At 41.1% G+C, this 57,671-nt stretch carries 56 protein-coding genes and 1 tRNA gene (1 of these 57 cut by a window edge); 30 read left to right on the top strand and 27 right to left on the bottom strand.

Features of this window, described 5'->3' with window-relative positions:
- Positions 1-383 precede the first annotated feature (383 nt).
- Positions 384-1,178, bottom strand: coding sequence for an LIC13212 family protein (locus AB3N61_RS01395; protein WP_367898296.1), 795 nt, complete (start codon positions 1,176-1,178; stop codon positions 384-386).
- An 86-nt stretch (positions 1,179-1,264) separates the two neighbouring features.
- Here AB3N61_RS01395 and AB3N61_RS01390 point away from each other — a divergent pair, with 86 nt between their 5' ends.
- The 4 genes from AB3N61_RS01390 (at position 1,265) to AB3N61_RS01375 (ending at position 4,308) form a co-directional block, all read left to right on the top strand.
- The gene (locus tag AB3N61_RS01390) at positions 1,265-2,449 is read left to right on the top strand and encodes a hypothetical protein (RefSeq protein WP_020769730.1); all 1,185 of its coding nucleotides are present in this window, start codon (positions 1,265-1,267) and stop codon (positions 2,447-2,449) included.
- Between the two features lie 95 nt (positions 2,450-2,544).
- The gene (locus tag AB3N61_RS01385) at positions 2,545-3,129 is read left to right on the top strand and encodes a cytochrome C oxidase subunit IV family protein (protein WP_020769881.1); all 585 of its coding nucleotides are present in this window, start codon (positions 2,545-2,547) and stop codon (positions 3,127-3,129) included.
- Positions 3,130-3,240: 111 nt separating this feature from the next.
- Positions 3,241-3,639 (top strand): DUF3052 domain-containing protein, encoded by a 399-nt coding sequence (locus AB3N61_RS01380; protein WP_367898295.1) that lies wholly within the window; start codon positions 3,241-3,243, stop codon positions 3,637-3,639.
- Positions 3,640-3,669: 30 nt separating this feature from the next.
- Positions 3,670-4,308, top strand: a complete 639-nt coding sequence (locus AB3N61_RS01375; RefSeq protein ID WP_367898294.1) for an LIC_13215 family putative lipoprotein — start codon at positions 3,670-3,672, stop codon at positions 4,306-4,308.
- A gap of 21 nt (positions 4,309-4,329) precedes the next feature.
- Here the strand turns inward: AB3N61_RS01375 and AB3N61_RS01370 are convergent, their stop codons facing one another.
- The 5 genes from AB3N61_RS01370 to AB3N61_RS01350 form a co-directional block, all read right to left on the bottom strand.
- Positions 4,330-5,469, bottom strand: a complete 1,140-nt coding sequence (locus tag AB3N61_RS01370) for a bacteriohemerythrin (RefSeq protein ID WP_020769535.1) — start codon at positions 5,467-5,469, stop codon at positions 4,330-4,332.
- A gap of 135 nt (positions 5,470-5,604) precedes the next feature.
- On the bottom strand, positions 5,605-6,162 hold the full coding sequence (locus AB3N61_RS01365; RefSeq protein ID WP_020769824.1) for a gamma carbonic anhydrase family protein: 558 nt from the start codon (positions 6,160-6,162) through the stop codon (positions 5,605-5,607).
- Between the two features lie 3 nt (positions 6,163-6,165).
- Complete coding sequence (gene pheT / locus AB3N61_RS01360; protein ID WP_367898293.1) at positions 6,166-8,571, bottom strand: phenylalanine--tRNA ligase subunit beta; 2,406 nt, start codon at positions 8,569-8,571, stop codon at positions 6,166-6,168.
- Between the two features lie 120 nt (positions 8,572-8,691).
- On the bottom strand, positions 8,692-11,529 hold the full coding sequence (locus tag AB3N61_RS01355; protein WP_367899037.1) for a DEAD/DEAH box helicase: 2,838 nt from the start codon (positions 11,527-11,529) through the stop codon (positions 8,692-8,694).
- A gap of 2 nt (positions 11,530-11,531) precedes the next feature.
- Positions 11,532-12,236: a 7-carboxy-7-deazaguanine synthase QueE gene (locus tag AB3N61_RS01350; RefSeq protein ID WP_367898292.1), complete on the bottom strand. Its 705-nt coding sequence runs from the start codon at positions 12,234-12,236 to the stop codon at positions 11,532-11,534.
- A gap of 224 nt (positions 12,237-12,460) precedes the next feature.
- On the opposite strand from AB3N61_RS01350, the gene AB3N61_RS01345 reads away from it, so the two are divergent.
- A complete protein-coding gene (locus AB3N61_RS01345; protein ID WP_367898291.1) occupies positions 12,461-15,055 on the top strand; it encodes a response regulator in 2,595 nt (864 codons plus the stop codon).
- Positions 15,056-15,156: 101 nt separating this feature from the next.
- On the top strand, positions 15,157-16,473 hold the full coding sequence (locus AB3N61_RS01340) for a formylglycine-generating enzyme family protein (protein ID WP_020769574.1): 1,317 nt from the start codon (positions 15,157-15,159) through the stop codon (positions 16,471-16,473).
- A gap of 7 nt (positions 16,474-16,480) precedes the next feature.
- Here the strand turns inward: AB3N61_RS01340 and AB3N61_RS01335 are convergent, their stop codons facing one another.
- Positions 16,481-17,278, bottom strand: coding sequence for an SDR family NAD(P)-dependent oxidoreductase (locus AB3N61_RS01335; protein ID WP_020769484.1), 798 nt, complete (start codon positions 17,276-17,278; stop codon positions 16,481-16,483).
- A 117-nt stretch (positions 17,279-17,395) separates the two neighbouring features.
- On the opposite strand from AB3N61_RS01335, the gene AB3N61_RS01330 reads away from it, so the two are divergent.
- The 5 genes from AB3N61_RS01330 to AB3N61_RS01310 all read left to right on the top strand — a co-directional run bounded on the left by AB3N61_RS01330 (position 17,396) and on the right by AB3N61_RS01310 (position 21,470).
- Complete coding sequence (locus AB3N61_RS01330) at positions 17,396-18,028, top strand: DUF2889 domain-containing protein (RefSeq protein ID WP_367898290.1); 633 nt, start codon at positions 17,396-17,398, stop codon at positions 18,026-18,028.
- A 25-nt stretch (positions 18,029-18,053) separates the two neighbouring features.
- Positions 18,054-18,125 (top strand) — tRNA-Thr (locus AB3N61_RS01325).
- Between the two features lie 33 nt (positions 18,126-18,158).
- Entirely contained in the window at positions 18,159-19,346 is a 1,188-nt protein-coding gene (locus AB3N61_RS01320) for a M23 family metallopeptidase (protein ID WP_367898289.1), read from the top strand.
- A 34-nt stretch (positions 19,347-19,380) separates the two neighbouring features.
- Positions 19,381-20,403, top strand: a complete 1,023-nt coding sequence (locus AB3N61_RS01315) for an AEC family transporter (RefSeq protein WP_367898288.1) — start codon at positions 19,381-19,383, stop codon at positions 20,401-20,403.
- Entirely contained in the window at positions 20,373-21,470 is a 1,098-nt protein-coding gene (locus tag AB3N61_RS01310) for an ankyrin repeat domain-containing protein (RefSeq protein ID WP_367898287.1), read from the top strand. Before AB3N61_RS01315 ends, AB3N61_RS01310 begins: the two co-directional genes overlap by 31 nt.
- 1 nt (position 21,471) lies before the next feature.
- Here the strand turns inward: AB3N61_RS01310 and AB3N61_RS01305 are convergent, their stop codons facing one another.
- Both AB3N61_RS01305 and AB3N61_RS01300 read right to left on the bottom strand, forming a co-directional pair.
- Entirely contained in the window at positions 21,472-22,032 is a 561-nt protein-coding gene (locus tag AB3N61_RS01305) for a TIGR00730 family Rossman fold protein (protein WP_367899036.1), read from the bottom strand.
- Positions 22,033-22,101: 69 nt separating this feature from the next.
- Positions 22,102-22,353, bottom strand: coding sequence for a hypothetical protein (locus AB3N61_RS01300; RefSeq protein ID WP_367898286.1), 252 nt, complete (start codon positions 22,351-22,353; stop codon positions 22,102-22,104).
- Between the two features lie 135 nt (positions 22,354-22,488).
- Here AB3N61_RS01300 and AB3N61_RS01295 point away from each other — a divergent pair, with 135 nt between their 5' ends.
- Complete coding sequence (locus tag AB3N61_RS01295; RefSeq protein ID WP_020769745.1) at positions 22,489-23,742, top strand: LA_2444/LA_4059 family outer membrane protein; 1,254 nt, start codon at positions 22,489-22,491, stop codon at positions 23,740-23,742.
- A 54-nt stretch (positions 23,743-23,796) separates the two neighbouring features.
- Here AB3N61_RS01295 and AB3N61_RS01290 read toward each other — a convergent pair whose 3' ends face one another.
- Positions 23,797-24,315, bottom strand: a complete 519-nt coding sequence (locus AB3N61_RS01290; RefSeq protein WP_036089631.1) for a DUF6580 family putative transport protein — start codon at positions 24,313-24,315, stop codon at positions 23,797-23,799.
- Between the two features lie 171 nt (positions 24,316-24,486).
- Between AB3N61_RS01290 and mazG the strand changes: the two genes are divergently transcribed.
- Positions 24,487-25,671: a nucleoside triphosphate pyrophosphohydrolase gene (gene mazG, locus AB3N61_RS01285; RefSeq protein WP_367898285.1), complete on the top strand. Its 1,185-nt coding sequence runs from the start codon at positions 24,487-24,489 to the stop codon at positions 25,669-25,671.
- Positions 25,672-25,932: 261 nt separating this feature from the next.
- Entirely contained in the window at positions 25,933-26,778 is an 846-nt protein-coding gene (locus tag AB3N61_RS01280) for a response regulator (protein ID WP_367898284.1), read from the top strand.
- Positions 26,779-26,827: 49 nt separating this feature from the next.
- Here the strand turns inward: AB3N61_RS01280 and AB3N61_RS01275 are convergent, their stop codons facing one another.
- The 4 genes from AB3N61_RS01275 to AB3N61_RS01260 form a co-directional block, all read right to left on the bottom strand.
- Positions 26,828-27,460 (bottom strand): hypothetical protein, encoded by a 633-nt coding sequence (locus AB3N61_RS01275; protein ID WP_367898283.1) that lies wholly within the window; start codon positions 27,458-27,460, stop codon positions 26,828-26,830.
- Between the two features lie 19 nt (positions 27,461-27,479).
- A complete protein-coding gene (locus tag AB3N61_RS01270) occupies positions 27,480-28,676 on the bottom strand; it encodes an NADP-dependent isocitrate dehydrogenase (protein ID WP_020769587.1) in 1,197 nt (398 codons plus the stop codon).
- Positions 28,677-28,743: 67 nt separating this feature from the next.
- Positions 28,744-29,319 (bottom strand): hypothetical protein, encoded by a 576-nt coding sequence (locus AB3N61_RS01265; RefSeq protein WP_367898282.1) that lies wholly within the window; start codon positions 29,317-29,319, stop codon positions 28,744-28,746.
- Between the two features lie 135 nt (positions 29,320-29,454).
- Positions 29,455-29,808, bottom strand: a complete 354-nt coding sequence (locus tag AB3N61_RS01260) for a VOC family protein (RefSeq protein WP_232420994.1) — start codon at positions 29,806-29,808, stop codon at positions 29,455-29,457.
- Between AB3N61_RS01260 and AB3N61_RS01255 the strand changes: the two genes are divergently transcribed.
- The 3 genes from AB3N61_RS01255 to AB3N61_RS01245 all read left to right on the top strand — a co-directional run bounded on the left by AB3N61_RS01255 (position 29,794) and on the right by AB3N61_RS01245 (position 31,903).
- Entirely contained in the window at positions 29,794-30,012 is a 219-nt protein-coding gene (locus AB3N61_RS01255; protein WP_036089497.1) for a hypothetical protein, read from the top strand. The two genes, AB3N61_RS01260 and AB3N61_RS01255, sit on opposite strands and share 15 nt — an antisense overlap.
- Positions 30,013-30,203: 191 nt before the next feature.
- Positions 30,204-30,638 carry an LIC_13246 family protein gene (locus AB3N61_RS01250; protein WP_367898281.1) on the top strand — a complete coding sequence of 145 codons (435 nt, stop codon included), beginning with the start codon at positions 30,204-30,206 and terminating at the stop codon, positions 30,636-30,638.
- Between the two features lie 113 nt (positions 30,639-30,751).
- Complete coding sequence (locus AB3N61_RS01245; protein ID WP_367898280.1) at positions 30,752-31,903, top strand: hypothetical protein; 1,152 nt, start codon at positions 30,752-30,754, stop codon at positions 31,901-31,903.
- 94 nt (positions 31,904-31,997) lie between these two features.
- Here the strand turns inward: AB3N61_RS01245 and lnt are convergent, their stop codons facing one another.
- Positions 31,998-33,779 carry an apolipoprotein N-acyltransferase gene (gene lnt / locus AB3N61_RS01240; protein WP_367898279.1) on the bottom strand — a complete coding sequence of 594 codons (1,782 nt, stop codon included), beginning with the start codon at positions 33,777-33,779 and terminating at the stop codon, positions 31,998-32,000.
- A gap of 113 nt (positions 33,780-33,892) precedes the next feature.
- Here lnt and murA point away from each other — a divergent pair, with 113 nt between their 5' ends.
- The 4 genes from murA to AB3N61_RS01220 are packed head-to-tail and all read left to right on the top strand — an operon-like array spanning position 33,893 to position 37,732.
- A complete protein-coding gene (gene murA / locus AB3N61_RS01235; protein ID WP_367898278.1) occupies positions 33,893-35,191 on the top strand; it encodes a UDP-N-acetylglucosamine 1-carboxyvinyltransferase in 1,299 nt (432 codons plus the stop codon).
- The gene (locus AB3N61_RS01230) at positions 35,188-35,841 is read left to right on the top strand and encodes a 4Fe-4S dicluster domain-containing protein (RefSeq protein ID WP_367898277.1); all 654 of its coding nucleotides are present in this window, start codon (positions 35,188-35,190) and stop codon (positions 35,839-35,841) included. The genes murA and AB3N61_RS01230 overlap by 4 nt, the downstream gene beginning before the upstream one ends.
- Complete coding sequence (locus AB3N61_RS01225) at positions 35,838-37,016, top strand: SpoIID/LytB domain-containing protein (protein WP_367898276.1); 1,179 nt, start codon at positions 35,838-35,840, stop codon at positions 37,014-37,016. The genes AB3N61_RS01230 and AB3N61_RS01225 overlap by 4 nt, the downstream gene beginning before the upstream one ends.
- Positions 37,013-37,732 carry a hypothetical protein gene (locus AB3N61_RS01220; protein WP_020769599.1) on the top strand — a complete coding sequence of 240 codons (720 nt, stop codon included), beginning with the start codon at positions 37,013-37,015 and terminating at the stop codon, positions 37,730-37,732. The genes AB3N61_RS01225 and AB3N61_RS01220 overlap by 4 nt, the downstream gene beginning before the upstream one ends.
- Positions 37,733-37,820: 88 nt before the next feature.
- Here the strand turns inward: AB3N61_RS01220 and AB3N61_RS01215 are convergent, their stop codons facing one another.
- The 11 genes from AB3N61_RS01215 to AB3N61_RS01165 form a co-directional block, all read right to left on the bottom strand.
- Positions 37,821-39,620, bottom strand: a complete 1,800-nt coding sequence (locus AB3N61_RS01215; RefSeq protein ID WP_367898275.1) for a hypothetical protein — start codon at positions 39,618-39,620, stop codon at positions 37,821-37,823.
- Position 39,621: 1 nt separating this feature from the next.
- Positions 39,622-40,716 (bottom strand): penicillin-binding transpeptidase domain-containing protein, encoded by a 1,095-nt coding sequence (locus tag AB3N61_RS01210; RefSeq protein ID WP_367898274.1) that lies wholly within the window; start codon positions 40,714-40,716, stop codon positions 39,622-39,624.
- A 5-nt stretch (positions 40,717-40,721) separates the two neighbouring features.
- Positions 40,722-41,438, bottom strand: coding sequence for a DUF2135 domain-containing protein (locus AB3N61_RS01205; protein ID WP_367898273.1), 717 nt, complete (start codon positions 41,436-41,438; stop codon positions 40,722-40,724).
- A 1-nt stretch (position 41,439) separates the two neighbouring features.
- The gene (locus tag AB3N61_RS01200; RefSeq protein ID WP_369750131.1) at positions 41,440-42,102 is read right to left on the bottom strand and encodes a YfaP family protein; all 663 of its coding nucleotides are present in this window, start codon (positions 42,100-42,102) and stop codon (positions 41,440-41,442) included.
- Complete coding sequence (locus tag AB3N61_RS01195; RefSeq protein ID WP_367898272.1) at positions 42,092-46,708, bottom strand: alpha-2-macroglobulin family protein; 4,617 nt, start codon at positions 46,706-46,708, stop codon at positions 42,092-42,094. The genes AB3N61_RS01200 and AB3N61_RS01195 overlap by 11 nt, the downstream gene beginning before the upstream one ends.
- A 10-nt stretch (positions 46,709-46,718) precedes the next feature.
- Positions 46,719-47,660 carry a DUF1175 family protein gene (locus tag AB3N61_RS01190; RefSeq protein ID WP_020769695.1) on the bottom strand — a complete coding sequence of 314 codons (942 nt, stop codon included), beginning with the start codon at positions 47,658-47,660 and terminating at the stop codon, positions 46,719-46,721.
- A 103-nt stretch (positions 47,661-47,763) separates the two neighbouring features.
- Positions 47,764-48,255 carry a hypothetical protein gene (locus AB3N61_RS01185; protein ID WP_020769609.1) on the bottom strand — a complete coding sequence of 164 codons (492 nt, stop codon included), beginning with the start codon at positions 48,253-48,255 and terminating at the stop codon, positions 47,764-47,766.
- Positions 48,255-48,584, bottom strand: a complete 330-nt coding sequence (locus AB3N61_RS01180) for an LIC13255 family lipoprotein (protein ID WP_036089484.1) — start codon at positions 48,582-48,584, stop codon at positions 48,255-48,257. Before AB3N61_RS01180 ends, AB3N61_RS01185 begins: the two co-directional genes overlap by 1 nt.
- Entirely contained in the window at positions 48,574-49,152 is a 579-nt protein-coding gene (locus AB3N61_RS01175; protein ID WP_367898271.1) for an LEA type 2 family protein, read from the bottom strand. The genes AB3N61_RS01180 and AB3N61_RS01175 overlap by 11 nt, the downstream gene beginning before the upstream one ends.
- A complete protein-coding gene (locus tag AB3N61_RS01170; protein ID WP_367898270.1) occupies positions 49,152-50,180 on the bottom strand; it encodes a zinc-binding dehydrogenase in 1,029 nt (342 codons plus the stop codon). Before AB3N61_RS01170 ends, AB3N61_RS01175 begins: the two co-directional genes overlap by 1 nt.
- 12 nt (positions 50,181-50,192) lie before the next feature.
- Positions 50,193-50,513, bottom strand: coding sequence for a (2Fe-2S) ferredoxin domain-containing protein (locus AB3N61_RS01165; RefSeq protein ID WP_020769877.1), 321 nt, complete (start codon positions 50,511-50,513; stop codon positions 50,193-50,195).
- A 164-nt stretch (positions 50,514-50,677) separates the two neighbouring features.
- Between AB3N61_RS01165 and AB3N61_RS01160 the strand changes: the two genes are divergently transcribed.
- Complete coding sequence (locus tag AB3N61_RS01160; RefSeq protein ID WP_020769752.1) at positions 50,678-51,151, top strand: LIC13259/LIC11441 family protein; 474 nt, start codon at positions 50,678-50,680, stop codon at positions 51,149-51,151.
- On the top strand, positions 51,111-52,139 hold the full coding sequence (locus tag AB3N61_RS01155) for a hypothetical protein (RefSeq protein ID WP_367898269.1): 1,029 nt from the start codon (positions 51,111-51,113) through the stop codon (positions 52,137-52,139). The genes AB3N61_RS01160 and AB3N61_RS01155 overlap by 41 nt, the downstream gene beginning before the upstream one ends.
- Before the next feature lie 32 nt (positions 52,140-52,171).
- Here AB3N61_RS01155 and purF read toward each other — a convergent pair whose 3' ends face one another.
- Positions 52,172-53,638, bottom strand: a complete 1,467-nt coding sequence (purF, locus tag AB3N61_RS01150; RefSeq protein WP_020769873.1) for an amidophosphoribosyltransferase — start codon at positions 53,636-53,638, stop codon at positions 52,172-52,174.
- Between the two features lie 40 nt (positions 53,639-53,678).
- Between purF and AB3N61_RS01145 the strand changes: the two genes are divergently transcribed.
- The 7 genes from AB3N61_RS01145 to AB3N61_RS01115 all read left to right on the top strand — a co-directional run.
- The gene (locus AB3N61_RS01145) at positions 53,679-54,848 is read left to right on the top strand and encodes a ribonuclease D (RefSeq protein ID WP_036089480.1); all 1,170 of its coding nucleotides are present in this window, start codon (positions 53,679-53,681) and stop codon (positions 54,846-54,848) included.
- Positions 54,841-55,485, top strand: coding sequence for an NUDIX hydrolase (locus AB3N61_RS01140; protein WP_020769734.1), 645 nt, complete (start codon positions 54,841-54,843; stop codon positions 55,483-55,485). Before AB3N61_RS01145 ends, AB3N61_RS01140 begins: the two co-directional genes overlap by 8 nt.
- A gap of 240 nt (positions 55,486-55,725) precedes the next feature.
- Complete coding sequence (locus AB3N61_RS01135) at positions 55,726-55,902, top strand: LIMLP_16695 family PerRB-regulated protein (RefSeq protein ID WP_020769516.1); 177 nt, start codon at positions 55,726-55,728, stop codon at positions 55,900-55,902.
- Positions 55,899-56,291 carry a hypothetical protein gene (locus AB3N61_RS01130; RefSeq protein WP_020769432.1) on the top strand — a complete coding sequence of 131 codons (393 nt, stop codon included), beginning with the start codon at positions 55,899-55,901 and terminating at the stop codon, positions 56,289-56,291. Before AB3N61_RS01135 ends, AB3N61_RS01130 begins: the two co-directional genes overlap by 4 nt.
- A gap of 36 nt (positions 56,292-56,327) precedes the next feature.
- Positions 56,328-56,915, top strand: a complete 588-nt coding sequence (locus AB3N61_RS01125) for an RNA polymerase sigma factor (protein WP_020769778.1) — start codon at positions 56,328-56,330, stop codon at positions 56,913-56,915.
- Positions 56,896-57,264: a hypothetical protein gene (locus AB3N61_RS01120; RefSeq protein ID WP_020769902.1), complete on the top strand. Its 369-nt coding sequence runs from the start codon at positions 56,896-56,898 to the stop codon at positions 57,262-57,264. The genes AB3N61_RS01125 and AB3N61_RS01120 overlap by 20 nt, the downstream gene beginning before the upstream one ends.
- On the top strand, positions 57,261-57,671 hold the 5' portion of the coding sequence (locus AB3N61_RS01115; RefSeq protein ID WP_020769550.1) for a hypothetical protein. The gene runs 3 nt beyond the window's last position; only the first 411 of its 414 coding nucleotides appear in the window; it begins with the start codon at positions 57,261-57,263; its stop codon lies beyond the right edge, outside the window. The genes AB3N61_RS01120 and AB3N61_RS01115 overlap by 4 nt, the downstream gene beginning before the upstream one ends.

Genomic DNA, 57,671 nt, shown 5'->3' with positions numbered 1-57,671 from the left:
GTAAATAGAATCCTTTTCGCCAAGAAAAGGCAAGCGAGAAACCGAAAACATTTTTTTGATCCGTTTTCAGATCCATTGGATATTCTTAAATTAGGGACCTTACCCCTGTTTATGGGATACATTACTTCACCCAGGTGGATAACAATCGTTATCCAACCAGTGAAAACTAACGTCATGCAATAGAAGATAATCGTTTAAGAAGTTTATTAACTTCCCGAAAAGGTCCTGGTCCAAATAGGACAAGAGATCCGGCTAATTTTGCCACAGATTTTCCTTCTTCTAGTTCTCGTAGAAACCGCAGTATACTATGATATTTCTCAATAATCAAAAGGCGAACCGATCGGCTCGCCTTTTCCCTTATTCTAAAGTTCTAATCTTTTTTCTTATTGGAATTCCAACATCTTAGAAACAAGTCTCTTTTGGTTGAGTTCCAGATCTCTCAACTTATGGCGAACATTCTTGTCCACCTTACGAAGGTATTTCTTGTACGTTACGATAATCTGTTTTTGTTTATTATAAGGTAGAGGATTGGTTTCCTCATGTAGTTTGGTCTCCACACTAGGTGCAATAGATTGGACAGGAGTATCCGGCCAGATCAATTCGGTATCATAGCTGGAATAATATTCTAATTTGATCTCTTTATTGTTGTTCGGAGTTCTTTTTCCTTCACTTCCGATCTGAGGTCCTTTAGGATCTATATTGATCACTCTACGCATTTCTCTTACGAAAATTTCTCCGTTCGAGTTTGTACGCTTGAATTGCATAATAATTTTTTCTAGTTTTTCAGGATTGGTGCCCGGATATATAAAGATACGAGCGTTAAAAAGATAAGTTTTAGGGAAGTCCCAGAAAGATTCTCCGGAACCCATGTCCAATTCTAGATATGGTTTATTATCCCTATCCGTTTTTAAGAATTGAGGTAATTCCTGCGGCTCGTCACCGATATATCTTAACGCTTTTTTGGTGGTATCCATCTGAAGGATCTTATTGATCTGATGGATATTCTGAGAGATAGAAGCGTGCAAGTTGTCTATCTCAATGTCCGAAAACCCAGCCTTACGGATGGCTTCGATCTGACGTTCGATCTCTCTTTCTTCCATAGTCAGGATTTTAGGAGCCGCATCTATTTGTACGAATACGGCCAAAAGGGAAATTATGAGAAAGATAAGGGTTTTCATTAGAACTGCCTTCCTTCTAAATATCGAAAAGACTATACCCTAATCTTGATCCTAAAAAGGATTTTTTCCAGGGTTCTTTCCTGATTATGCCTCGAATCTTCCGTCCGAATGCCTATTTCGAAGAGGAACTCCGACTTGGAAAATTATTTCCGAGAGAATTGGAAGCCAGGAATTCCGTTTTAGAATCCTCTTTTTTAGTTCTGAATTCATTTCCGGACTCCGCAAAAGTTTTAGCTCATTCACCACCGGAGGAAAATTGGATCGAATACTGGAAGGAGAAGGGTGTACAGATCCCAAAACCTATTCTCCTCAGAAATCGAAAACAATCTTTGCAAAATAAAAAAGAGATCCAGTTGGAAGAATGGGGGAAAATCTCCCGTTGGAATTCCGAAAAGAATGATTTAGAGATAGATCCGGTTATTCTTGAAACGGCAAGGGAATACGGATCTAAATTGAACCAAAATGATTGGAACCAAGAGAACAATCCGAATTTTTTTTCTTACTCTATTCGTAATCGGCAAGATTGGGAGAAGTTTCTCCGTAATGAAAAAGATCGCTTCTCTTCCGAGCAAAAATTCGTTTTTAAGACCGAGTTCGGATTTGCAGGTTCTCAGAAATTTAGAGATGTCTCGGGACTAAAAGACCTGGCGGATATGTTCTTAAAAGTAAAAAAAGAACCTTTTCGGATCGAGACATGGGTGGATCGAACGAAAGATTTCAGTTTATTATTCTCCGCGAAAAACGGAAAATTTAAGATAGAAGAAGCTACCATTCTACTCAACGATCAAAAAGGAAAATATTCAGGGACTTGGATGGGAGAATTTTCAGAAATTGAAAATTACCTTTCCGAAATGTCTGAACCTTTTTCAAGGATCTGTAAATTCCATCCGACCTACGAAGGATTCGGTTCCGTGGATTCTTTTTTCTATAGATCCGAAGGAACGGAAGTTTTACGCACGATTTCGGAGATTAATTTTAGATGGACCATGGGCTGTTTGTTATTGGAACTCCGGCGAAAATTTCCAAAGAAGGGAAATGACCTTCTTCTTTTCTTCCCTAAAGTCCATAGCCAAGACCCGTATTCTAAATTAAAAGTTTGGGAGAAGGAAACAGGCTGGGAAATTTATCCACTTTCCGCATTCTTCTCCCCTTACAAAAGACCGAACCAGAGAAATCTAATTTGGGTCCGCTTACCGGCTCAAAAATCTCAAGATCCTTGGGAAGAGGCCAAAATTGTTTCGGATAGCGGTAACCGAGTTCTGGGCGCCTGAAATGTACTTGTGATTCTTTACCTGCCTCCGAGACTGGTTCCAATCCCCTTCGGGGAACTCTGCCTGCAGATATTACTCAGGTTTCAGGAAAAGAGATGGAACTGTTTCTCAATTACGCGCTGTATATTATCGTAAGTATCGGATTCATGATTCCCTTCACCGGATTTGTTATCGGAGCGGGAGCGATCGTAAACGCTACCGTTGCCGGATTTGCCGTTAACTTGTTGGCTCAAATCGTAGAAGAGGATAGACTGAAGGCTTATCTTGAAAAGAATAAGTCTACTTTGATTGGTCAGGCTTTACTAAAAGCAGTCGAAGCAGGTAAGACCAAACTTCAACCCGGCTCAGTTGTTTCTCATGCAGAAGAGCATGGACATGGCGGGCATCATCTGATCTCCGTTCAAACGTATTCTTTAGTGTTTGCCGCACTGATCGTTGGAACTATCATCACAGTATTAGTAGCCCAAGTTGACTTCGGAGCAATGAACACTGTGATCGCTATGCTTGTAGCGACCATCAAAGCTTCCTTAGTATTAGCTTACTTTATGCACCTAAAGTATGATAATGTAATGAACAGAGTGATCTTCGGATCCGGCTTCTTGTTCTTACTTCTTCTTTTCGGATTCTCCGTAGCGGACATCTACACAAGAGCGAAAATTTTCGCAGGTTTCCCTTACTAAGAATAGCACAACACTTCCTTTGTATTTCAAAAGAACCGGCTTCCACGCCGGTTTTTTTGTAGCCTGAGATTTTCTTTTCGGCTTTCGTATCCGAATTCGAACAGAGGAACTATGGCAGGATATTCAGGCACCCCCTTGGCCAAAAAGTTAGGATTTAAAGAAGGCCAGAACGCGATCATAATCAATGAGCCAAAAGAATTTAAAGGTTTATTGGAAGAACTTCCTCCTAATATTACATTCAAGAAGAAGTTAGCGGGAAGTTTCGATTATATTCATTTTTTCTGTAAGACCAAAGACGAACTTTCTAAAAACTTTCCCAAGTTCCCGGATTACTTAGCGGACAAAGGTATGGTTTGGATCTCTTGGCCTAAGATGAGTTCCGGCGTGAAAACCGACTTAAAAGAAGATATGATCCGAGAAATAGGCTTGAAGACAGGAATGGTAGACGTTAAAGTCTGCGCAATCGATTCGGTTTGGTCCGGTTTACTTTTCAGAAGAAGAAAAAGTTAAACATAAAATCAAAATTTCGAAAACGTGAACATGAACTTCTTAGAACGTTACAGTCTGGTCTTCTTATTACCAGGGATCATTTTATGTTTTGCCTGTTTTGAAAAAGTTCCGGAAGTCAAAAAAACAATCGAGATCCCTGAGCTTGGCTTAGTCTTGAATTATGAAGGTTGGATCTATGAGGAATATGATCCGAATCGTGACGGTTCCGAACCGAATCGTTCCAAAAACAAAAGAGAATCCCAAAATGATAAACAAGTTAAGGTGATGTTCTATCTTTTTGAACCGGAACAAAACAAAACTTCCGAGATCAGGACCAATATTAATTTTGTGTCGGAGCCGATTCCTCCTAAATATTCTTGGGCAACCCTCGAGGATTACGTAGCTTCGATAGGAGGGTTGTATTCGAATGTATACAAAGAATATGAAATACTTTCCGTTCCTCAAAAATGCAGTTTCGGAAAGGAAAAATGTATCTTTTTAGAATCTAAGTTCGTTCTCCCCAATACCGAGGTAAAAAAACAGGTCCGCACTTTACAATGGATCTTTTTAAAGGAAAGTTTTGTGTACATTTTTACGGGGACCGTACCGGAGTCAGAGTTTTCCGAGAAAAATAAAAAGATCCTAAATACGATCCAAACGCTTAGCGAAAAAAAAGAGAATTCCAATTAACGATTACGAACTTCGTCGTTCTTAAACGGGTGTCTTTTCCCTAGTAATATCCTCGTATTCTACCAATAGTTTGTAGATCATGACCGCTTCCTTCCAGATATGGATCTTTCCTTCACGATTCAAATTTCTAACATATTCGTTGACTTCCGGGAGCCTGGACCTGAAAAAATAGAATAATTTTTTATCCTCAATGGCGATATGACTCACTAACCAATCCTTTAGATCCTGGATCAAGATTGCCAATGACTCTAATTCCTCTTTTTCACTTCTTTCAATCATATCGTTGATGAGTATATTAAAATTCTCGTGTTGTTTTTGATGGTTCCTTTCTCCGATATATCGAAAATTATGCATAATCGCTTCTTCCGTACTGAAATGCTCCCTAATATATTCTATCGTTTCTTGGATCGCTTTTTTCAGTTCAAGACTCAAATACTCGCTACCGATCTCTTGTTTCAACTTCTGCTTGTATAACTTATCCGTTTTCACCAATAATTGCAAAAGCCATAGATGTTGGATATCCACGATCGCAATCCCTGTTTTGAGTTTATAACGATACCAAAGGTCGGAGATCAGCTTTAAATTATCCTCTCCTATAACGTTAAATTCCTTCGAGACCGTTTGTTTAGCGGAATATACCACCGCAGCATACAAATTTTCGATTTCCTTGGCATGAGGAGAAGTTCTCAGCTGTTCGTTCAGCGAAGAAGAAATTTCCTGAGTGATATTAATGTCCGCAAGATCGACATACTGTCTGTCTTCGCTGAGAATATGTCTGAATAACCACTTTTTCAGGTTTTTCAGCAGTTCCATCACTGCTTGTTCGAAGTTTCCCTCGAAATTCTTTCGGACCCGATTCTTTAAGGCAGTGAGAAACCGCATATGCTGCAATCTATGTTGTCCTAGTTTTGTGTAACCTATACTCTCCAGAAGTTTCTCTTCTAAAGCGAAATGTTCGGATGCATAATCCAAGGTTTTAGAAAGTGCATTCGTAAACGTAGTTTCCAGTGCGGATCTGGTTCCCGACTCCAGTTTATCTTCTAAATCCGCAAGGATCCCGATCAACCAAAGATGTTGTTTATCTATTTCAGGAATTCCTAAAGAAAGATCGAAGGTCTTCCAAATACCTCTGATTTTTTCTATAACCCTTTCGTCATACATGAGATCATCCTTATAAGTCGTTTTGCGGAAAACTATAACAAGGATTAGCAGGCAAGGTTCAGGACGAATCAGAAATCGAGTTAGGAAAAATTGATTTATATCAAATCGAAAGTAGAGGAGAAGTTTAGATAAGAATTATATGCCGTATCTTTTGATGATGGACTTTGCTTCTTCTATAAACGAATTCTCTTCTTCTTTTGTGAAAGGTTTGAATACGTTCTCTTGGAATCTTTTTGCCAATTGTATGTATTCCAAACAACCTGCGATACTCATCTCAGGTTTTGCTTTTTTTTCGTAGATAACGATGTCCCCGTTTTTCGGGATCACCATCGCTCTAGGCGGGATTTTTTTACCACCGCGGATCATTGAACCTGCGAGTATCATCGCTCCATCTCCGATCTCCGCCTCATCCAAAATGATCGCACCTATTCCGATCAGACAACCCTTACCGATCTTACATCCGTGAAGCATTGTATTATGACCTACTAATGTATAATCGTCTATAAATAAACTTCCGGTGGAATCGGTATGAAGTGTACTATTATCCTGGATATTTACACCTTCTCCCAATTTGATCTCATTTAGATCCGCACGAACAACGGCACCCGGCCAGAGAGAAGATAAAGGTCCCATCTCCAACATTCCGAATGCAGTTGCAGCCGGATGGATAAATGCCGTCTCGTGGATTTTCATAGTTTAACGAAGAGGATAACCGGAAGAATTCGCAATTTGGATGAGGCGATCCGTGATCTCTTTGATCCTGTCTTGGGTCAAGTTTTTGTCTTGGCTCAAAAGTTTAAATCTATAAGAAACGGACTTTTTGTTTTCAGGAAGATTTCCACCCGTAAATACGACTGTAACTTTTACATCCTGCAGCTCCGGGAATTTTTCTCGGACAGCAGCATCACTGAACTTGGAAGAGGATTCATTCAGATCCATCACCAAAGATAGATCGATCTCCGTTTGAGGGAAATGAGACGGAGCGGCAAAATAATTTGTGTTCCGATCCACTGTCCATACTTCCAGCAATGAAGCGAATTCGAATCTTCCTAAAATGACTCTCTTTTTGATATCGGCATTATCCAAGGCTGCAGGATGAGCGTATCCTAACTCCCCTATTCTTTTTCCGGATATGAATAAGGAAAGAGAAGCCTTAGGATGAAAATAGCTTCTTTCTTCTATCTTCCATTCGATCTCTCTTAAATTTAAATGTCTTAATACTTTTTCGATACCTGTTCTAACGTCCAAGAAATCGGACTCTAATACGTTTAAATCCTTTTCGTTGGACTTCCTACCGAAAGAAACCGCCCAAACAAACCATTTGGATTCGTTAAAAGGCTCCTCTGCTTTTTTATAAGTGCGGCCGAATTCGAAAATTTTCAGTTTTTCGAAACGATCGCCATTGAGCCTGATATTTTTCAAAAGAGAAGGATATAAAGAAGTTCTTAAATATGCCTGCTCATCCGGCATTGCATTCAGGATCTTGATAGAATCTTTTACTTCTCCTTCGAAAGAATTATCTTTAGAAGAGGCGTAAGAATAATTGAATACTTCGTTGTATCCTAAGATTTGGGAGAATGCTCTTTTTAGATGTTTTTCCAACTCTCTGGAGAAATTACGAGCAGGAGGTTTTACATCCGAAGCCAATGGACGGACCGGAATAGAAGCGTATCCCAATGTGCGGCCTATCTCTTCTACAATATCTTCGGGAATAGTGATATCGTAATTATGCCTGTATTTAGGAACAAGCACCTTAACGGTATCTCCTTTCCATTCCGTGGAGAAGGAAAGTTGTTTTAGGATCTTATCCGAAGTCGATTGATCGATTTCCGTTCCTAATTTCTTATTTAAGAAATTTAAACTGACTTCTATTTCTACTTTTTTATCCGCAGTATGAATGTATCCGGCAGGAAAACTTGCCTCCAGAGCCGGACAACCGTTCTCTTTCAGAAGATTTAAGGCTCTTTTGAGGATAGGAAGAGCGGTCGTCGCTTCCAGACCTTTTTCGTAACGAATGGAAGACTCCGAACGAATTCCCGTTTTTCGAATAGACTTACGAACAAACTCTCTCGGAAAAACCGCGGATTCTAAAATAACTTTTTTAGAATTAGAATCCACTGCGGTATCCGCACCACCCATCACACCTGCAATCGCTACTCCCTTTTTAGCGTTACGGATGATCAAAATTTCGGGATCAAGTTTGGGAGAAGTTTCGTCTAGAAGTAAAAAACTTTCGTCCTTCTTTGCATAATCCACTTCTAGTTCGATCCCGCCTTGAGCGAATAATTTATCCGAATCGAAGAAGTGAGTCGGCTGCCCCGCTTCCAATAAGAGATAATTGGAAACATCCACCACATTATTGATCACCCTCACTCCGCATTTTTTCAAACGGGAACGAACGGTTTTATTAGAAGGTTTGATCTGGATCCCTTCGATAGCAGAAGAATAGTAAGAATGCGCGTAATCCGTTTCTTTTACTTTCGGAGAAGTCAAGTTTTTGGAAAATTCCCAGTCTGTTTCCAAAGGATTAAACTTGATCGGTAGATTTAATTGAGCGGCAAGTTCTCTTGCAAATCCGAAATGGCTCCATAGGTCCGGGCGATGTGTGATCGATTTATTATCAATATCTAAAATAGTATCTCTGAACCCAAAAAACTCTCTCAGATTCAAACCGGGTTTTGCATCCGGATCATCCAAGACCATGACTCCCGCATCTTCCTCGGAAAGGCCCAGTTCTTTTTCGGAACAAAGCATACCGGAGCTTTTTACTCCTCTCAGTTCGGACTCTAGGATCTTTTTATCTCCTAGTTCTGCGCCTGGAACTGCCAATGGAACCAAGTCCCCTACTTTTAAATTCGGAGCGCCTGAAACGATTTGGATCTTATTTTTACCGTCCGTAACCTGCGCGACTTGGAGTTTGTCTGCCTGCGGGTGTTTTTCTAAGGAATCGATCTTTACTAAAACTACCTTCTCTAAATGAGAAAAATAATCTTCGACCCCATCTACTTCACATATAGAAGCCGCAATTTTTTTCAGGATATCTTCGAGGGACACATCCTTAATCGGGGTAAAATCGTTGATCCAATCCAGGGATAATTTCACGTAAACTGTCTCCTAAGGCCGAATATTTGGCGGAGTAGTTTAACAAAAGCGGATAGCGGGTGCCAATGTCCAGCAGTAAAAACCGGAATATAAAAGGTTTAAGACGGTCCCTAATTTAACTTAATCCGAACCCGGAAGATAGGCTTGGAAAAGTTCAAAACGATGGTGGATCTCTTTTCCAACTTTTACCTTTCGCAACTCCACTTCGAAATCCTCTTTTACTTTTTGGATCTCGTTCTTAGTTCGATTCATTGCGGATTTTTTTTCGGGTCTTCCTTCCCATTTAAAAGCAGCCTCTTGCCTCATCAGTTTTTCTTCGAGTTGGCGCAGTGTGTTTTGGTTGCTGTTCCGGATCTTGTATTCTTCTTTTTGGAATAGATCCTTGGTTTGTTCGTATAATTCTTTTTTTCTATCTTCTAATGCAAACTCTAAGGTCTCGCAGGCGATCACGAAATGTTTTTCCGTATCTTGCGGTAGTTGTGTTTCAGAGGATCTGAATCGGTTCTCTCTTACGATCTCGGGAAGGCTTTCCAATACCTTGGCATTCCCGCTGCGTCGGTTCACTTCCACAACGAACAATTCTTTTCTGTCCAAAGAAAATTTGAATTCTACTATAAATACGAAGTATAAAAAATTGCCGGAAGTCCTATAGAATCCAACTTTCCAACCGGATCTATCTTTCAGAAAGGATTGGACAGCCTCTTCGACCAAAGGATGTCCGAATGCTAAAAATTCCAAACCGTCGTCTGCGAGTGCAAGTTCGGAATTAAATGTGGCCTTCTTTCCTTTGTAGTTCACTCCATCCAACTCATAGATCTGAGGCTTTAGAGTTTTGAGTTTAAAATTCAATCGATCCGAATACTTTTTAGCGTATCGGACAAAAAATGTCTCTAAGTGTTGGTTTGTAAAAGATCTTTCTTGTAGAGTAGTTTTATAATAATCTTCTAAATTAAAATCCAATAATTTAGGAGTTACCAAAGATCCCAGTTTTTCGAAACCCTTTTTGGCGATCTTGATCCTTTGGTCGATCTCCTCTTCCACTTCCCTTAACTTTTTGTTTCCCGTGACGAATCTCATGAAGCTGGAATGAAAATCCAATTCGTCTTCGATGGCTCCGAGTAACTCGTCGGAGTTTCCGATCGATTCTTCGAAAAGTTTGATCTTATTGGAGAGTACTTCTAAAATTCTTTCCGCAACTGTGTCTTTAGAAGCAAAGTTAAAAATAAATACATTGTCCTTCTGACCGAACCTATGAATTCTTCCGATCCTTTGTTCGATCTTTAAAGGGCTCCACGGTAGATCGTAATTGAAGAGAACGTTTGCAAACTGAAGGTTACGACCTTCTCCGCCGGCTTCCGTACAGATCAATATCTCTGAAGTTTTTCTGAATTCGGAGATTGCGTCTTCTTTTGCATCCGCACTTAAAGATCCGTGGAATAATGTGACCTTGTATTCCGATAAAGTAGAAGCTAAGAAATCCTGTGTACTTCTGAATTGCGTGAATATTATAAATTTAGGATGCCCTTCTTTTTTGAGCTTTGCGATCGTTTCTTTCAGCTTCTGGCTTTTGCGATCTTCTTTGATCTTTTTACCCAAAAGGATCAACCTGTTTAAGGACAATAATTCCCTTCTAAGATTTGCCAGATCGGAGGGAGCGGATTCGTCCAGATCGGAAACGAAATCTTCCACTCCTTCCGTTTCATCCAAGTCCCATTCCTCTAATTTGTTTCCGACTGCTTGTAAACGATGGAGCCTATTCTCCAGCATGAACTTACGCTTGGACAATGCGGAAAGAAGTGCGAATACGGATGAATCCAATAATTTCTGGAATACGATCATCACGAACCCGATCGCCCGATTTTGGGTTCTCATCGCTAGATTGTATTCTCTACGAACGTATTCGGTGGTCTCGTCGTAAAATTGTCTCTCTGCGTTGGACAATTCTATCTTTACGGTTTTGGCGAATCGTTTGGTAAATCCGCCCACTTCTACCTTTCTTCTTCTTAAAAGAACTTTCGAGATCTTTTCTTTTAATCCGTTTTTATTTCCAAGAACATAATCGTTTATAAAAGTATGATATGGTCCGAGCAAATTCGGATCCACTAAGTGGACCAGATAATACAGCTCTTCTAATTTTCCTCTAAAAGGTGTAGCGGTAAGAAGAAGCAGACATTCGCATTTTTTGGCGATCTTCTCCGCGAATAGATAAGCTCTAGTGACCTTATGATAATCCCTTCGTAAACGATGTGCCTCGTCAAAGACTACTATATCCCATTTTGTTTTCAGGATCTCTTCGGCATATTTAGGGTTTTTGATAAAGTCTACGGAAGTGATTACATGTTTGAAATTCTTCCAATTTTTCTCGCCCGTGGCTAAGAAGTTCTTTCTTTTAACGATCTCAAAGTCTTCGTTAAATTTATTCTTTAACTCCTGTTTCCATTGGACCAAAAGAGGAGAAGGAGCCACAACCAAAACCTTTTTATAACCTCTCCGAAAGATCAGCTCTTTCATAACCAGAGCCGCTTCTATCGTTTTGCCTAATCCTACCTCGTCCGCCAAAATAAATCTTGGTCTAAGTGAGTTCACTACCACGAAAGTGGATTCTATTTGGTGAGGAAGAAGCCTAGTTCTGGAATTAGATAAAGCGGAAAGTTTATCGTATGCGTGTGTGAGTTTTAACTCGAATGCTTGTAGACTTAGATCGAGTAGCTCAGAATCTGCGAAAGATTCCGTAAATGCGGTCGGATACGCTCCTATAATTTTGAGTCTGTTTGAGTTTTCAGAAACCGTTTTTCTGGTATTTGAAGATGGAAAATAGATCTGGAATTTTCCCGAGTCGGAACTTTCTATCCTTCCAATCCCTAATTCCGGTTCATCCTTGAGATAACAGGAATCCCCTCTGAATCCGCTGGAAGAGTCGGATTCGAAATCTAGACTGAGCTGCAAAGTAGAGTCCAAGATCAAACTCCCCTTTTTTCTCCCCAGATATATTTATGGGTCTGCAAAGAAAGACGCAGATCCGTTCTATTATTTTCTTTGATCCAATCTACAAGGATTTCGGGAGCTAGCTCTCCGAATACGGGAGAAGCCAGAAGATTTCCCTTTAACTTAAAACGATCTATCACTTCCAAAGTCCTATCGAAATCCTTTCTATCTCTAATTACGAATTTAATCTCGTCCAGATTATCGTTTCTATCCCGGACAAATTCCAAATTATCCAAGATCATTTTGTTTTCCATTCCGGAACCGGGGAGTTTGTAATCCAGAGTAAATACCATATTTTCTAAACCGGAGATAGGCTCTGCACCGTTTGTCTCCACCCTCACCCTCGTATAAAGCCCCGAAACTTGCCTCGACTGTTTCAATTTTTCCGCCAATGCCTGGCTGAAAATCCTATTCGAATTTTCTAATGGTTCTCCGCCCGTCAAAAGTATTTGTGTAGGAGAAGAAGTAATGGATCCTATCTCCGAGATCACATCTTCCAACTCCATTTGTTTTCCCGCATTCGGAGAAAGTGCGTACGGAGTGTCGCACCATAATTTGCGATTTCCATCCATTCCGCATCTGAGAGAACATCCCGCAAATCGGACAAAAATGGTAGGCAAACCTGTTGAAATTCCTTCTCCGGAAACGGAGAGATAAATTTCATGAACGACGGATTTCATAGTAAGGAATAGCTCTCCAAGGTACAAGATTTTTACCTGCTTTCTTTACCAGAATCCAGAAAAAACCGTTTATTAGAATACCAGAATGATTTTTGGCCCGATCCAGTCAAGATGGGGCTATCAAAATCGCGAAAAAAGCTTGTTCAAAGACCTTTGTACGTGTAATAAATTTGGAAGCCTTTTTGAAATCATTTTCGCGTTTAAAAAGTCACAGAACGTCTTTCATGAAATTTTCCTTTTTAGAAAAAATCAAAGAAAAATCCCAATTCTTACAATGGAAAGTGCTGATCGGCTTTTTCTCCCTTACCTTACTATTGATCATAGCGAGTTTGATCAGTTTGTACGGAATGATAGAGTTAAAGAACTCCGGAGTTTTAATAGAACATACATTTACTGTCATCGAAGAAATCGACCAATGTAAGAGTATTACTAGAGAGATCGGTCTGGCCCAAGCATATAAGGGTAACTCCGCTTTCGAAAATACAAGATCGTTATTCTCCAACTTGAAAAGCGAAATTAAGATCTTACAGAATTTGATCAAAGACAATCAGATCCAACAAGTGAGGCTCCAAGGAATTTCCAACCTGATCACAACTGCGGAAAAACAACCCAGGTCCTTCGAATCCAAAAAGGGAATTATACTGATAGAGATAACGGAACTTCTGAACCATATGCAGGAGGAGGAATTTAAGCTCCTAAACAAAAGGAATGCCACCAATTCTTTGAGAGGGACCAGAGTCGCTTATTCCCTGCTTACTTTAGTAATAGTTTCCTTTCTGGTTGTAGGTTACGGTTCCTATACCGTCCAAAAAGATATCAAAGAAAAGAGAAGGATCACTGATAGATTGATCGAAAGTGAATCCAGGCTTCTTTCCATTTTGGACAATCTGCCCTCTGCATTTTGTATGATGGATCTGGACGGAAGAACTCTATTTCACAACCAAGTATTCGCAAATCGTTTCTTAGCTAACAAAGACAAAAGACAGGATATGGGGCTGGAAAATCTTTTTGGAAATGAGAAAGCCCAGTTCATTTCAACGATAATAGCGAAATCGTTGGAAAAACAAGGTTCCTTGGATTTCGAACTAGACCTAGTCGTTTCCGAAGAAGAAAAAACATTCTATTGTGTGATCGTTCCCTTAGTGGACTTAGAGGGAGAGGTATATTCCGTCTGCGGGTTATTCACGGATATTTCTGTTCGCAAAAACTACGAACACGATCTCAAAAAAGCCAAAGAAGAAGCTGAAAAGGCCAACCGCGCTAAGTCTGAATTTTTGGCGATGATGAGCCATGAGATCAGGACTCCTATGAACGGAGTGGTCGGAATGACGGAACTTCTGATCGATTCCAATCTAAATACCGAACAAAAAGAATACGCAGAGATCATTCAAAAAAGCGGAGAAAGTCTGCTTAATATCATCAACGATATTTTAGATTATTCTAAAATTGAATCCGGAACCTTGTCTTTGGAGATCAGAGAATTTTCGGTTATCGAAACGATCGAGGAGGTTTTGGACTTATTCAGATCTCGCGCCGCTCAAAAACAGATCGATCTTGTCTATTATCTGGACCCGAATGTGCCCGACAGGATCTTTTGCGATAGTTTACGACTAAAACAGATCCTGATCAATTTGATCGGGAACGCGTTAAAATTCACCGAACAAGGCGAGATTTTTTTATCAGCCGAGGTTTCCAAATTAGAAGGGAAACTGTATACGATCTTATTTGCGATCAGAGATACAGGGATCGGAATTCCTGCTGAAAAACAAAAGGAACTATTCCAACCATTCTACCAAGTGGACACATCTTCCACAAGAAAGTACGGAGGAACAGGACTTGGTCTTTCCATATCTTCCCGTTTAATAGAAATGATGGGGGGAGTAATTTGGGTAGAAAGTGAATTGAACGTAGGCACGACCTTCTCCTTTTATATTCAGGTAGAAGGAAACAACCAAACGAAAATCGAATCAAAAGCGACAAACTCGGAATTAGAAAATAAAAAAGTACTCATACTAGATGATAATCCTACCAACCTCAAGATACTCGCGTATCAATTGCAGATATTAGGTCTTATTACATTCTCCGCCAAATCCAAGGAAGAGGCATTAAACCTACTCGATCTGGACATTATGCCTGACATAGGGATCTTAGATTTTAATCTTCCCGGAAATACGGGGATAGAGATAGCTCAAGAAATCCGCAAAAAGAATTTTCATTTCCCATTAGTGCTCCTATCTTCTTCTTTCCTGGACCCTAAGGACAAAGAACTCGCGGTCGAATTATTTGCGGGAGAACTGAGTAAACCGGTAAAGAAAAAAGATATAGAAAGGATTGTGACGGAAATTTTAGCGGAAGGTGGAAGTAAAGCTAAAGCAAATACAAGATCCTCGTATCTTGCCAGCCAAAAAGAAATGTTAAGTTCCCAATTCCCCTTTAAGATCATGGTGGCTGAAGACAATGAGATCAACCAAACTCTGGCGAAAAGAATTATCCAAAAATTAGGATACGAACCGTTTATCGTTCCGAATGGAAAAGAAGCTTTGATCGCTCTGAGAGAAAAGAAGATCAATCTGATCTTTATGGACGTTCATATGCCCGAGATGGACGGACTACAAGCAACTCAAGTCATTCGAAATACTTGGCCTCTGGAGTCGCAACCGTATATCATTGCTATGACTGCGGCCGCAATGCAAGGAGATAGGGACCTTTGTCTGCGTGCCGGAATGAACGATTATATCTCGAAACCGATCGTTTTCGAAGAGCTGGTCCATGTGATGAGAAAAGCTGGGAATGCACTCTTTCCAAAGTCTAAGGCATAAAGTCCTAAACGCCGGATTTTACATCGGCACCAAGTCATAAAAAACCGTCCAAAAATCGATGAATTCTGCCGATCTTTAAATTTAGAGGACCTCACTCTTCTATGTCCAGGACCAGTGCTATTATACTCATCTCATTCTGTTTTCTTTTTCTTTTTTCGGAAACCGGGACAAGCCAAGAAGAAAAGGAAACTGCTTCCTCCGATACCAGGAAGGCGATCCTTTGGACGGGAGAACTTCTTTCCGTTTATAGGAACAAAGGAAAAGCTAAGATCAAAATAGGTAGGAATTCCTACTTCTCCGAACGTTCCGAAGAGGAGATCAGAGGAATTCTCAGCGAAAGATCGAATCTACCTTTATTCAGAAAACCGAAAATGGAAGAGATAGGCGCTTTCCAAATAGAGAATATAGAAGTAGAATTCGGAAAAGTAGGAAAACTCACTAAACCGGTTTCCATAGAACTAAGAGGAAGTTTTACAATTGCAGAAGGTAAGCCTGCTAAATTGATCGGCGTGGGACTTTTGATCGGGGCGTATGGAGAAGAAACATTCTACCAAGACCCTGCTAGATTTGATGCCACAGATGTGGTCCGAAATCGTTTAGCTAAAAATATTCTCCATCCGAAAGACGGAAAAGAAATGGTGCTCGTTCACACCGGTTATGAATCCAACGGAAAGATTTTATACGAGCATATGGGATATTTCCTATACGGACAAGGTTCCGATCCGGGAGACGATAGTTATAATCCTAAATTCGTAACACCCGACAGATCCAGCTTAGAAGAAATTCCTTCCTTTTATATAGATAAGTACGAAGTCACCAATAAAGAATATAATAAATTCTTAAAAGAGACCGGCACTCCTCCTCCTCCCCATTGGGAAAACGGAATATTCCCAAAAGGAAAGGAATACCATCCGGTAACCAACCTTACGTATAGAGAAGCGGAAGCATATTCTAAATGGGCCGGGAAAAAGATCCCGAGCGAATGGCAATGGGAGAAAGCCGCCAGAGGAACAGGACTTGTTTGGAGATTATTGAAGGACGAGAGTTACGAATTTATCTCCCAACCCCAAGATTACCCTTTCGGCAATGAATTCGATTCCGCACTTTGTAATACAAGAGAAAGCGGAAGCAGAGGAACGATATCCGTTTATGAACTTCCTTCCAAAGGCCAAAGTCCCTATGGTGCGATCGGAATGTGCGGAAACGTTGCGGAATGGACCAGCTCTCCTTATATTCCTTATCCGGGACATCGACCGAATTCGGGAAGATTCGGAAAACATCTAAAAGTGATCCGAGGCGGTTCTTATTCAAGCACCAAAGAAGAAGCTAAAGTATACGCCAGAGACTTCGGAGGAATTCCCAATCTATTGAATGATCGAAAAGCAGGTCTCCGATTGATCACGGAAGTGAAAAATTAAAAAGTTTTTAATTCACTTTTGTTTTCAGGAGTTTTTTATCCAAGGTCTTAGGGGCAATTTTGCTCAATATAAGATCGATCTTTTCTCCAAACTTCGAAGGAAAAATTTCCCTTTTTCTTTGTTCAATACCTTTCAATATCTTTTTAGCGACGGCATGTGGATCCAATCCCTTCTTTTGTTTTTCATCCATTATCCCGTGAGGAGAACCGTCTTCGGAAAGCGCTTTAATCGAAATATCCGTTTTAACGATACCTGGAAAAACAGTCATAACGTGTATGCCCGTCTTATCGTTTTCCAGCCGAATACTATCCATAAAGGCTTGGACCGCATGTTTACTGGCAGCATAACCGGATCTAAACTGGGTGGAAAACTTTCCCAATAACGAAGAAACGGCTACCACATGTCCTTCGCTTTGCCTAAGATCGGATTCCAGTAGACCGTATAAGATCACTAATGGGAAATAATTCGTATCCATTAACGTGTAAAAAACCTTAAGCTCGGTTTCAGCGGCGGTTCCTCGCATGGAAACTCCCGCACAATGAACGAAGCCGTCGACTCTCTTGAATTTTTTCCGAAATTCTTCCACCGCTTTTTTTAAATCGGATTCGGACATCACATCCGCTTGCAGAACTAAAATTTTATCCGGATGAGAAGCGGAATTTTTCAATTCCTTAAGGGCTTCTTTCCTTCTGGCAATAGCCGCCACGTATGCTCCTTGCTTTTCCAACTCTAATGCGAGAGCCCTGCCAATACCCGAGCTTGCTCCTGTGACTAAAAAAACCTTATCCTGAAAAAACGACGCCATCCCTAAAATCCGTAAAGTAGGGAGTAGAATAGATAAGAATGTTAAAAAAGCAAATCAAAACGTTGTAAAATCCTTTCAGGTCTATCGCTCGGGAAAAAAAAGGAACCAGGAGAATGTATGGCGCTTTCCCAATTAAAACAAAAGATCAGATACAAAGACTGCGGTTTCCAGCGTAGATACGAGAGTAGATATTATTGGTTTCCGGAAGAAAGTCCTCCGAGTTGCCTGATAGAAGTCAGCCAAAGAGATCCATATCATGACATGACCTTATATATGCTCGTGAACTTAGCTACGATGAAAATTATGGACTTGGATGTGGAAGAAGATCGAGTTCCTTACGAAACCTGTCCACATGCGATCAAAACGTATTCTTATCTGATCGGAGAAGATATATCTTATAACAAAATTATGAGAAAATTTCCCGAAGACAAAACGATGGGCTGCCTTCATATCAACGAACTTTTACAAAACGCAGCTCAAAGTTTTTCTTCCGCTTATGCGTTCTTCTTAAAAGAAAGAAATTTCCCACCTGAATGGGACGAGTATAGAATGTACCAAGGAGACTTGGACCCTAAATCCAGAAGAGAGATCGGAAGGCATTGGTGGATGAAGGATAAAGGTGTCCGAAATTCCTGTTATAGTTTTTCAGACAGACATGAAACTCCCGAATTGAAGCAGCAGGTGAAACCTCTTGACAGTATCACATCTTTGATGGTAAAAGAATTCCGAAGCGCCAGAGGGGATCGTTAGAGTTCCTTTATTGAGCCTCAATTTTGCCCGCTTAGCTCAGGGGTAGAGCATTTCCCTCGTAATGAAAAGGTCGCCGGTTCAATTCCGGCAGCGGGCTGTTTTATTTCCCCCTAAATTCCGATCTTATAACATGATGATCCGAAGATTTGCGGCCTTAATTTTATCCTTTTTTGTTTGCCCTTTATTTGCGGACAGCATTCAGAATTGTGATAAAAAAAATATCTGTTCTTCCATCGAAACGGAAAATGATCAAACGTCCGTCTATCTCCAAGCCAAAAACCTGATCCCCGGAACTCATATCACCGTCTATACTGCAATCGAAGGTTCTAATATAGAAACGGAACCTCAAAGCCCGATCTCATTCGTATTAAACGATCCGGAAAAGAAGAAGGTCCTGACCTTCAAAAAGAAAGAGAATGCGGAAGCCTCTGGCCCAGTATCAGTATTAGCAGTTGCATATTATGGAAACTTATCCGCAATCCACGATGATGCTTACGTATACACGCTTCCTTATGAAGGTAAATCTTGGATCTCGGTAGGTTATAATAGCGGAGAAGAACATAAAGGCGGAGGAGCTTATTCTTTGGACTTTGTCCTTCCGGAAGGCACTCCACTTTTGGCCGCAAGAGACGGGATTGTAGTCGAAACGGAAGATAAATTTACGGAAGGAAGAAGGGACCCAAAACTCATAGATAAAGCGAACCGGATCGTGATAGAACATTCCGACGGAACAGTCGCAATTTATGGACATTTACAATCCAAAGGTGTATTCGTAAAACCCGGAGATAAAGTTAGCGCAGGGCAAAAAATCGGGCTCTCCGGAAATACTGGATTCAGCACAGGACCTCATTTACATTTCGAAGTTTATAAACCGGAAGAGAACCGAAAGAAAAAAAGTTTTGCGACGATTTTCAAAACGGAATCGGAAGAAAAAGAATATTTAAGCGAGGAGAATGCTTACTGGACACCGGACGGAAAAACTCCTCCAGGATTTCCGATCACAAATGTGGAAGAATTTTGTTTCAGCCTATCCATTCCGGATCCTGATAAAACATCTTCCTGTATTGATAAAATCCAAACAAAACGGAAATTTTATCTTTCGATACCGATCTATAAATCCGGGCCTTATACTTTTAAGGCGGAGTTCATCTCTCTAAAAACGAAAAAAACAAGTTTTACGTTTCAGGAAAAGATCCCGGGTGGGATCAACTTCGAGGCCTGGGAAATACTGCAGATCTTAATTCCCGGAAAGTATAAGATCAAATTCTATCTAGAAGAAAAAGAGATCGGAGAAAGATCGCTACAAATCCTTCCTTGACCTAAATACGCTTTCGGGTGAAAAGGATCGATCCATGTCTAATTTTATAGTAATCGGACTTTGTTTTCTATTCGGGATACTGATCCGCAGCAAAGGAAAATTTCCTTCCGATTCACATAAGGTTATCAATTCATTTATCATTTCCGTTTCGCTTCCTTGTATGGAATTCGGACCTCTGCGTCATGCTTCTCTGGATGGGAACTTTTTAACTTTTGCTTCCATGCCTTGGGTTCTGTTCGGATTCGGATTTTTATTCTTCAGCTTAGTTGGAAAACTTTTACATTGGAAAGAAAGTACGGTAGTATGCCTTTGCCTTTCTGCGGGATTAGGAAACACTTCCTTTTTGGGAATACCGCTAATAGAATCCTATTATTCGAAAGAGGGACTTCCTACAGTACTCATTATAGACCAGCTTGGAACTTTTCTCACTCTTGCCATTCCCGGGACTTATTTAGGGACAAGGGCAAGGCACGCGCTCCAATCCTCCGAAACAAAATCCTCTATTTGGAAGATATTATTCACCTTCCCTCCCTTCATCGCGTTATTGGTATCTTTAGTTTCTCGTCCGATTTCTGTTCCTCCTGAGCTTGAATCAGCGATTGCAAGGATCGGAGACACCCTCATCCCACTTGCTCTTTTTTCAGTCGGATTCCAACTTCCTGGGACCATTCGCGTCAATTCCGAAGAACCAAATGCCGAAAATCCCAAAAGAGAATCAGATAATTCTTTTAGGATGAGAATTCCTTTGTTATTCGGTTTAATATTCAAATTGATCATAGGTCCCATCTTGGTCTGGCTTTGTTTCGGAACATTCTTCCATTATTCAGAAAAGAATCTAGACTCTGATTTTCTCAGAAATTTTAAGATACTCATCATGGAATCCGCTATGGCTCCCATGATCACCGGAAGTCTTCTCGCAGCGGAATGGGGACTTGCACCTAGACTTGCTGTTTCCTTAGTTGGAATCGGAATACCGCTTTCTTTTCTAACGACCTTGGGATTGTATTACCTCCTGGAGAATCAGGCGTGGACTGGAACGATCTTTTTCGGGCAGTAAAAACAGGTAATAACGGAACCCTTCGCGCCTTATTATCCGAGGCAGCGACAAGAGACGGTTTTGCAGAAGAATTTCCTGAACTAAGAGATTCATACGGCTGCGGACTATTGTACTGGGCTATCAAAGAAGGAAATAAAGAGGCTACCGGTCTTTTAGTCGAATACGGCTCCGATCCGAATGAGACTAGCTCTAGGGGAGAAACAGCACTTCTTCTCGCATTGGAATCGGAGAATCCGGAGCTCACAACAATCCTACTGGATTATGGAGCGGATCCCGAACTCAGGGATATGGATGGCAACACTCCCTTAACCAGAGCGATCAGTTCCGGAAAATTAGAATTAGTAGAGATATTATTCGATCTACCCAATCATCCTCCGGATATAGAATCTAGAAACGGAGAAGGTTATTCCCCTCTTCTACTCGCGGTGGATATGGGTCATTTAGAGATCGCGGAATATCTTGTCTCCAAAGGTGCGGATCCTAAAAAGAAAAATTCGGAAGGCCGGACCATTCTTCATCTCACCGCGTTACATAATGATTATGAAATCTTGGATCTATTTTCGGAGAATAAAGAAGTACGTTCTTTATTAGAGAATAAGGACCAAGACGGAAATACTCCTCTTCTTCTTTCTGCATTGTACGATAGCGTAGAGTGTTTGGAAAGATTGCTGAACTTAGGAGCAGATCCTTTGGCTAAAAATCTAAGCGGTAAAACAGCCAAAGAAGAAGCTTATAGAATGAAATTCCATCATACTTTGAAGGTCATTGACAAGGCCACAATCTCCTTATTGTTTAGAGCTGCTTCCGAAGGAAAAACGGATATAGTAGAAAAGATCTTAAGCAACGGTTACGAAGCAGAAGTCCGGGACATTCTTGGCCGGACTCCTTTACTACTTGCCGTAAAATCGGGAAAAACGGACCTGATCGAGTTATTAGTAAAAAATGGGGCTTCTCCTTATTCCACAGACAAGGAAGGAAATTCTCCTTTAGCGTTAGCCGAAGTTTCCGAAAGTCCGGCCCTCCAGCAGATATTTAAACAATTCCTGAATCCGGAAGAAGGAAAGTAATTTAGATCCTACTTCTTTTTATGATCTTTTCGAAAAGTTCTTCGGGATCAGCGCTGACTTCTATCCATTCTCTGGTCTGAGAATCTAAGAAACCTTCCTCGACCATATGATCCAATTGTTGCAATAAGGGATCGAAAAATCCGTTTACATTCAATATCCCGATCGGTTTGGAAAGAACTCCGAGTTGATTCCAAGAAGTTACTTCGACCAATTCTTCTAAGGTTCCGATCCCGCCGGGCAAAGCGATAAAAGCTATGGATTTTTCGTACATGAGAAGTTTTCTTTCATGCATGGTTGGAACTAAGATAAGTTCCGTAATTCCTTTATGAGCAATTTCTTTATTCGTTAGGAACTCGGGAAGAACTCCGATTACTGATCCGCCTTTTTCTAAAACGGAATCGGCAACGGCTCCCATCAATCCGGAGGTTGCTCCTCCATACACCAGCCCAATTCCCTCAGTGGCCATTAGATGACCTAAGAACACTGCGGCTTGGTGGTAACGTGGTTCTTTACCAGGTCTAGAACCGCAGAATATACAAATGGCTGGTTTCATCTGGGTCAGGATCGATTTTGAAGTAGGTTTGGCAACCTGATTTGAGAGAAGGAGCAGATCTGAAGAAAGATTTCGGACCTAACCTTGGTTCGGATATATGATGATCTCCGTATAAGGAAATTCCTGTTTTAAATCGTCTAGTAAAGATCCCAAGATCTTAGGGTAATCCAAAGGATGAACATTCTTTTTAAATTCCAATCGGAACTCAAGAAATTTCCTTTCCCCTTTGGACCTGGCCTTTAGATCGTAAACCTTAGAAACCTGGGAAAACCGATCCGAAAGGATGTTTTGGACAATCTCTTTGTATTCGTCCGAAAAGTCGAAACCCATACCTCAAAACTTGGAATTTTAAGAAAATACTTCCTCCCTTTTTTCATTCTTTCTATAAAAAAGAATTGGAGTCTTGCGTCAAAGATACTTAGTCTTTCCGATTACAAAGCTACGCGAAATACTTAGAGGTAAACCTTGCAGACTTTCCTGAAACTTTCCGCATCCATATTTTTAGGTATATTTTTATTCGTTTCCAGTCCCGTACTTTCCCAGGGGAAATTACCGGATCCGGAAACCTTAGAAAAAGAAGCAGACGAGCTGGAATACCAAGCAGGTAAATCGCAGGTCCAAGCCGAAAGAAGAAGACTCGCATTACTCGCGGCAGAAAAACGAAAGCAAGCGGCAGACGTTCGGAACGAACTTCATGATAGGGAATTGTCCAAACCCTACAATAGACCTACTTTGGATATCCAATTCGCTGCATTACAATCCACCTGGGAATCGGAAGTACTAGCCAGACAAAAGAATATCGGTGTTAATAATTTTAATACGATACTGTCCGCTTCGGGCGCTTATGAAAATGCGCAAACAGCCGCGGCAAATGCCGGCGTAAATCCGAACTTATTAAACGATAGTATCACTAGTTATTCCAGCCCCCAAGGAAATACTAAGACCGCCTTTCCTATTAAACTTTCTTATTTGAATACGGCCAAAACTTTCGGAATAGAATTCAATTATTTGGATCTAAAGATCAAACCTTCCTATACGACAGTGGATACCGCGTCAGCATTGTCCGCTCTTGCTCCGGTACAATTTCATTCAGTTCAATACAGAAGATTGGATTATTCTTTGAACTTTGCTTGGTACATGCAAACCGCAACCGGAAGGATAGGTATTGCTGTCGGAGCAAGGAATTTGGATATCATTTCCAGCGAATACGGAGTGATCCCCGGGAATTATGGATTCGGAAAATCGGAAGAAAAAGCGGGCGGATTAGGTCCTCAGATTGGAGTTCGGATCTTCAAAAATTTTAACGCATTCTTATTAGGACATTTTAAAGCGGACTATTTTAGAACTTTAGGACATTATAATAGAAACACGCAAGGTATTCTGAATGGAATCGGAGGACCTTATATTTTAGATACAGCTCCTCCAGGTGGACTAAAGGAGAATGTACTCAGTAGGACCGGATATGAGATCGATGTGGGACTTTCTTTACTCAGAAGCCGTTGGTTAAAATATACTTTAGGGTTCCAATACACGGAATTGATCTCGAAGGTTTCCGGTTACAATTATAATCCGAATGTTATTCCCGGATCACCTGGAGATGTATTATTCTTAAATCAGGTTTCCAAACCTTTAGATCAGATCTCTACAGGATCCGCCTTACAAAAAGAAGTACATGATAAATTCTACGGAATTTACTTAAGTTTAACTTTAACGATTTAAGGAAAGAAGAATGAAAAGCGCCGCTTATGGCTGCGGCGCTTCAAGCTGGAAAAATTAAGCTGCTTGGGTGGAAGCGACAAATCCGTTCTTTTCCAATAAATAATAGGAACCGAACAGAACGGAAACGTAAGTAAAGTCTCCGAGCAGACTATATTTGAAGAACGGGATCGCAGCGATATAACATTCTACCAATCCTTGTCCGTTCAAAGTATACATTCCGGATGTCAACCAAACGAAAAAGTTGGTGATCAGGAAGAAAGAAACGGAACCAGCAAGACCGACAATCGCCAAAGATCCAAGACCCAAACGATCTTTAATCTTCATTCCTACGATTGCATACACTACGAATAATCCGTAGACCACCGGGATCATATCGTGAAGACCGATCAACAAGTCGCTAATCAGCATAATTCCTAAAGGAAGAGCGATCGCCAACCAACGGTTAGAGAAATAAACTCCGCCGAAAATGGAAATCGCCAAAACCGGAGTGAAGTTCGGCAAGTGAGGAAGAAAACGACTGAGAACCGCAAGTACTAGTAATGCGAAAGCTACCAAATTTTTAGATAGTGACATGTTCTTTCTGGTATCCTTTTTACCCGATCTTACCATAAACCTTTCAGATTGGAAAGTACTTAGGTTTAAACAGGGATTTTCGGATAGGATGGGAGGATAAATCCACCAGTCAATCTTCATTTCCGGGAAAAAGGCTGGGAATTCGGAATCGAAAATCGAGCCTAGTATTTAATGAAAGCTCCCGACCCGAAAGACTATCCGAACTCGATGGCATTTCTCCAAGACATAACTTCTAAACTCAGAAGTCCGGAAGGTTGTCCTTGGGATAGAGAGCAGACACATTCTACCCTAGTGCCTTATTTAATCGAAGAATCTCAGGAAGTTGTAGAAGCAATACTTCAAGGGAACGACGAGCATACCAAGGAGGAGCTGGGGGATCTATTATTTCAAGTGGTACTTCATTCCCAAATTGCATCCGAAAGAGGTGCATTCGATTTGGAAGAAGTCGCAAAGGATGTTGCCGAAAAACTTGTATTACGGCACCCCCATGTATTCGATCCGGAAACAAAGGATATCTCTTCGGCTAACGAGGTCGTCGCCAACTGGGATCTTTTCAAAGAAAAAGAAAAACAGCTCAGACAAAAAACTTCCAAACCGAAATCCATCTTATCCGAAGTCCCTGAAACATTCCCTTCCCTATTAAAGGCGGAAAAATTCCAGAAGAAGGCAGCTAAAGCCGGTTTCGATTGGGAAAACATAAAAGGTGTAGAAGAAAAGTTGAATGAAGAACTTCAGGAATTCTTGGAGGAGATCAGAGGCATTTCGGATCCTTCTTCTAATCAAATCAGGATAGAAGAAGAATTGGGAGATCTTCTTTTTACTATAGTGAACCTAGCAAGAAAGCTGGGAGTATCCGCTGAATCTTCTCTTACGCGAACCAATACAAAGTTTAAACATAGAATAGAATATATGGAAGCACGCTTAGGAGAATCGGATCGCAAGTTTTCGGAAACACCTCTGGACGAACTAGAAAAACTTTGGAACCAAGCTAAGAACGGAATCCGAAAACAAACTCAAAATCCTTTGGAAGAAAAGCAGGCAATCGTTTCGGAATTGATCCGAGGACTTTCTTCTTTTTTGATATGGAAACAAGATCCTGAAACGGATTGGCCAAAAACGTATCGTTTTTCTCATCAATCAGCTGAGTATTCTTTGATATTCTCGGCATTCGGCTCTATGACAGTATTGCCTAATACGGATCCTTGGGGGAGAAAGGCCCAGCCGATCTTCTATCTAAATGTATCCGAAAAGATTCCCGGAACCTGGGAAGATTTGTCTGGAAATTTTTATAAAACCCAGGAAGATATATATGAGGCTATATTAGGATCGATCCGTGATTATAATCTTCACTCCTGAAGCCCGCGTTGCGGACTATAGATCGCTTTGCTCCTGAAGCCCGCGTTGCGGACTATAGATCGCTTTGCTCCTGAAGCCCGCGTTGCGGACTATAGATCGCTTTGCTCCTGAAGCCCGCGTTGCGGACTATAGAAAGTCGGTTTTCGGGAAAGAAGGGTGATCCGTTATGGGATATAACGTTAATAAATCATATAATAAATTTCCTTAATAAAGACACGGATTTTCCAATCTAGATCAAAAGTTCTATTCGTCTCCAATACCATGAACGCGAACCGGGAAATACCTCAGCAAGACAGCCTAAGAGAGGGCTCCGGTTTGCCTGCGGAAAAACTTAAAGTACTTATTGTAGATGCAAGTAAGGTCATCCTTGAAATTATCTCCTCCGAATTCTCCTCATCTTTATTCGAGGTCCAAAAAATATCTCGTATAGAAGAAGCCGCACTACTTGCTAAAGAAAAAAAATTCGATCTGATCACTTTAGGAATCTATTTAGAAGGAGGGACCGGATTCGATCTTTGCAGAAAAATTAGAAGCAAGGATAAGAAGGAAAAATTCGCATCCTCGGGAGCCAGGATCATATTCGTGACATCCGATTTTACGGAAGAAAATCGGATGATCGCTCACAATGTAGGTGCAGACGGTTTTATTGAAAAAACCCAAGACCTGAAATCCTTTCAGTCCACGATCGACGAAATCATAAAAGATCTAGTGGAAGAGAAAAAGGATCCTTCTCAAAAAAATCCTAGTTTAACAAAACGCAAATTACTGATCATAGACGATTCCGAATTGAACCTGATGTTATTCAGGAGATTACTGGAATCTAAAGGAGCGGAGGTCCAAACCGCAATTTCAGGAAAACATGCACTCCAGATTTTGGAAAAAAATCCACAGGAATTCGAAGCGATCTTTACGGATATGTATATGCCTGATATGAACGGGAACGAATTCTGTAGTATCGTCCAAAAAAACCCCGCATATTCTCAGATCCGATTGGGGATCACTTCAGCCGCTGAGGAATCCTCTTTTGCTTTGGATAAGATACCGAGCGGTGTAGAGTTATTCTCCAAACCGTACGATATACAAGAGATCTGTAAATTTTTGAAATAAGTACACAGCGGAAATTTATTCGCTTCCTTCCTGAAGTCTGCGTTTCAGGTTAAAGAAACTCGATACCGACAATCACGTCCGGATGACATTCCCGTCTGATATCACCTTCTATTTTAGGTAATTTGGAGAACCAGGTTTTGTTTTCGAATTGTAGATCGATCCAGTAAAAAAACAAATTCGCTTCTCCCAATTCGTTTTGGATCTTGAGTTCTCCGAAATCTTTTTTGATCTCTCCTATCCTTTCGAACGTTTCCCCATTTTTGGTTTTATAATGTATCTCCCAAGGTTCGGCCTTATGAGGAATACCTTGAGAATTCGGTTTTCCTGGAACCAGTTTCCAAGCCTTGAGAAGAATTCTGGCTACTTCTTCCGACTTTAATGTTTTTGAATATTGTACATTCTCTCTCGTATGTTTAAATGAGAATTCTTTAGGTGCGGATTTCCAAGTCCCGGTGATCGTCCTACCGTCACAAAAAAATGCCTTCACAGTCGGACCTGAATTCTGGTTATTCGAAGAATTGGAAGGACTAGGCGCATCTCCTCTTGCATCCAAACTTGGTTCGGTCGGAAGAGTCGGGTCCTTAGGTAAACTAAGTTTTTGGCCGAAAATCGCTGTGACCGAAAACAAAAAAAGAAGGAGCCATAATTGGCTCCTTCTTCTGATTGTGTCTTTAAATTTCACGGGTAAAAATCCCATCCACTTAGAGGCGTTTTTGGATCGCCTCCATAAACTGGAAGGTATCCAATTGTTTCGGGCCTTTTGTAGTAGTAAGTAATACCAAGTCCTTGGTCATCTCTCCCGCTTCGATCGTATCGATTACCGCCTTCTCTAATTTTTGAGCGAAAGCAACTACGTCAGGAGTTCCATCCAATTCTCCTCTCTTAGCAAGAGCTCCAGTCCATGCAAAGATAGAAGCTACAGAGTTGGTAGAAGTGGTTTCCCCCTTTTGATACTGACGATAGTGACGAGTCACAGTTCCGTGAGCCGCTTCGTATTCGAATTTTCCGTCAGGAGAAACAAGAACGGAAGTCATAAGTCCTAACGATCCGAATCCGGAAGCAACCATATCGGACATCACATCTCCGTCGTAATTCATAAGGGCCCAAAGCATTCCGCCAGGATTCTTAACGATCTGAGCGACCGCGTCGTCGATTAGGTAATACCAGTATTCGATACCTGCAGCTTTGAGTTCCGCTGCTCTTTTAGTGGAAACTTCGTCGAAGATCGCACGGAAACGAGCATGATATTTTTTGGAAATAGTATCTTTTGTAGCGAACCAAACATTGATCTTTTCGGAAATCGCGTAATTGAAACAAGCTTCTGCAAAGCTATAGATGGACTTGTCCAAGTTGAACTGTCCCATCACAACTCCAGGTCCGTCGAAGTCGTTGATAGTTACTCTTTCTTTTTCTTTTCCGTCTTTTGTAGTAAATACGATCTCTACTTTTCCAGCTTCCGGAATATATAGCTCGGTGTCTTTATAAAGGTCACCGAATGCGTGACGACCGACAACGATCGGTTTTTGCCAGGACCTAACTCCGGAAGGGATATTATTTACGATGATCGGTTTACGGAATACGGTTCCGTCCAGAATGGAACGAATGGTACCGTTCGGGGACTTCCATTCTTTTTTGAGTTTGTATTCAACGACTCGATCTTGGTTCGGGGTGATGGTAGCACACTTAACACCCACTCCGTATTTTAAAATAGCATTAGCGGAATCTACAGTGACCTTATCTTCCGTTTTATCGCGGTATTCTACGCCTAGATCATAATAATCTAATTCAATATCAAGATAAGGATGAATAAAACGATCCTTAATTTCTTTCCAAATTATGCGTGTCATCTCGTCCCCGTCGAGTTCGACGAGAGGAGTTTTCACCTTAATTTTAGCCATTGGAATGCTCCTTAGAATGTCAAATGGATGCAGGTTTAAACCTTAGGTTTTTCCATTTTCTAAGGACTTAGGACTTCGGGAAAGAAGGATTCTCCTTTATTTTTAAGATTCCGTTTCGGAGGTAGTATAGGTTTTGGGTGGAAAAATAATTAATGGCGACCGGAAGGGAAACAATACCCAGGACCGAAAAATAACGATATTTTAAAGAATCTTTTCCATTCAGACCGGTGATGGACTTTTCTAAACGTAAAAGTATCTTTTTCCAGCGTTGTAAGGTAGGAAGAAGAGAAGGATTACATCCTTCGAAATACAGACCTTCTGCGGAACTAACAATTATATCTTTTAAATTACTGGGAAGTGCCGGAGAACCGAACAGATCTCTTACTTTGACCAAGTCTTTTTCGACCTCGGATTCTGTTTGTCTTGGAATCGGAAGAATAGAACTGATCCCTAATGAAACCGGAAGGGAAAGACGAAATAAAAAGTCCGAAGCGACAATAGAATTCAGATACCTTCGAATTGTTTCACCCAACGCGTCGGTATGATCCAGCTGTGAATCGCTTAGATCCTTTACGGTTTGGATAGTGTACTGGCTGAGCTTGATCTTTTCCGTCCAGAACAGGCCCAGTAATTCCGTTTCCATGTAGGTAAAGAGTACATTTTTTACTTGGCCTTTTTTGGCAATCTCTATCTTGAACTTCGAATCCTGTTTGGACTATACCACTTACTGGGAAATGGATGGCACCCAAGGAATAGGTCCTATTACGAACGATAGGATCTATTCCTCTTCACACATCAATTCCACCAAGTAACCGTCCGGATCTTGGAAATTCAGAAAAAGTGTCTTAGAAGATTTACGAACACCATATTCCAATCTTTGAGAGAACAATCTTTCTTCGATCTCACGGAAACTTTTTGGATCTACCCTGATCGCAAAATCACATCCGGACCCGAATACGGGAGAAGAAGGATCATTCTTCTCCCCATAAATCGCAATATTCGATTTTCCGATGCCAAGGACTTTTGCCGCTTTTTCGGTCTCCTCCTCTTGGGGGAGACCGAAAATTTCACGATAAAAATTCGCACTTACTTCCGGATCACGGGAGGTGATGCCGATATGATTCACTTCCATAAACATAATTTTACTCCCTTAATTCGCGATCGATTTGATCTAACTTCTGTTGAAGTTTCAGTCTCATCTTCTCTTTCATCCTACGTTTCCAATGCGCTCTTTCTCGATGACCGTGATGGTGGCCTGGGCCAAACCGAAGTTGTTGCTATGGGATTTTCCTTGGATTTTTTTAATAAGAATTGGTTTGAAACGGAAAAAAAATGATCCAAAAAGGAAAAATTCCGGACCAGAACCCACTCGAATTTAAAATGCTCCGCATAAAAACTCCTGAAGTTCGATACAAAGGTCCCGAATGAGAAAGGTAAGTTTATACCTTGGGTCCCGTTTTTTTCTAAAACTCTAAATTTTTTTCAGCCATTTCCTTCGAAAAGAACCCGTTTCTCCGGAGGATTTTTATGAAGGCGAGAAGAAACAAAGATATAGAGGATCATTTCGGTTGGATGAAATTGAAAACCGATCAACTGGGTTTTTTAGGAATTATACATTCCGTAAATAGATTCTACGATTCTCTCCAAGGCTCCCAATCCAAAGAACTACGTTATTTCCGAAGAAAATTGGTAAAAACGGATTTTAGATATTCTAAAATTTTTATGAAGAAGTTCGGAGATTATGAATATCTGATCTATGCACGGATCGAAACCCAGGGAAAATCGGAATCCGATTCTTGGATCCATGTGGACGGGATCAAAATGGAGAGGGACGAAATGAAGGCAAAAGGAGTCAAGGATCACCCCTCGTATGAGATCAGATGTCTTAGCGATATTTTCGAATCCTCTTGTGTCCCGGCATCCAAGTCGGAAGAAGACAAAATAGATTCGGATTGCGGTTAATTCAAAAAAGGGGATCCGATTCGTTTCAAAGTCCAAACAAATCTGGAAAATTTACTTCCGACGGACAAGAATTGCTTGCCGGAGAATAAAACCAGAGTTAGGAATTGATCCCCATGATTTTTCTATCCGAAAATTCTTCGGCGAACGATTGTTCTTTTAACCGATCCAAAACAATTATTTTCAAATCTGTTCTAGTCATTTTAATCCTTTTTAGCAGTTTAGGAGAATGGAGACTAGAGGCAGACGAAACAAAGATCCAGGCCAGAAAAACAAGCAAATACGAAATGGGATTTCATCCCTATGCTCAGGAAGGTTATTTCCAAGCCTGGAACTATTCCTTTACGGATGACCAGACCTGGATCTTTGCAACGTTCATCGTAAGTAATCTAGGACCAGGTACGAGAAACTCCGGAGTTAGTCTTGTAGTTTACGATAAACAAACCGGTACTCAATTTTCCACAAGAGAATATTCTAGTGACGAACTCAAAGCAGAGAGTGGAAATCTAGAATTAGAAATTTATGATAGTTCCGTTTCTAAAGGAATAGGCGGTCCCGAAATCAAAATGATCACCGACACTGCGGAGCTTTTTATCAGCTATAAAACCGGTTGGTCCAAAGCTGTTTCTCTTTCTGGCGGGAAGATCCGCTTACCCGAAAAAGATAGTTTCGTGCAAGCAGACATGGCATTCTCCTCCGTTCCTGCAAAAGGATATTTAATTTTGAACGGAAATAGAATAGAGCTGAATGGAAAAGGCGGAATGGAACATCTTCTTACCAACTATGAAGTATATAAGTACAGTAAGCGTTGGGAATTGTACCGCTCCATCAATAGTGCAGGAGAAAGATTATTTGCGGGCGGTTTTATCGGGAACGAAAACTTTCCGGAAGAAGAGATACGAACCGTAAGCGCTTTGGACCCTTCCGGAAAAATGTTATTCTCCGCAAAAGTTTTGAAGTCGGAAGTATTAGAATCCGAGACGGAACCTTTTTCAGGATACCATCTCCCTATTAAAGAAAAGTTTTATTTAGATGAAAGCGGTTCCTGTAGTTTAACAATCTCTCGAAAACATACGATCGGACAGATCTATGTTCTTTCCAATATATCCGCGGTACTTCGATTCTTTGTCCGTTTATTTTTTACGAAACCTTACCAGCTCTATTATATAACCGATTCCAAATTGGATTGCGCTCAAGTTCCGGAAGGAATTCTTCCGAAAGATAAAAACTTTCGGGGAATTTTTTCCTATTATCTGATCAATCCTTAAACAGGAAATGATTTCTTTTACAAGAGTCGATTTCAAAAATACTTTCCGGCTTCGCTCTCTTTCGGACAAAAATTTACTCAAAGTAACCGTTCCGTTAATCTTTTTTACGATAGACTCTAAGCAATAGATTTCCGTAATAGATTGCGGTCAGAATGATCATCATCCAAGGGATCAAGTTCCCGTAGAGAACGTAAAATCCGGGAGGAGAATCGATCACTTGGATCTGTTGCCAGCTAGTCTCGGCTTTCATAAGAGAAGTCGACTTACCTTCTATAAAATTCCCCAAATGATCCACATATCCTGAGATACCTGAGTTTGTAGAACGGACTAGCCATCTTCTCCATTCTATCGCTCGAAGTCTTCCCAACTCGAAATGTTGGTCGCTTTCAGTAGTGGTTCCATACCATTTATCATTGGTGAGATTTGCAATGAACTGAGGATTCCCCGAGTCTTTGAACTTTCTTACGAATTCCGGAACGATCACTTCATAACAGATTAAAGGAAGAAAAGAACCCTCGTCCTTCAATTCGGTATGAGTTGGAGAATAATAATTTCTTACGAAATCAGCATCTATTCCTTCCGTTTTTTCCCAAGTAACCGGCAAAACAGTTTGAGGATTTTCCTTAGGGACGGCGGAATAATAGTGTAGAAGATCGAAAGATTCTCCCGGATCAAACCTTCCCGTTTGCGGACTCAGGTCATACATGAACTCGAAAGGCATGGTCTCACCGAACATTACCAAATATTGTTTTTGATAAGCCTGTCTTCTGACACCGTTCGGATCATAGACTACATTATTATTAAAATACCTGAGATATTCTCTTCCGGAACTTTTGATCTTATAAGCCGCATCTATTTCATTAAAGAATACTGATGCTTTGTATCTGTTAGCGAAAGAAACCATCAAAGAGTCGAATCTAGGCCAATAGATCCGATCTCCCATTCTGATCTTTAACAGTTCACGATTCGCAGAGAAATACGGGATCCCAGCCTCCGGTAAAATGATCAGGTCCGGATTTTTACCGGCTCTTTGGACGGCATTCTCCACCATTTTGTCCATTCTACCCATCAGATCTTCGATCACTTCTCGAGGAGATCTTCCCCTCTCGTCGCGTATACTCATTGGAGCATCCGGTTGGACGACTAAGATTTCTAAGGTTTTACTTGGTGTTACGTTCTTCCATTTTACATACAATGAAGAGCCTACGATCACAAAAAGAAGAAGTAACGCTAACGGCAAGGTCCAGAATTTTATAAAATGGGATCTTTTTTCTTTGGACTTTAAAATTTCCGGAAGATGTAACGGATTTGTTTCAAAGATCGTGTAAGAGATCACGAATACTAAGAAGGAAAGTCCGTAAACTCCCGAGATCTCCACTGTTTGAGCGAGTATGATATTTCCGGCCGCAAGATTTCCCCAGTACCAAGGAAACAGTTGGTAACCGATCATGTCCGCCGCCATTCCGCAAACCCCCGCTACCCAAACGCTATGCTTTCCGACTCTTCTGGAAAGAAAGGAATACGAAACTAAAAAGATTGGGAACTTAGCTCCAAACAAAACTCCGGCTAAAAGAAGAATGATAAACGCAATCGGCCAAGGGAAATTCCCGAAGACCATTGCCATATGATGGATCCAATGAAATGCGATGGCATAGAAGAATACCCCGAATAAGAAACCGTATCCTACCAATCTCCAATATCTTCCGGAATATTTATGAGTGATCCAAAACAAACCGAAAGGGGCAATCCAAACTAAATGGCTGAGATAAAATGGAGCGAAGGCTAAGAAGGCAAATGCCCCGGTCCAGAAAAAACAGAAGAAGTCGAAAAACAGTGTTTTTTGAAAATCTCTAAAACGTTGTAAAAAAGAATCCATGAATACCAACGTTGATCGGAAAAAAAACCTTTTGAGTCAATCGATTTAGGTCCCGGTGAAGTGCTTGCCGTAGGAGAAGGAGACATGAGTATACCAATAAAGCTGGTCGGATCATGAGCTCTCCATACTTCAAAATTATCGGTAAAAATCCTCTTCACGGAACTGTAATGCCACAAGGGAACAAAAACGAGGCCTTACCTATTTTAGGGGCCGTCTGTTTAGTTCCTGGCGAAGTAATTATCGAAAACATTCCCCAGATCTCGGACGTACTTATGCTCATGGACGTTCTACGCCATTTAGGAATGGAAGTAGAAGATAAGGGAGAAGGAACCTATTTATTCAGAAATAACGGAGATCTAAAGTCGGATCTTCCTGCGGAACTTTGTTCCAAGATCAGAGGGGCGGTCACACTTGCAGGTCCCATTCTAGCCAAAACAGGTAGAGTGTTTTTACCAAGACCGGGTGGAGATAAGATCGGACGAAGAAGAATGGACACTCATCTTCTCGCGCTCCAAGCCTTAGGCGCTCAGATAGAAGTATTCCCTGACGGTTACGAAATCAGAGGAGACAGGCTCAGAGGCACAGACCTTCTTATGGACGAGGCTTCCGTTACTGCCACAGAAAACGCGGTTATGGCGGCGGTACTTTCCGAAGGCACCACCGTCTTACGTCATGCGGCAAGCGAGCCCCATGTACAGAGGCTTTGTAAATTTTTAGTTTCTGCCGGCGCGAAAATTTCAGGGATCGGTTCGAACATTCTTACGATCGAAGGTGTAAATTCCTTAAAAACTCCGAATAAACCTCATAGGATCGGTTCCGATTATTTAGAGATCGGAAGTTTTATCAGTTTGGCCGCGGTCACCGGCGGAGAAATTTTTATCGGCGATGTGGAGCTGGAAGATATCCGAATGATCCGCATGGTATATTCTCGCTTGGGGATCGAAGTTCGTCCGCAAGACGGAGGTATCTTAGTTCCTTCCGACCAAAAAATGGAGATCATTCCGGATTATCACGGAGCCACTCCTAAAATAGACGATTCTCCTTGGCCTGGTTTCCCTGCGGATATGACTTCCGTTGCGTTAGTCACTGCTACACAATGTAAAGGAACAGTACTCATTCATGAAAAAATGTTCGAATCCAGATTATTTTTCGTGGATAATATCATCTCCATGGGCGCTCAAATTATACTTTGCGATCCGCATAGAGCGATCGTGATCGGACCGAATCGTCTTTATGGTCAAAAAGTAGCCAGTCCCGATATCAGAGCAGGCATGGCAATGATCATTGCAGCTCTTTGTGCAGAAGGTACAAGCTCCATCCATAATATCGTCCAAATAGACAGAGGATTCCAAAACATAGATACCAGACTTAGATCTCTAGGCGCTCATATTGAGAGGATAGGTGAAGAATGAACCGAAAAGACTTCTTCCGGAAAGGCTTAGCAAAAGCTTTTTCCGTAATGGAAGAAGGTGTAAATGAAATTTCCGAAACTTGGAAATCATCTGTAGGGGAAGTTAGTAAGGCGGAACCGGAAAAAGTCGCGCCTAAAAAAACCCAGATCAAAGTCCCAAAACCTAAAATAGTCAAAAGTAAATTTAAAGGATTTCGAAATTTACAATTCCCTCCTGGAGCGGATGCGAAAGGAAAACGATTCTTCTCCAAATGTACTGCTTGCAGCGATTGTATCTATGCCTGCCCTTATTCGGTCCTGTTTCCGGTGCCTGATGATAAAACAGGCAAACATTTTCCTCGTATGGATGTGAATCTGAATGCATGTATGTTATGCAAAGATTATCCGTGTATCTCAGCCTGTGAGACGGGTGCACTTTTACCTTATAAAAAAAATGAGTCTCCTAAATTCGGAAAGGCAAAAGGTTTCTTCCAACATTGTATCAATTCCAGAACGGGAGAAAAAACCTGCGAGACCTGCGCAATCACTTGTCCGATCCCGAATGTAGTCCGGTTCAAAGGAAATAAACCGAGTTTCTCCCAAGACTGCGTGGGTTGCGGTTTATGTGTTTCTTCATGTCCCACGTTCCCAAAGGCGATCCAAGTACAATGAATCGCCTTTCCAAACTTGCTTGTTTGGGTTTTCTATTCTTATCTACTTCTCTATTTGCAGATACGGTCCCGAATAAGATCAGAATAGGAATCTTATCTAAATATTCTCCGGAGAGTGTGCGGATCATCGTCAAAAACGCCAGAATACAATCCTTAGGGAAAAATAGTTTAGAAAAAGATAAAACGATCTTGGTCAGATCGGAAGAAAATGAAATCAGAATAATAGACGGAACCAAAAACTCAAGATCGGAACATATCCTTTTTTCAGGTGGAGAATACGAACTTGAAGTTCCCAAAGACCAGACTCCTAAAAAATATTCTGGAGATCTGGAAATCACTTCTTCCAAAGGAAAACTAAAACTCATACTTACCGTCCCGTTAGAAGAATACGTAGGGATCGGAATGGTCTCGGAATTCGGAGACTTATTTTATCCTAAAAATGAAAAAGATCCAAATCCGAACTGGAAGCAGGAATATTCTATCGCTGCATCCGCAATGATCCGCTCTTACGCTCTCGCAAACTTAGGAAGACATTCCAAAGAAGGTCACGATCTTTGCGATCTAACCCATTGTCTCCAATTTTCAGGAAAATTAAAAAAGGAGAATATTCAATTCACTCCATATAAAAAAATACTTCTGCAAGATAAAGGTGGGAAAGTTTTAGAGACATTCTTTCATTCTACTTGCGGAGGAAATTTGTCTTCTCCTTCCGTTCTTTGGAAGAATTTCAAAAATCCACAATATTATAGATCCGGTCCCGATACCAAAAATGGAGAGATTCAATGTAAAAATTCTCCTTACTTCTCCTGGGAAACTTTTATTTCGAAAGAAGAAATGGGATCCGCCTTGGAAGCGAAACAGTTAACCGAATTAGAGCCTAAGTATTCGGAATTCAGAATAACATCCTTAGAATATAAGGATTATTCCGGAAAAAAGAATATCCAAGCCTCCGAATTTTTATCTAAGATCGGCAGAAAGTTAGGCTGGAATAAAACCAAGAGTAATGATTTTAAGATCGAAACAAGCGCTCGAGGATTTTATTTCAAAGGAAAAGGTTTTGGGCATGGGATCGGTCTTTGCCAATACGGAGCAAGAGAAATGGCGTTTCGGGGAGCAAAATCGGAGGAGATACTTCATTTTTATTTTCCAGGCGCGGAACTGAGGAAAATCCCTTGAGATCTATTTTTACCGTATCGGCAATATATTTATTTTTTATAATATTCTTAATAGAACCCGCAAATGCCCAAGCGGTAAAAAGAAAAATAGAAGGATTCGAATTTTACTTTTTAGACGACAGGAACAAACGAAAAAATCCCGAAAGATTTCTTGAAACTTTCGCCGAAAAATTCGTAACCGAGATCAGAGCCGAATCGGAAAGATTGGATAGAAGAATCCCGCAAAACGCCCAGATCTTCGTTTCAGAAAACTCGGAAGTTTTTCGAAAATACTCGGGCCAACCCTCAACGTTAGCTGCGTTCTATTCTCCCGAAAGTAATAAATTCTTTTTCCAAAATCCGGAAAGTTTAGCGAAAAAGGGAATTTTAGATACGGTGATCAAACATGAGATTTGTCATTTTTTAGCCCCGGAATCCAGATCGGAAACTTCCTTTTGGATGCAGGAATCTTATTGTGAATCTTTGTATCCTACGAATCCTAAACCCACATCTTTAGATCTTAAGTTTCCTTGGAGTTGGGAAAAATTCGACGAAGAATGTAGTAGGGAAATCCACACAAGAAGCGGATTTAAAAAGAAAATCTTATACCAGAAACTTTTTCTCTGGGGCTCGTGGCTTTTAAAGACTAAGGGAGAGGCAAGATTTCGGGTCTTTTTGGAAACTCAAAGTCCTGAAATCCAAAATATATATTCACAATTTGTAAAGTCCAGGTATTAATTTTAGGAAGTCGATTGTCTTGTAAGAAATCCAACAAATTAAAGTTTATCGCGTGTAGGAGTTCCTACACGCGTTTACTGAACAAATTTTAAAAGACCTTCAATTTCCCCCAGTCTTCTCCTTCTTTTCCGGAACCGAATGAGACTACCAATCTTTCAAAAACTTTCAGTTTATCCAAAATGGGCTGCACATCTCTATCGATCGTTTTGGATGTATATTCAGGAGAACCTTCCGCTCCATATAAATAAAAACTTTTGAGATCTTCCAAAATCCCAGGAACACGAACCACTAAATGATGAGGATAATAAGCTAACTCTTTAGCAGGACCGGAAGAGAAAAGATCTGCTTGGTTAGGCCGATTCCCGTTTCCGGAGGAAACAGTTTCTTCTGCACTTTTTCTATCCGAAGCTAGATATTTCCAATTTCCCACTTTCAAGGATGCAGGAGTATAGAAGCCGCCTTTTCTCAAAGGGTAAGATTCTAAGTTCGTATTTTGGTAAGAAACTTTGATCGGATTTCCCACTTTGAAGATCGCTTTTAAAAGTTTATCATCCGGAACGGAAGCCGGTAAAGAGATCCCGAACCTTGGATAGACCATTCCGGACTTGTATTCCAGTCCGTTAAAACTGAGAGCGATTCCTTTTTCGGAGCCGAAGTATTGTTCATGGATCCCCGCATTTTTACCGAATGCATTTAAGCCTTCTCCGAGTTCTTCCCATTCTCCACTAATGGTTTCTAGAGATTTCCAAACTTCGGACGGTTTTAATTCTTCCGAATAAAATACTAAATTCGTTTCTCGAGGGATTACTTTGGAAAGCCCAGGACCGGAACTAACTACTTGGTTTTTATCTCCACCTATCTTATAAACTTTTCCTTCTAGATTTTTTCCGGTTTCCCAACCTAAAAGTAAAGCGGCTCCAGAATCCCCAAAGGAAGGTTTTAGAAACGGAGCGATTAAAGAATCAGTTCCTGCAAAGAACAGTACCTTGTTTTCTTTTTTAGAAGCTTCCTTTCGAAGAGTATCAAAACCTCTTTGATTACCTAAAGAATCATTATTTACGGAAGAAGCTAGGTCTAAAGATTTTTCCAATAGATCTTCGGAATCGGTGAGTATAATAAAATCACCAAGGACGATCGCTAAAATTTTTCCGGAACCGAATTCATATTTAAACGCTTCTAAGTTTCCGAATTTTTCGGAGCCCGCTGCGAATTGATCGGCAAAATCATCTGCAGAATGAGTGGTCTCAGAACCGGTTGGAGTATAGTATCCTTCTTCCGTTTGCGGAGGAGTTTGCGGTTTCTCCTCTTTAGGAGTTTCTTTAACTACGATCTTTTCCCCTTTAAATCCAGTGATCAGACTCACTCCCAATTTGGAACTTGCACTTGCCTTACCCACGAGTAAAAAATTGGATTTTGGAAAAGTAGCTACGGCAACTGGTCCGTCGAATAAAGCCGCTAATCTGGATGGTTTCGTCATTACTCCTGCTTTTGCTTCCAATAAATATAAAACGGAGCTGATCTTTCTAAGTTCAGGTACAGTGAGAATTTTCTGAAAAGTTCCATCTTCGGAAAGTTCTCTTCCTAAATTCGTTTTTTCCAGATCTTCTACAAATTCTTCCGGGCGGTATACTTCTACTAGAAGGTTTGCTTTTTTAGGAATGAGAAGAGCAGGATCTTTGATCGCCGAATCTATGGAATACCCTTTGAAAGAAAGGTAGAAGCCGATCGCTAAAAACAAGACGCCCGCTCCGGTAGGAACTCCTACTTTAGGATCTTTCAATACGTTTTCCGTAAATCCGATCTTAAAGGTTTCCAATGATTCTTTAGAAAAAAGACCCTTGATCTTAGGAATTACTTTGGTTTTGAAAATTTGGATGCAAGTTCTCATTTTATCTACCTGATTTTATTGCAGAATCTTTACTTTTAGGATCGATCTTATCCAGAAGAATAGAAGCCAAAGATTTAGCTTGATTTCCTCCTGACCCATTTTCCACAAAAACGGTCAGCACATACGATTTTCGATCTTTACGAAAAGATAATACTGTCCATCCATGCGTCTCATATTTATGCATAAATTTGGTTCCAGTCCCGGTTTTGCCACCCAGGACCTCCAAGTTTCCTTTTTCAGGAACATTCAAATCTTTTAAAGTTCCGGATTTTGGGACCTCTGATAGAACGGAGGTGATCCATCTCAAATCCTGTCCCGCATAAGGATTTTCTTCGGATCGGAGAGGTTCTTTTCCTTGTCCCCAATAAGGGGAAAGTCTCGGTCCTTCTTTCCATATCGAAGAATACAACTGTGAAATTTTTAAAGGACTTAAGAGAAGCCCTCCTTCTCCGATAGAAGCAGCTACTTTTCGTAGAGGACTGATCGATATAAAATTTGTATCAGAAGGTTCTATATAAGGATCCAATCTGGACTTCGTGGATTTTCCTAAACTCCAGTCCTCGTACAACTTCGAATAGAAAAGATCAGGATACGAGGAGGCGCTCGTTAGAAAATATACGTTACAAGATTGCACCAAAGCGGATCTCAGATCCATTTCTCCATGACCTTTTGCCAAAGAACATCTCAAATATTCTTTTCCATTTTCGTCCTGAGGCAAATGAAATGTGTTTAGATCCGATTTAGTGGGAGTTAAATTTTCTTTAGGATAAAATCTACCCTTACATAAGATCTTTTTTTCGGGAGAAAATCCGAGTTTGTCTTTATACTTTAATAACGTTAAAGCGGAGAAGGTTTTTACCAAAGAACCGGGAGGCAATTTTTTAGAAATAGTGATCTCCGGTCTATAGATATATTCCACTTTTCCGGAATCCATTTCCATCAATACCACCGAAGATGCGGAATTTTTAGATTCGAATTCTTTTACGGCCTCATCTAAATGAGAATAAGAAAATTTAGGAGCCGCCTCGAGACTTGCCCCATAAAGAAGGAACAAAGCGGACAAAATCACGATTTTATAATATACCTTCCTGTACATCTTGGTCAATCCGGCTCTATCTCAAAATTACCCAGATGATAGACTTGCTGGGCCTTGGTCATAGTGAATTGGTATTGTTTTCTTTTTTCTCGGGGAGTTCCTTCATAAAGGACTACATAAACTTTGGCTCTGGTAACCTGAGCGTTAAACGGAGCATAGTACTGTGCTTGGACTGCATAATTGCCGGGCAAGGCCTTGGACATGGTAAAAGTCTGAGGTGCAAAAGTAGCATCATCATATACAAGATTACCTCCCGACTTGGTGGAAGTGTGGGCCCAGTAACACTTCTCTCCGTTAGGATCGATTACCCAAAGATCCGTATAACTCGCAGTATCCCAGGTCAAAACCACTTTGATATCTCGAGGAGGAACCTTTGCAAAAAAGCTGACCTTATCGTAAGCCTTACCGGCACGGACTTCTACAAGATTGTCTCCGGGAGAAGCCACGGTGCTAAAAGAAAATTTTCCTGCATACAATGGCACCATCTGAGGGATCCCATTGATCACGACAGTGACTTTTTCAGGATTTGCCCCTGTTACGGTTCCGGAAATTTTTTGGATCCTTTCCGTAGTAAAACCTCCGTGAGGAGAATCGATCGAAACGGTTTCCGCATCCAAATACATTATGGAAAAAGAATATATAAAGACGAGAGAAGCCAGGATACTTGTTCCGAGGCCTCTGCTCGATTTTCCATAAGAACTATTCCGATCGAAAAATAGCATCTTAAGATTCCGGATCTATCTCAAAATTCGCAATATGGTACACTTGTTGGGAACGGGTCATCACGAACTGGAATTGTTTTCTTTTTTCGTTCGGCTTTCCTTCGTTTAGAACGACGTATACATTGACTCTTGTTACCGGCTTATCATAAGAACCATAGTACTGAACTTGAACGGAATAATTCCCCGGTAGCGCCTTGGACATGGTAAAGGTTTCCGGCCCATATCCATCCACTACGTCCACATCCAAATTTCCCCCGGACTTGGTGGAGCGATTTGCATAAAAACATTTTTCACCGGTAGGATCTAGAACCCAAAGGTCTACATCTGTCGCAGTGTCCCAGGTAAGGACAACTTTGATATCTCTAGGTGGAACGGCTGCGAAAAAGGAAACTCGATCGCTTGCATTGCCTGCTTTGACTTCAATCAGATTTGTTCCCGGAGCAACCACAGTACTTAAGGAAAATTTCCCCCCGTGTAAACGGATCGACTGAGGAATTCCGTTGATCACGATAGTCGCCTTTTCCAGATTTCCGCTAACGGAACCGGAAACATTTTGGATCCGTTCCGTCGTGAATCCACCGTGAGGAGAATCTATCGTCACGGTCTGCGCAAATGTAGCGGATCCGAAAAGTAAAAGAGCGCTTAAAAGTAGATTATTGAACATTAATTTCATCGTCTGAACTCGCTCCTGTTACTTCCGAATAATACATTAAGGACGCTCTGGCTGGTATCACCTTATACTTCCCGCCTACTTCTGCTCTAATAAAGTATCGGACCTTAAATTCTTTTGTAGGACCTCCGACAAAGAACACGGCTTTATCGTCATAAACTTGGCGACTTAGATATTCCATCTTGAGATCGCCCGCATAATACTCCGCATCTCTTTGTAAAAATGAGAATCCAGGCAATAGAGAATCTTCAACTTGGAAGTAAGAATCCGCGTCGCCTTCTTTCTGGACCGAAACTTCTACCATGACTAGATCGCCTGCTTGGAAAGTTTTGGATTCCACAGGAGTGATATCATTCGAATCCACTTTTAATTTATAATAGGTGCGCTTTACCTTGATACCATTGGTGTAAGCTTGGATCTTTTTACTTCGATCCGTGTAATACAAGGAAGCAGTCGCATAAAGAACGGGCCCGTCCTTCTTCAAAACTTCCACCTTGTTCGGACCGGAACGGATCAACTCGGAAGGGATCGGGATCTTATACAATTCTCCTTGCTCCGAGTTCGGAGGAAGAGTAACAGTTTTCAAACTGGTTCCGTTCAAGACAACCTCCACATTTGCAGGAGTTTCTGACTCACGGATAGAGGCTAAAAATTCGGACAATGCCAATACAGCCGCCGAAGTATCTCTTGAATTATTCCAAGCTAACTCGATACGATTGGATAAAAGAGAAGAAGCAAGATTGGCAAGAATGACCTTATCTTCTCCCAATCGAACTCCTGCGCTTAAGAGTGCGGAGATGGTTTCGATCCTATCTTCTTCCCAACGAGGATTTTTACCGTAAGAAGTGAGTTTAAAGAACGGTTTTTTACCGAATCCGCTCGACTCCACTCCTTTTTTGAACCAGGTAGAGGCTTCCGCCTTTTTACCTTTATTAGCTAATATTAATGAAAGTAAAGCCTGTCCGTATTGATTTAGTTTGGCGGAAGACTTCACCAAACCATCCACGATAGAATCTTCAACATTTCCTCCTTCACTTAAGGAGAAAATTATATATGCTTTTGCATTCGGAGAAAGATCGCCTTTGCCCAAAACATCGTACAAATAAGCTCTCGCTCTATTCAATACCGGAGCAGAAACCTTGGCGCCGTTTTTCTGGCTAACCGCCAATCCTCTGTAAACATAAGCGGACATCAGAACATCACTTTCTACCCCACCTTCGAACCAGCCGAATCCCCCATCTGTGCGTTGGAGTTCCGACACTCTTTTTAAGCCGACATCTATCATCTTAGGAAGTTCTTTCCTAAGCCTTTCATTGATGAAGCCGGCTTTCTGAGCGGATAATAGAGGGTAGAATCTGCTCATGGTTTGTTCTACACAACCATAAGGGTAATCGGCAAGATAATCTAAGGATTGTCTTAAAGCAGGTAAGGAAGCGGGACTGAGTCGGACCTCCAAACGAGGATCTCCTAATTCCTTAGGTGCCTCTAAGTTTAGAACTCCTGAATGTTCTCCTTCTTCCATTCCTAAACTATCCGAAATCGTTTTAGGCAATCCCCAAGTCTTGAGTGGGATCTCGGATTTTAGTAGATCTTGGTAACCGGAACCTGCGGCAAGAATGCTGATCTTTGCGGATTTGATCTTAGGATCTGCAAGTGTTTGCACATCGAAATGTAAAGATTGGTTTTGACCAGGCTCCAAATGGATCGTAGTTTCGGAGTTCCCTAAAATTTTTGCGCCTTCCGCTTTTATAGTAACTTTGATTGGAAGTTTACTTGGAGATTGGTTGGAAATCGTAGCAGAAACTTTTTGGGTTTCTCCTTTGATGATGAATCTTGGCATTCCACCTAAGATCATCAGATCTTTTTTAGTAACAAAACTGGTTTGGCCTTTTCCTACTTTCGTATCAGGAGTGATCGCAATCGCAGTTACCCTCCAAGAAGTCAAATTATCCGGAAGATTAAAACTAACTGTCGCAGTTCCATCCGGTCCGGTTTTTACTTTTGCATTCCAATAACTCGTATCTTTAAAGCGATCCCGTGCTTGGTCCTCGTTTTTCATTGCGGAATAAACCGATTCCCCTTTTTTACCCAAGGCCAGTTTTAATCTTTTATTTTCCGAATATCCGAAAAACTTATATGCGGATGCCAACGTTGTCTGCACGTTATTTCTTCTTGGATGATAGAAGAAGGTCCCTATATTTGGGGTCTTCTCCTCTTTGATCTGATAGATCGCCTCGTCTACGATCGCGAGAGAAACCTCAGCAGAAACTCCGTTGCCTCCGAGGCCTGTGGTTTTCAGACGGATCTCCGCTTTATCACCAGGACGATATACCTTACGTCCGGGGTCCAGCCCCACTTTCAGGAACTTCTGCTCGGGAGGAGCGACCACTCTTACTTGGCTTTTATAAACATCGTTTCCGGAAAACTGAACCGCAGATAATGTAAAGTTCGGGCTCATCTCTGCAGTGATCGGGACCGTATATTTTAAAGCGTTCCCTTTCATCTTCACCACTTCTTTTTTGAAGATACGATTTCCTTCTAAGGTCAAAACCATATGTCCGTTGGAAACTGGACTTAAAACCAGGATTTCCGCAGTATCTCCCACGGAATAAATATCCTTACCAGGCTTGAGAGTGATATCCTTGAAAGGAATTTCGATAGAGTCGGAAACGGAAGAAGCCCAAAAGAATGTTTCGGACTTAGTCAAATTCCCATTCGGATCTTTTGTCTCAGCGACCAATACGAATTGTCCTCTTTTAGGAATTGTAAAAGAAGCTGTCCCGACACCCGAAGCGGAAGTCATTACGGACAAGGAGGAAATTTTAGAACGATTTGCTTCTCTTACGAATTGGATGTCCCGATTATAAAGGATAAGATCCACATTTCTGTTTCCCACCATCTTCTGGCGTTCCACTTCGCTCAAAGTTTTATCATAAGCGATCAAGCTTACGGTTAACTTTGCTTCTTTTCCAGGTTCGTATACCGAGTTATCCTTGGAGATCCGAACAAAGAAAGCGCTTCGATTTACGGAGAAAGAAGCAGATCCATCCAAGGTCATGTCCTCGGATTGAACGGAAGCAATGATCGTATAAACGGAATCCGCATCCGATTTATCCGGTTTAAAGCTGATAGAATATTGTCCCTTGGAATCTAACTTTCCTTTTCCATCCAAAACCAATTCTTGTTTATCACTTTGTCCCGATTGTTCTAAATAATCGGAAGAAGCATCGAAGTTGATCGTTCCCACAGGAGAATAATCGAATTTAGGTCTGCGGAATACTCTATACGCAACCTCTTGTCCTGCAACCGGTTGGCCGTAATAATATCTGGCTTTTACAAGGGCGTTTACTTCTTCCCTTTGTAAATAATTGGATTTAGGAACGGATACGGATACAAGGAAGGTAGGTTTTTTATACGCTTCCACCGTAAATTCGGTCTGAAAAGTTTTATCACGAAAATTTAATATAAGAGAATAATTTCCGAGAGTAGTATTCTCCGATTCAGGGACAATGAATTCTCCCGAAAAAGTCCCGTTATCTCCGGAGATATTGATCGGAACGCTTGGGATAGAAGTTTCTCCCTGCTCACTGGCAATAGAAATCACGCCTGCACCGGAAATAGTCCTATAATCGTCTTGGGAGAAATTCCGGACAATTCCCTTGAAATAAACCGTATCTCCCGGTCTATACACCGGACGATCCGTATAAATATAAGCTCTCGGCCCGCCTTCTCCATAAAAGGAACTGGAGTAAAATTCAGGATCGGATACCGAATATTCTCCATTTTTATGAGCAAGGACTAGTCCTTTTACGGGACTTCTTCCTTTATAAAAATACGTTCCATCAGAACTTGTTTTTCCAGTTTGGAATGCCTGGCCATTCTCCAAATTAAAAAGAGTGAGATCCACATCGGAAACAGGTTCCCCGCTATCTTTGCGGCCCACATAAACGAATGTCTCCGAATCCGATTGTTTAACTAAAAAGTTTAAGCCCGATTTGATCAGAATTGTATAAGCCAACTGAGATCCGGAAACTCCTTCTACAAGATAAACACCGTTATCTCGGATTGGAACCGGTATCCGGCGATATGCCCAAAAGGAAGTAACGGTCGGAATCGAGAAGGTAGCGACCAATTCTTGGTCTTTTAGAATAGCAGGGATCGCGAGAGTTTTTTGTTCGGTAGGTTGTTCATAATCGATCCCTAATGTTTTTTTCAGCTCGGATCTTGTATTGGAATTGAATTCCTTTCTGGCAACTCTACGGAAATCGTTCCTGAATTTATCCAAGGTCCTTGTAAAAAGTGCGATCGGATTTCCGAATGCTCCGTCATTATTCTCTTGGACCAATCTTTCTTTTACTTTTTTGGTCAGAAAGGCTTTCGGATCCGCAATCTTATACACTCTGAATTCGTAATTTACGGTTCCATTTCCTTCCAGATTTACATACGCATTTTCACCGGAGCCGAAACTTCTGTCCGTTCCTAGATAAAAAGCGGCGGAACCGAACAAATTCGGTTTCACATAAAATAATCCTAATGCAGAGATCAAAATTGCAAGAAAAGAGAATATTATCTTTTTACGATCCGATACACGAGTTCTCATTCTGAAATTCCTATTCTAAAATCCGAAATCTATATACCCCGAGAAAATTTCGGTTATTCTTTTCCGGGGAAAACAACACACTTCTTTCCAATTCTTTTGCTCGGATCAATTTGATCCCTCGATCCGAACCTGTATGATATAAAAGCTGGGGATTTTTACTTTCTCCTTCTACCAAGATCATAGAATGGAAATTGGTTCCGACCCCACGATCCGATCTGAAAAAGAGAATATCTCCCGCTAGTCCCGACTCCAACTCTTTGGAAACAAAAGAAGTATGGAACTTTTCCAAACTTTCCGCGTCTGCAAATTCTCCGAATTTGCCCTCTCCGATCCGAAATAAATTTTTACCAATATAGGGTATATCCGGGTACTGAAATTCCCGGACATCCGGTAAATTTTTATCCAATAAGATCCCGGTCCTTGCCTGCCAGTCTTGAGTATGAGCCTTTAAAGACTCCTTATATGCGAAACGAATCAATCCGCTGCAATCCCTTTCCTTCAGATTCCAGGAGGAATTCTCCTTTAAATATTGGGATAAAGAGATCCTAACAAACCAGTCCCGAAATGCCTGACGATCTGATTCGGTCCTAAGCTCTGCCGAATCCGGAAAACCATCCTGGTCAAAGTCCCCATCTCGGCTGAACAAGGAAATCTGAACTGTTTTACCCTTTTTAGTTCGGATCATAATATTTGCAGGGACATTCCCCGCTTGCACACGTAAGACGTCTTCATTTTTGTTTTTTTCGTTCGAGAGAAGTTTGAGTACATTAGGATCTATCTCTTCCAAAAGAAAATGGTCCTCTGCCCCGAAGATTGGATTCGAAATTTTTAAAACGGCAACCGATTTACCATCCGCAGGCATTCTTAATTCGGTCGGATCTAAAATGGATTCGAAATAAGAATTACAATGCAACAATGCGAATATCAGAAGATAGTAGATCCGAAATTTCAAGGAATGGCCCAGACCGTTTCGTTTTATCAAGTTTAGAAAAATAGAAAAGAATTTTTTGATAAAATAAGAATACGGTTAGTTGGCAAATCTGAATCGGAAAAATTCAATAACCTAATGCCTTTCTGATCTTTTCGGGAATGTCCTCGAATTTTGGATACTTATGTTTTTTGCCGTCCGGAAAGATCACATAATAAGTTCCATTTAGGACTTCCATATAATAATTTCCTTTTTTCTTTTGCCCTACGGAAGACTTGTCCATCTCCTTGACCATTGCCTGATATCTAGGAGGAAGAGCCTGCCAAGAACCGTAGACTTGGATCTCTCCGGCATGATTTACTGTGTACATACCGTTCTCATGCATGATCTTAATTCCATTATAATCGAAAACTTCTAGAACATTTACCTTAGGTTCTTTTTTTTTGGGTTTTTCGTTCGGATCGAAACTCATAGGTTCTTCCGGAAGAATATCATAACGTACAACGGATTTGGAATCGTACTTTTTATTTCTGGTAAGAAGTATATAAAGATAAGACAGGCCGGACAAAGCCAGTGCTGCAAAAATCAGATAATCAAAATGTCTGGCTACCCATCCCATCACTTCAATCTGAATTCAATAGCCTTGCATGCAAACGGGACCGGATCCCCAGCCTGGGTCCAAAAACTACAATTTTCGAAAGCGACTGAAGTAACACAATTATCCACGTCCTTTTTCCTTTGTTTTCCGGGTACTACGGAAGTGATCTGTCTGTTCGATCCGCATTGTGCATCTTTCGCGGCATAAGCTACCATGATCTTAGTTGCCGCTTCTCCAAATGTATAAAAATCTTCGTCTACGTCGGAACAATTCGACAAACCCAATAGGACAATTGTAAGTAAAATCAGGTTTTTACAGACAGTTCCAATACTTAAAAAACTAAATTTCATGCTCCGGCTTCTTGGGTAATAATCGTATTTTTTCATCCAAAGGAATATCTACTTCTCCTAAAACGGTTTTGTATCTCACACTTCCTTTCATTCTTAAATTCGGATCTTTTCCGGCGACTAAGTTCGTGACTACTAAAATTCCGAGTAATAGTTTATCCTGGTTCTCTCTTTTTTCAAAGCTTGTTTCTATCTTCAGTTGGACTACAGTTTTGGAGAAAGCCGGAACTTCCGTTTCTTCTTCCGAAATGACTCTGGCTAATTCCGCGTCTTTACCGTCGGTACCCGAGGCGATAACGCCAAGATCGAACTGATAAATTTTAACGGAAGTATCGTTCGGATTCTCTATCTCCAATGTAGAAGTCATTAAAATCTTGGGAGAAGGTGGAAAAGGCAGAATTTCTACCCGTTCCGTTTTAGTTTCCAAGATCCTAAACTTGCATGCTTGTAGTTTTTTGACGTTCTCCCTTAGATCTCCCAAGCAAGAGCTGAAAAGGAAGAAGGTCCCGAATAACAAGGCCAAAAGCCGAAAGAATATCGGCCTTTTAGCTTGCTGGACAAATATTCGCATTAAAGCTCCCAGCCGTTGGAAATAAGGACCTTTCCTCTGGTCATGTTGTTGGTATATTCTTGGATCGCTTTATCAGCTTCCTTAAGTGGATATTTTGCGGCGATCTGAGTCTGGAATTCTTTTCCTAAAAGGGAACGGATCTCGGAGGTGATCTTCCAGATCTTCAACGGATTTTGTTTCGGCATCCAAGAAGAAAGCCAATAACCTTCTATCTTTTTGTCCTGAAAAATCCCAAGCCCCGCATGATAAGAAATAGGTTCTTCTGACAACGCACCGTAAACCACACATTTACTTCCGTAAGGCATAGCGGCTAATGCTCTCCCCGTAATTTCTCCGGCAACCGCATCCAACATAATAGTAGCATTCAGCTTATTGGAAAGAACCCTAAGTTCACGATCAAAATTCGGAGAGCTCGAATCCAATACATGTTCTGCACCTAAAGATCTAAGAAGATCGACTTGCTCTTTTCTTCTGACAACATGAATGCCGGGAATTCCTTTTTTATTGGAAAGTCTCAATAACATTTTTCCCAGAGCGGAAGCGGCAGCAGTCTGAACATAAGCCTTATGTTTTTCACGAATGACTTGGTCCAATAATGCCCAAGCAGTGATAGGGTTCACGAATAAACAAGCGCCTTGTTCCAAGCTTACATCTTTTCCTAAAGTAAAACAAGAATACGCGTCGGTGATCATGTATTCTGCATACGGTCCATCACCCTTATTCGGAGCCACACATGCGACAGGTTTTCCTACAAGAGAATTCGCTCTCCATCCGCCGCCGCTTGCGATCACCAGACCGCTTCCCTCAAATCCGGGAACGACAGGAAGTTTTTTCTTAATTCCGTACAAACCTCTCATAAACATGAGATCGGAGGGATTGATGGAACCGGAATGGACTTTAAGTAAAACCTCTCCTTTCTTAAGAGGCCTAAGTTCTTTTTCTACGATCTTTGCTCTTCCGGGTTCATTGCTGTATTCTTTCAATTCGTATGCAAGATACGTTTTTGGTATTTCGAATTTTTTTGCCATTTGATTACCCTCTCACTCTTCATCCTTTAACATCAGGTGCCGGATCGCTTCCGGTTTATTTTCTAGTATATAATTTTGAATGAATACTTCTGCTTCTTCCTGCGTCTTGATGGAGAACCAAAGTCCTTCCGGATAAGAAACCTGCACAGGACCCAACTCACAGCGATCCAAACATCCGGATTTTTGGATACGGATCTTACCTTTTAATCCGAGTTCTTGCGCTCTCCTTTTCATATAAGCGAGCAATTGAGGAGATCCTTTCGGACCACAAGAGGGCCTTTCTCCCTCCGCTCTGACATTCTCGCAGACAAAAACATGCTTATCAAAATACATTCGAGCCTTGCCTTTCCTCCTAGTTTCCTATATAGGCAAAAGCTTTGAACCCATTTTTTCGGAGATTAGTTTGAAGCTCTAACGGTTGCCAGAACCGAAAAAAGATTTTTTTATGGTCTTAGAACCTCGATTCCCGAGTATTTTACTCATATTTGGAGAATAATATGAAACGATCCGTAATACTAATTTTATTAACCTCATTCTTCATCTTCCTTTCCTTTTGCAAAAAGGAAGATAAGCCCGTATTAGAGACCGAAAAACCTCTCTTCGAAAAAGTTTTGTCGGAAAACGATAAAATAATCCAAAGTCTTTTAACAACGGAAGATATATCTCCCGATGTAAGCGGACTAATTTCTACCTTAAATTCTTTGGGAGAAGCAAAAGGAGGCTTAGAATCTTCCGCGTTAGAAATGAAGAATGTATTGGAAGGAGCAAAATCTTCCGACGTTAAAATATCATTCGAGGCATATTCCAAGTTCAGCGAAGTTTTAGCAAAAACTATGAAGGTCCACGGATTACAATCCGGAAGAAACCGTTTCTATTGTCCGATGGTCAAAAAGACATGGGTGTTTTCCGGTATGAAAATCCTGAACCCGTATGCTCCGGATATGCGTGATTGCGGTGATCTTATTCCCTAAAAATAAAAAACAACACGAAAGAACCTGTCTAGCTGGAGTCTCCGAATCCAAACCCTGTCCCGGAAATTGTAGGGACTTTTACAGGGAATCGAATTGGAATGATTCCGGTGAACAGGCTTGTTTTGCCTTCGAAAAATTAGAGAAATTTTTAGAAGGAGTCAACTCCTTCTCGGTCGGCGCAACTGCGTTCCAACAAGCTCCCGCAGATATTTTAGAAAACTTTTCCACTCGGTCCGAAATCGGTTTCGATCTAGTTAGATACTTTCTTTCTATCTCTTCTCCAGACCAGGTCATGTCCACAATCCTGGAGATGGACGATTCCTTACTGTATAGGATCGTAAAAGAAGACTTTAAAATATTCCAAAAACTTAAAAAAGAGAAGAAGATCTTTGGAACGGAAACCAACTTTTTGGATTCAAAAGCGGCCCAATTCTGGAACGGACTTCCTCCGAAAAGGATCTCGAAATTTATATTATTCTGCCTTAGGACCAAAAACGATAATATTTTTGCAGCCAGATTTTTAGGACTTATGCCGATCGAAACCCTTCTTATGCTTGGGGAATCCTTGGGATTAAGTAAAGCAGAAGAAGTAGAACTCTACAAAGGACTAGAAGAATCCTTGTACGAGTTCCCGATCCGATTCCCAGGGATCTATCCTCATCTACTGGAATTATTCTCCGAAGATCCCGAGATCAATATCATACTTTCCACGATGGAAGGACTTGTAGAAAGAAAGGAATCCCTTTTACGTGCAAGAGAAGAAGTCATCAAAATTATAGAAGAGTCGGACAAAAAGAATTCTCACCAAGAAGTATTAAATTATCTGAATACTTTGGATAAGGATGCTGCCTTGGAAATTTTAGGAATGTTAGAAGAGCAGAATCATATTGGATTTTCCGAAAAAAGCCTATTGTCCGCTTATATTAAAGGAGAAGAATCCGACTTTATCACCTTCGGAAGAAGGGCGCAAGTTTTCAAAGTAAAATAAAGATCTAAAAGCCGGCAATAAGGCGGAAACTTTTAGACCCTTTCTTCTACCTCGTATTCCTTGAATAAACTCTTTTGATTTCCCATATCGCTTTGGAATTCCACAGGGTAATCCGAGGTAAAACAAGCGTTGCAGAAACCTCCACCCCTATGTTCACTAACCGCTTTATGCATGGAATCGACTGATAGATAAGCGATAGAATCCACTCTCAAATACTTTCGGATCTCTTCGATCGTATGAGTAGCAGCGATCAATTCTTTATGGGTCGGAATGTCTATTCCGTAATAACAAGGAGAAATTGTAGGAGGAGCGGAAACTCTTAAGTGGATCTCGGTAGCACCCGCATTTCGGATCATCTTAATGATCTTTCGACTAGTGGTTCCTCGCATAATGGAATCGTCCACGATCACCACACGTTTTCCATCCACTACATTCTTCACTACATTGTACTTGATCTTAGCACCGAAGTCCCGGATTTTCTGGTCCGGTTCGATAAAAGTCCTACCCACATAGTGAGAACGGATCAGTCCCGATTGGAAAGGAATTCCGGAGGCTTCCGAATATCCCAAAGCTGCGATATTTGCAGAGTCCGGAACCGGGATCACGACGTCAGCTTCCACAGGAAGTTCTTGAGCAAGTTGGTTTCCGAGAGCCTTGCGGACCTTATACACCGACTCACCGAAAATATTGGAATCAGGTCTTGCGAAATAAATGTATTCGAAAATACAAAGAGCGGGTTTTGCAGGAGGGAAAGGATAGAAGGAGCGGGTTCCTGTTCTGTCCACAACGATCATCTCGCCCGGTTCCACATCTCTTTCGTAAGTGGTGTCCGTGATATCGAATGCACAGGTCTCGGACGCGAATACAATGGATCCATCCTCCCTTCTTCCCATGACCAAAGGACGGAAACCGTTTGGATCCCTTACGGCGATCAATTGGTTTTTGGTAAGAACGACTAGGGAATAAGCACCTCTTACTTTTTTCAAAGCGGAAGAAAGTGCGGAAAGTAGATCCGTCTCTCCGGAACGAGCCATCAGGTGGACGATCACTTCCGAATCGATTGTTGTTTGGAAGATGGAACCTTCTTTTTCCAATTGGGAACGAACTTCCCAGGAATTTACCAGGTTTCCGTTATGGGCCAAAGCAATCGGTCCTAAATGGGACTCGACTCTGAGAGGTTGAGCGTTCCTTAAGAAACTCGCACCGGTGGTAGAATAACGATTATGCCCGATAGCAGCGGTTCCGGTTAGTTCCCGGATTTTGCCTTCGGTAAAAATATTGGCTACTAATCCCATACCGGCGTAGCGGTAGAGATGTTCTCCATCGGAGGAAACGATCCCGCTCGATTCTTGGCCTCTGTGCTGCATGGAATACAGACCGAGGTAAGTAAAATTGGCCGCCTCTTGAGAATTAAAAATCCCGAAGATGGCACATTCTTCTTTTGGTTTGTCATCTCGGACTAGGGTCCGTAGACTGGACGTATTGGGAATCGAACTCATGGTCCCCCTTCCGACGCTAGTCTCCCAGGTCGCCTTTTAGATGCAAATACAATCCGATTATATTGTCGTAGACAACGTCCGAAGCCTACAGTTGGCATTGATTACTCTCTCTCAATCCGATTGCCTCTCAATTGATACGGAATCCAGCGGTTATTACACCTACTATTCCAAAGTTTGTCTCATCCAAATATCCTCTAAGGGTAAAAATTATATCTTTGACCCTATTCGTTTGGATGATCTCACCGGGTTAGGACCTCTATTCGAGAATCCCGGCATTCTAAAAATATTTCATTCCGCTTCGGACGATATCAAAGCCCTGAAAAGAGACTTCGGTTTCAAGTTTATCAACATCGCTGACACGATGTTCAGCTCTCGTTTATTAGACTTAGAACAGAACTCTTTGTTGTATCTTGTGGAACATTACCACAAGGTCAAACTCTCCAAGAAGGAGCAAAAATCCAACTGGGAAAAGCGGCCTCTGGAAAAAAGTCAGCTCCAATATGCCGCCTTGGATACGGTTTACCTAGAATCCATTTGGGACAGAATGAGAGAAGAACTCGGAAAACGGAAATTGTTAGACGAAGCGCTTTCGGAGTTCGTTAAGATCGCGGAAGAAGAGCCTGAACCTTTCGAGGGATTTTCCATCAATTTGGAAAAATTCCCAAATGTATTAGAATTGAGTTCCGACGAAAGAAGGGCACTTCACGATACTCTAGGCTTTAGAGATGAGAAGGCTAAAAAATTAAACAAAGCTCCTTTCCGAGTTTGGAATAACGATAAGGTTTTGGAATTAGTCAAGGCCAGAGGAGAATTGAATAAACTTATAGACATTGTAGGCAAAAAAGACGCCGAAAATTTATACCAGGTTTATAAAAATCCAAGCGGCCCTCCTATCCAAAAGAACGATCTATTCAAAAGATCCATCGAGGATCTGACAGGGGAAGAAGCGGACAGATTCAAAAGATTAAGGCAATGGAGAGAAACAATCATGTCCATTCGCCGGATGGGTCACAACTTGATGCCGTCTAATAAGAATATCGCGGAGATTGCAAAAAAAAATCCTAAGTCCATCGAAGAGTTAAGAGAGCTTGGAATCTTTTCCAACTGGAAAGTGGAAAATTACGGACCTTCTCTTTTGGCAGCAATCCAATCCAAACCGTACGAGACCACTTTGTCCGGTTTGGTCCCGATCAAAAAGAAATTTGATTAGATTAGAATTAGATACACTAAAAAAGAAACTTCCCTTTCTTCCGGAAGGAGAACCGAATTTGCCGGAGGATGTGGCCCATTCTTCCGTAGTCATGCCCGTATTCCAGAAAAATGGGCAAGACGGATTCCTTCTCCAAAAAAGAAATCCGAACCTTGCTTCTCATCCGGGACAGATCTCTTTCCCTGGTGGAGTAAAAGATCCGGATGACAAAGATCTTTTATTCACTGCCCTCAGAGAATGGGAAGAAGAAATGGGAGCTCCTAATCAGGAATTATCCGTGATCGGAAATTATAGAGGGCAACTTACACATACCGGTTTTCATATCACTCCCTTCTTGGCAAAATATTCGGGGGATTTCAAATTCGAATTCAACCCGGAAGAGGTAGAAAAGATCATCATACTGGAACTAGACAGACTTTGGGAAGCTCCGTTTTACAGTATCAAGGGAAGAAGAAAACCCGACTCACCTTTGTTGGAAGTTTTTTACTTTGATATAGACGAAGGACTTTTATGGGGAGCCACTGCAAGGATCATAGTGGATTTCTTAAGGGAACATGCGGGTTTCGATCGTTCTCCCATTTTAAGAGCTCCCAACCTGAATTCTGCGCCGTTCTTGGACGTGAAAAAGTCCGAATAGTTTCCGCAAAAACCTAAGATCCAAGTTTTTTGATTTTTCTTTCTTTCTATTTTTTTGTCTTATCTTCCGATTTTTCTTCTAACCCTTACGTCTCTAAAAAATGTAGTCCTACGAGGTTTTCCACTTTAGGGATCCCAAAAGTGGACCGAAATTATATACGACATAATTTAAAATCCTTTTACCGGGAGTTTTAAAGTTCGTATTCGAACTTCAAAAGGCATTTTACATAGGAGAATTCCAATGAGCAAATTTAAGGATCTTTTTAATTCCGACATCCGCACAAGTTATCTAAAAGAAAGCTGGAAAGAAGAGGACTGGTACGAGTCTCTTGCAGGCCGACCTGGCATTGAACAAAAAATCCCTTACTTCAAGAAGGGAGAAACTTCTTCATTGAAGGTGGCGGTTCTTAGCAGATGACACCGGAAGAAAAGGAAGCCCTCTTTCGTAGTTTAGAAGAAATCAGGATTGCCATCCAAGCAAGTCACTTGGGTGGAGAATACAAAGCGATCCTGTACAGTATTCCGATCGTGGGGATCATCTTCGGATGGTTATTATTATTCTTCCTATTCTTTTGGTGGTATCGTCAAAGAATGGCGATCATCAAAGCAGGTCTTTATCAAAAAGAAAAGTTCGATCTGCGTCTTTATTCTTTCTTCTTAGGTCTAATCCTCACATTTGTCGGAGTAGCGTTATCCGTTACTTTCATTTTAGTATTAGGAAAATCTTTAGCGATGCTCGGGGGATTAGTCCCTCTCGGGACGGGCTTAGGTCTTCTATGTTATTATAAATGGTCTCCTAGAAAGTGAATCGGTCATTCCCGGATTAGGTTTATTATTAATCCCATGAAACCGGAAGAACCCATCCTATGCGATCCGGAGGATTGGGCCAATATTCAAAAAGTTCTAGCCGGAGATTTCGAATCATTCGAACAACTCGTATTGAAGTACGAGGCAATGGTTTATTCACAGGCAAAAAAAGCGTTCCGTAATGAAGCGGAAGCGGAAGACTTTACGCAGGACGTTTTTCTAAAAGCGTTCGAAGGACTATCTACATTCAGAGGAAAGTCCAAATTTTCCACTTGGATCTTCTCCATAGCAAGAAACGAGATCATTCGCCGATACCGAAAGGAACATCCGGAGATTGATGCTCCCGTAGATACTTTATCCAGCGGGAAGTTAGGGGATAATTTCTCCTCTCAAGAATCCGAAGTACTCGAAAAAGAAACCACGGAAAAGATCAGGTCCCTAGTGGATAAATTGCCTGAACTTTATCGGAAACCTATATCATTACACTACTTCGAGAATATGTCCTATAAAGATATCTCCGAAAATTTAAACTTGAAAATGAACACTTTAAAGAGTTATATATTTCGAGGGAAAGAAATCCTACGCGATTGGCTGAAAAAAGACGATGAGCACGGAAAAAGATAAACTTCCCGACGAGTTGCGGGAACAATTGGATTTTTTTGTTAAACCTCCGGAAGGCAGGGTGAACGATGATGTACCACCCATGCTTAAGAAAAAAGTAATGCTTCATTTGATCCATCTGAAGCATATCCGGCTCATTCTGATCACAATTTTGATCTTGGCGTTTTCTCCTCTTACCGCTCTTCTGTTTACGGATTGGAATTTTCTCTTCCAAACGGGACTTTTACATGCGATTTTAGCGACTAGCGGCTTTTTGTTCCTGCTTTTTGCGGTCCTAATAGGGATTTATCTTGTGCAAAATAAGAGTCCTTATACCAAGGAATGGAAAAACAAGTTAGGATTCGACGAATGAAATATTTCAATTTTGGGATCATTCTTTCTTTACTGCTTACCTTAGGAAGCCAAATCTCCGCGCAAGAAAATCTGCCGGAGACCAAACTCACTGCAAAAGAATTCTTAGAAATGAAATTAGACTCCGTCTTTCCGCTCATTCAAAACATGAGCAAACAAGAAGCAGATGTTCTGATCACCCAGATCAGGGAAGAAGCCAGAAAATCCTGGGCCCAATCCGATAATTATTTTTTCTTAGTCGAACACCTAACTACGATCAAAGCAATCGAAGAAGAACAAAGTAGACTGAAAGGACTTCTCTGGGTCTATGTTTTGGGCCTGGGTTTATTTTCCGGATTTGTTATTTATGTCCTCTTCCGTCAAAGAAAGCTGATCAACGAGTTAAATGAAATGATTCAGGATAAAGAC

Source organism: Leptospira sp. WS58.C1, from assembly GCF_040833995.1.
Lineage (GTDB): Bacteria > Spirochaetota > Leptospiria > Leptospirales > Leptospiraceae > Leptospira_B > Leptospira_B cinconiae.
This window is presented reverse-complemented; position numbering and strand designations above follow the sequence as displayed.

Coding starts and splice junctions, on each gene's coding strand:
- AB3N61_RS01145 (WP_036089480.1), top strand. CDS start 53,679: ATGCAAATACAATCCGATTATATTGTCGTAGACAACGTCCGAAGCCTA.
- AB3N61_RS01125 (WP_020769778.1), top strand. CDS start 56,328: ATGAAACCGGAAGAACCCATCCTATGCGATCCGGAGGATTGGGCCAAT.
- AB3N61_RS01205 (WP_367898273.1), bottom strand. CDS start 41,438: ATGCTATTTTTCGATCGGAATAGTTCTTATGGAAAATCGAGCAGAGGC.
- AB3N61_RS01185 (WP_020769609.1), bottom strand. CDS start 48,255: ATGGGATGGGTAGCCAGACATTTTGATTATCTGATTTTTGCAGCACTG.
- AB3N61_RS01390 (WP_020769730.1), top strand. CDS start 1,265: ATGCCTCGAATCTTCCGTCCGAATGCCTATTTCGAAGAGGAACTCCGA.
- AB3N61_RS01215 (WP_367898275.1), bottom strand. CDS start 39,620: ATGAGAACTTGCATCCAAATTTTCAAAACCAAAGTAATTCCTAAGATC.
- purF (WP_020769873.1), bottom strand. CDS start 53,638: ATGAGTTCGATTCCCAATACGTCCAGTCTACGGACCCTAGTCCGAGAT.
- AB3N61_RS01165 (WP_020769877.1), bottom strand. CDS start 50,513: ATGTATTTTGATAAGCATGTTTTTGTCTGCGAGAATGTCAGAGCGGAG.
- AB3N61_RS01195 (WP_367898272.1), bottom strand. CDS start 46,708: ATGAGAACTCGTGTATCGGATCGTAAAAAGATAATATTCTCTTTTCTT.
- AB3N61_RS01210 (WP_367898274.1), bottom strand. CDS start 40,716: ATGTACAGGAAGGTATATTATAAAATCGTGATTTTGTCCGCTTTGTTC.
- AB3N61_RS01345 (WP_367898291.1), top strand. CDS start 12,461: ATGAAATTTTCCTTTTTAGAAAAAATCAAAGAAAAATCCCAATTCTTA.
- AB3N61_RS01120 (WP_020769902.1), top strand. CDS start 56,896: ATGAGCACGGAAAAAGATAAACTTCCCGACGAGTTGCGGGAACAATTG.
- AB3N61_RS01320 (WP_367898289.1), top strand. CDS start 18,159: ATGATGATCCGAAGATTTGCGGCCTTAATTTTATCCTTTTTTGTTTGC.
- AB3N61_RS01255 (WP_036089497.1), top strand. CDS start 29,794: ATGATTCACTTCCATAAACATAATTTTACTCCCTTAATTCGCGATCGA.
- AB3N61_RS01330 (WP_367898290.1), top strand. CDS start 17,396: ATGGCGCTTTCCCAATTAAAACAAAAGATCAGATACAAAGACTGCGGT.
- AB3N61_RS01365 (WP_020769824.1), bottom strand. CDS start 6,162: ATGAAAATCCACGAGACGGCATTTATCCATCCGGCTGCAACTGCATTC.
- AB3N61_RS01175 (WP_367898271.1), bottom strand. CDS start 49,152: ATGCGAATATTTGTCCAGCAAGCTAAAAGGCCGATATTCTTTCGGCTT.
- AB3N61_RS01230 (WP_367898277.1), top strand. CDS start 35,188: ATGAACCGAAAAGACTTCTTCCGGAAAGGCTTAGCAAAAGCTTTTTCC.
- AB3N61_RS01350 (WP_367898292.1), bottom strand. CDS start 12,236: ATGAAATCCGTCGTTCATGAAATTTATCTCTCCGTTTCCGGAGAAGGA.
- AB3N61_RS01170 (WP_367898270.1), bottom strand. CDS start 50,180: ATGGCAAAAAAATTCGAAATACCAAAAACGTATCTTGCATACGAATTG.
- AB3N61_RS01340 (WP_020769574.1), top strand. CDS start 15,157: ATGTCCAGGACCAGTGCTATTATACTCATCTCATTCTGTTTTCTTTTT.
- AB3N61_RS01370 (WP_020769535.1), bottom strand. CDS start 5,469: ATGTATGACGAAAGGGTTATAGAAAAAATCAGAGGTATTTGGAAGACC.
- AB3N61_RS01200 (WP_369750131.1), bottom strand. CDS start 42,102: ATGTTCAATAATCTACTTTTAAGCGCTCTTTTACTTTTCGGATCCGCT.
- AB3N61_RS01315 (WP_367898288.1), top strand. CDS start 19,381: ATGTCTAATTTTATAGTAATCGGACTTTGTTTTCTATTCGGGATACTG.
- AB3N61_RS01375 (WP_367898294.1), top strand. CDS start 3,670: ATGAACTTCTTAGAACGTTACAGTCTGGTCTTCTTATTACCAGGGATC.
- AB3N61_RS01385 (WP_020769881.1), top strand. CDS start 2,545: ATGGAACTGTTTCTCAATTACGCGCTGTATATTATCGTAAGTATCGGA.
- AB3N61_RS01155 (WP_367898269.1), top strand. CDS start 51,111: ATGCTCCGGATATGCGTGATTGCGGTGATCTTATTCCCTAAAAATAAA.
- AB3N61_RS01135 (WP_020769516.1), top strand. CDS start 55,726: ATGAGCAAATTTAAGGATCTTTTTAATTCCGACATCCGCACAAGTTAT.
- AB3N61_RS01225 (WP_367898276.1), top strand. CDS start 35,838: ATGAATCGCCTTTCCAAACTTGCTTGTTTGGGTTTTCTATTCTTATCT.
- AB3N61_RS01395 (WP_367898296.1), bottom strand. CDS start 1,178: ATGAAAACCCTTATCTTTCTCATAATTTCCCTTTTGGCCGTATTCGTA.
- AB3N61_RS01380 (WP_367898295.1), top strand. CDS start 3,241: ATGGCAGGATATTCAGGCACCCCCTTGGCCAAAAAGTTAGGATTTAAA.
- murA (WP_367898278.1), top strand. CDS start 33,893: ATGAGCTCTCCATACTTCAAAATTATCGGTAAAAATCCTCTTCACGGA.
- mazG (WP_367898285.1), top strand. CDS start 24,487: ATGAAAGCTCCCGACCCGAAAGACTATCCGAACTCGATGGCATTTCTC.
- AB3N61_RS01260 (WP_232420994.1), bottom strand. CDS start 29,808: ATGGAAGTGAATCATATCGGCATCACCTCCCGTGATCCGGAAGTAAGT.
- AB3N61_RS01270 (WP_020769587.1), bottom strand. CDS start 28,676: ATGGCTAAAATTAAGGTGAAAACTCCTCTCGTCGAACTCGACGGGGAC.
- AB3N61_RS01130 (WP_020769432.1), top strand. CDS start 55,899: ATGACACCGGAAGAAAAGGAAGCCCTCTTTCGTAGTTTAGAAGAAATC.
- AB3N61_RS01290 (WP_036089631.1), bottom strand. CDS start 24,315: ATGTCACTATCTAAAAATTTGGTAGCTTTCGCATTACTAGTACTTGCG.
- AB3N61_RS01250 (WP_367898281.1), top strand. CDS start 30,204: ATGAAGGCGAGAAGAAACAAAGATATAGAGGATCATTTCGGTTGGATG.
- AB3N61_RS01280 (WP_367898284.1), top strand. CDS start 25,933: ATGAACGCGAACCGGGAAATACCTCAGCAAGACAGCCTAAGAGAGGGC.
- AB3N61_RS01300 (WP_367898286.1), bottom strand. CDS start 22,353: ATGGGTTTCGACTTTTCGGACGAATACAAAGAGATTGTCCAAAACATC.
- AB3N61_RS01245 (WP_367898280.1), top strand. CDS start 30,752: ATGATTTTTCTATCCGAAAATTCTTCGGCGAACGATTGTTCTTTTAAC.
- lnt (WP_367898279.1), bottom strand. CDS start 33,779: ATGGATTCTTTTTTACAACGTTTTAGAGATTTTCAAAAAACACTGTTT.
- AB3N61_RS01180 (WP_036089484.1), bottom strand. CDS start 48,584: ATGAAATTTAGTTTTTTAAGTATTGGAACTGTCTGTAAAAACCTGATT.
- AB3N61_RS01335 (WP_020769484.1), bottom strand. CDS start 17,278: ATGGCGTCGTTTTTTCAGGATAAGGTTTTTTTAGTCACAGGAGCAAGC.
- AB3N61_RS01265 (WP_367898282.1), bottom strand. CDS start 29,319: ATGGAAACGGAATTACTGGGCCTGTTCTGGACGGAAAAGATCAAGCTC.
- AB3N61_RS01160 (WP_020769752.1), top strand. CDS start 50,678: ATGAAACGATCCGTAATACTAATTTTATTAACCTCATTCTTCATCTTC.